Annotated in this window: 57 protein-coding genes, 6 tRNA genes and 1 pseudogene; 50 read left to right on the top strand and 14 right to left on the bottom strand. The window is 34.7% G+C overall.

The window, feature by feature from the left end:
• The first annotated feature begins 50 nt into the window (after positions 1-50).
• From APS80_RS07730 to APS80_RS07720, 4 genes are all read left to right on the top strand, one after another.
• Positions 51-125: transfer RNA gene (locus APS80_RS07730), tRNA-Cys, on the top strand.
• A 14-nt stretch (positions 126-139) separates the two neighbouring features.
• Positions 140-214 (top strand) — tRNA-Gly (locus APS80_RS10760).
• A 12-nt stretch (positions 215-226) separates the two neighbouring features.
• A tRNA-Gly gene (locus APS80_RS07725) sits at positions 227-301 on the top strand.
• 121 nt (positions 302-422) lie between these two features.
• A tRNA-Leu gene (locus tag APS80_RS07720) sits at positions 423-506 on the top strand.
• A 196-nt stretch (positions 507-702) separates the two neighbouring features.
• Here APS80_RS07720 and APS80_RS11045 read toward each other — a convergent pair.
• Positions 703-1,236, bottom strand: coding sequence for a tyrosine-type recombinase/integrase (locus tag APS80_RS11045; RefSeq protein ID WP_232234390.1), 534 nt, complete (start codon positions 1,234-1,236; stop codon positions 703-705).
• 43 nt (positions 1,237-1,279) lie between these two features.
• Positions 1,280-1,750 (bottom strand): tyrosine-type recombinase/integrase, encoded by a 471-nt coding sequence (locus tag APS80_RS11040; protein ID WP_232234385.1) that lies wholly within the window; start codon positions 1,748-1,750, stop codon positions 1,280-1,282.
• A gap of 331 nt (positions 1,751-2,081) precedes the next feature.
• Here APS80_RS11040 and APS80_RS07710 point away from each other — a divergent pair, with 331 nt between their 5' ends.
• The 13 genes from APS80_RS07710 to APS80_RS07655 all read left to right on the top strand — a co-directional run bounded on the left by APS80_RS07710 (position 2,082) and on the right by APS80_RS07655 (position 10,201).
• Entirely contained in the window at positions 2,082-2,858 is a 777-nt protein-coding gene (locus tag APS80_RS07710; RefSeq protein ID WP_059107704.1) for a head maturation protease, ClpP-related, read from the top strand.
• A gap of 12 nt (positions 2,859-2,870) precedes the next feature.
• Positions 2,871-4,160, top strand: coding sequence for a phage major capsid protein (locus APS80_RS07705; RefSeq protein ID WP_083498190.1), 1,290 nt, complete (start codon positions 2,871-2,873; stop codon positions 4,158-4,160).
• Between the two features lie 16 nt (positions 4,161-4,176).
• Positions 4,177-4,359 carry a hypothetical protein gene (locus APS80_RS07700; protein WP_059107703.1) on the top strand — a complete coding sequence of 61 codons (183 nt, stop codon included), beginning with the start codon at positions 4,177-4,179 and terminating at the stop codon, positions 4,357-4,359.
• A 2-nt stretch (positions 4,360-4,361) separates the two neighbouring features.
• Entirely contained in the window at positions 4,362-4,646 is a 285-nt protein-coding gene (locus tag APS80_RS07695) for a hypothetical protein (protein ID WP_225310012.1), read from the top strand.
• Positions 4,639-4,983: a hypothetical protein gene (locus APS80_RS07690; RefSeq protein WP_059107701.1), complete on the top strand. Its 345-nt coding sequence runs from the start codon at positions 4,639-4,641 to the stop codon at positions 4,981-4,983. Before APS80_RS07695 ends, APS80_RS07690 begins: the two co-directional genes overlap by 8 nt.
• Positions 4,980-5,375, top strand: a complete 396-nt coding sequence (locus APS80_RS07685) for a hypothetical protein (protein ID WP_059107700.1) — start codon at positions 4,980-4,982, stop codon at positions 5,373-5,375. Before APS80_RS07690 ends, APS80_RS07685 begins: the two co-directional genes overlap by 4 nt.
• On the top strand, positions 5,372-5,788 hold the full coding sequence (locus APS80_RS07680; RefSeq protein ID WP_059107699.1) for a hypothetical protein: 417 nt from the start codon (positions 5,372-5,374) through the stop codon (positions 5,786-5,788). Before APS80_RS07685 ends, APS80_RS07680 begins: the two co-directional genes overlap by 4 nt.
• A 41-nt stretch (positions 5,789-5,829) precedes the next feature.
• A complete protein-coding gene (locus APS80_RS07675) occupies positions 5,830-6,687 on the top strand; it encodes a major tail protein (protein ID WP_083498189.1) in 858 nt (285 codons plus the stop codon).
• A gap of 88 nt (positions 6,688-6,775) precedes the next feature.
• Complete coding sequence (gene gpG / locus APS80_RS07670; RefSeq protein ID WP_059107698.1) at positions 6,776-7,081, top strand: phage tail assembly chaperone G; 306 nt, start codon at positions 6,776-6,778, stop codon at positions 7,079-7,081.
• A gap of 83 nt (positions 7,082-7,164) precedes the next feature.
• A complete protein-coding gene (locus tag APS80_RS10865) occupies positions 7,165-7,320 on the top strand; it encodes a hypothetical protein (protein WP_169791260.1) in 156 nt (51 codons plus the stop codon).
• Between the two features lie 17 nt (positions 7,321-7,337).
• On the top strand, positions 7,338-7,775 hold the full coding sequence (locus APS80_RS07665; RefSeq protein ID WP_059107697.1) for a hypothetical protein: 438 nt from the start codon (positions 7,338-7,340) through the stop codon (positions 7,773-7,775).
• An 863-nt stretch (positions 7,776-8,638) separates the two neighbouring features.
• On the top strand, positions 8,639-9,280 hold the full coding sequence (locus APS80_RS11115; RefSeq protein WP_059107696.1) for a YSIRK-type signal peptide-containing protein: 642 nt from the start codon (positions 8,639-8,641) through the stop codon (positions 9,278-9,280).
• A 174-nt stretch (positions 9,281-9,454) separates the two neighbouring features.
• Positions 9,455-10,201, top strand: a complete 747-nt coding sequence (locus APS80_RS07655; protein WP_059107695.1) for an ISL3 family transposase — start codon at positions 9,455-9,457, stop codon at positions 10,199-10,201.
• A gap of 144 nt (positions 10,202-10,345) precedes the next feature.
• On the opposite strand, the gene APS80_RS11195 is transcribed toward APS80_RS07655, so the two are convergent.
• Both APS80_RS11195 and APS80_RS11190 read right to left on the bottom strand, forming a co-directional pair.
• Positions 10,346-10,750, bottom strand: coding sequence for a transposase (locus tag APS80_RS11195; protein ID WP_111724835.1), 405 nt, complete (start codon positions 10,748-10,750; stop codon positions 10,346-10,348).
• Between the two features lie 233 nt (positions 10,751-10,983).
• Positions 10,984-11,106: a transposase gene (locus APS80_RS11190; protein ID WP_083498191.1), complete on the bottom strand. Its 123-nt coding sequence runs from the start codon at positions 11,104-11,106 to the stop codon at positions 10,984-10,986.
• Between the two features lie 428 nt (positions 11,107-11,534).
• Between APS80_RS11190 and APS80_RS11025 the strand changes: the two are divergent.
• From APS80_RS11025 to APS80_RS07615, 9 genes and pseudogenes are all read left to right on the top strand, one after another.
• A pseudogene (locus APS80_RS11025) lies at positions 11,535-11,696 on the top strand (ISL3 family transposase); the annotation flags it as partial.
• A 568-nt stretch (positions 11,697-12,264) separates the two neighbouring features.
• Positions 12,265-13,662: a M14 family metallopeptidase gene (locus APS80_RS07650; RefSeq protein WP_232234386.1), complete on the top strand. Its 1,398-nt coding sequence runs from the start codon at positions 12,265-12,267 to the stop codon at positions 13,660-13,662.
• A gap of 11 nt (positions 13,663-13,673) precedes the next feature.
• Complete coding sequence (locus APS80_RS07645; protein ID WP_059107694.1) at positions 13,674-14,882, top strand: BppU family phage baseplate upper protein; 1,209 nt, start codon at positions 13,674-13,676, stop codon at positions 14,880-14,882.
• Between the two features lie 13 nt (positions 14,883-14,895).
• Positions 14,896-15,516 (top strand): poly-gamma-glutamate hydrolase family protein, encoded by a 621-nt coding sequence (locus tag APS80_RS07640; protein ID WP_059107693.1) that lies wholly within the window; start codon positions 14,896-14,898, stop codon positions 15,514-15,516.
• A complete protein-coding gene (locus tag APS80_RS07635) occupies positions 15,513-15,941 on the top strand; it encodes a hypothetical protein (RefSeq protein ID WP_059107692.1) in 429 nt (142 codons plus the stop codon). The genes APS80_RS07640 and APS80_RS07635 overlap by 4 nt, the downstream gene beginning before the upstream one ends.
• Positions 15,928-16,326: a hypothetical protein gene (locus APS80_RS07630; protein WP_059107691.1), complete on the top strand. Its 399-nt coding sequence runs from the start codon at positions 15,928-15,930 to the stop codon at positions 16,324-16,326. The genes APS80_RS07635 and APS80_RS07630 overlap by 14 nt, the downstream gene beginning before the upstream one ends.
• Before the next feature lie 48 nt (positions 16,327-16,374).
• The gene (locus tag APS80_RS07625) at positions 16,375-16,863 is read left to right on the top strand and encodes a phage holin (protein WP_059107690.1); all 489 of its coding nucleotides are present in this window, start codon (positions 16,375-16,377) and stop codon (positions 16,861-16,863) included.
• Positions 16,844-18,277, top strand: coding sequence for an SH3 domain-containing protein (locus tag APS80_RS07620; protein ID WP_059107689.1), 1,434 nt, complete (start codon positions 16,844-16,846; stop codon positions 18,275-18,277). The genes APS80_RS07625 and APS80_RS07620 overlap by 20 nt, the downstream gene beginning before the upstream one ends.
• A 177-nt stretch (positions 18,278-18,454) precedes the next feature.
• Positions 18,455-19,201: an SDR family NAD(P)-dependent oxidoreductase gene (locus tag APS80_RS07615; RefSeq protein ID WP_059107688.1), complete on the top strand. Its 747-nt coding sequence runs from the start codon at positions 18,455-18,457 to the stop codon at positions 19,199-19,201.
• A gap of 2,456 nt (positions 19,202-21,657) precedes the next feature.
• Here APS80_RS07615 and APS80_RS07610 read toward each other — a convergent pair.
• From APS80_RS07610 to APS80_RS07600, 3 genes are all read right to left on the bottom strand, one after another.
• Positions 21,658-22,356, bottom strand: coding sequence for a hypothetical protein (locus tag APS80_RS07610; RefSeq protein WP_059107687.1), 699 nt, complete (start codon positions 22,354-22,356; stop codon positions 21,658-21,660).
• A gap of 314 nt (positions 22,357-22,670) precedes the next feature.
• Complete coding sequence (locus APS80_RS07605) at positions 22,671-23,213, bottom strand: hypothetical protein (protein ID WP_059107686.1); 543 nt, start codon at positions 23,211-23,213, stop codon at positions 22,671-22,673.
• Entirely contained in the window at positions 23,146-23,490 is a 345-nt protein-coding gene (locus APS80_RS07600) for a YybS family protein (RefSeq protein WP_059107685.1), read from the bottom strand. Before APS80_RS07600 ends, APS80_RS07605 begins: the two co-directional genes overlap by 68 nt.
• Before the next feature lie 813 nt (positions 23,491-24,303).
• Between APS80_RS07600 and APS80_RS07595 the strand changes: the two genes are divergently transcribed.
• From APS80_RS07595 to fumC, 7 genes are all read left to right on the top strand, one after another.
• The gene (locus APS80_RS07595; protein ID WP_059107684.1) at positions 24,304-25,362 is read left to right on the top strand and encodes a PTS sugar transporter subunit IIC; all 1,059 of its coding nucleotides are present in this window, start codon (positions 24,304-24,306) and stop codon (positions 25,360-25,362) included.
• Between the two features lie 148 nt (positions 25,363-25,510).
• Complete coding sequence (queG, locus tag APS80_RS07590) at positions 25,511-26,641, top strand: tRNA epoxyqueuosine(34) reductase QueG (RefSeq protein WP_059107683.1); 1,131 nt, start codon at positions 25,511-25,513, stop codon at positions 26,639-26,641.
• The gene (gene trmL, locus APS80_RS07585; RefSeq protein WP_059107682.1) at positions 26,641-27,111 is read left to right on the top strand and encodes a tRNA (uridine(34)/cytosine(34)/5-carboxymethylaminomethyluridine(34)-2'-O)-methyltransferase TrmL; all 471 of its coding nucleotides are present in this window, start codon (positions 26,641-26,643) and stop codon (positions 27,109-27,111) included. Before queG ends, trmL begins: the two co-directional genes overlap by 1 nt.
• Before the next feature lie 177 nt (positions 27,112-27,288).
• Positions 27,289-27,888 (top strand): sugar phosphate isomerase family, encoded by a 600-nt coding sequence (locus tag APS80_RS07580; RefSeq protein WP_059107681.1) that lies wholly within the window; start codon positions 27,289-27,291, stop codon positions 27,886-27,888.
• 25 nt (positions 27,889-27,913) lie between these two features.
• On the top strand, positions 27,914-28,093 hold the full coding sequence (locus tag APS80_RS07575) for an SAS053 family DNA gyrase inhibitor (RefSeq protein ID WP_059107680.1): 180 nt from the start codon (positions 27,914-27,916) through the stop codon (positions 28,091-28,093).
• A gap of 165 nt (positions 28,094-28,258) precedes the next feature.
• Complete coding sequence (locus tag APS80_RS07570; protein WP_059107679.1) at positions 28,259-28,666, top strand: hypothetical protein; 408 nt, start codon at positions 28,259-28,261, stop codon at positions 28,664-28,666.
• A gap of 146 nt (positions 28,667-28,812) precedes the next feature.
• On the top strand, positions 28,813-30,198 hold the full coding sequence (gene fumC / locus APS80_RS07565) for a class II fumarate hydratase (RefSeq protein WP_059107678.1): 1,386 nt from the start codon (positions 28,813-28,815) through the stop codon (positions 30,196-30,198).
• Positions 30,199-30,285: 87 nt separating this feature from the next.
• On the opposite strand, the gene APS80_RS07560 is transcribed toward fumC, so the two are convergent.
• Positions 30,286-31,122 (bottom strand): RluA family pseudouridine synthase, encoded by an 837-nt coding sequence (locus tag APS80_RS07560; protein WP_059107677.1) that lies wholly within the window; start codon positions 31,120-31,122, stop codon positions 30,286-30,288.
• A 257-nt stretch (positions 31,123-31,379) separates the two neighbouring features.
• On the opposite strand from APS80_RS07560, the gene APS80_RS07555 reads away from it, so the two are divergent.
• From APS80_RS07555 to APS80_RS07545, 3 genes are all read left to right on the top strand, one after another.
• Positions 31,380-32,681 carry a dicarboxylate/amino acid:cation symporter gene (locus APS80_RS07555; RefSeq protein ID WP_059107676.1) on the top strand — a complete coding sequence of 434 codons (1,302 nt, stop codon included), beginning with the start codon at positions 31,380-31,382 and terminating at the stop codon, positions 32,679-32,681.
• 153 nt (positions 32,682-32,834) lie between these two features.
• Positions 32,835-33,812, top strand: coding sequence for a hypothetical protein (locus APS80_RS07550; RefSeq protein WP_059107675.1), 978 nt, complete (start codon positions 32,835-32,837; stop codon positions 33,810-33,812).
• A 40-nt stretch (positions 33,813-33,852) separates the two neighbouring features.
• Positions 33,853-34,116, top strand: a complete 264-nt coding sequence (locus APS80_RS07545; protein WP_142381998.1) for a hypothetical protein — start codon at positions 33,853-33,855, stop codon at positions 34,114-34,116.
• A 78-nt stretch (positions 34,117-34,194) separates the two neighbouring features.
• Here APS80_RS07545 and APS80_RS07540 read toward each other — a convergent pair whose 3' ends face one another.
• Positions 34,195-34,773, bottom strand: coding sequence for an ATP-dependent Clp protease proteolytic subunit (locus APS80_RS07540; RefSeq protein ID WP_059107673.1), 579 nt, complete (start codon positions 34,771-34,773; stop codon positions 34,195-34,197).
• 539 nt (positions 34,774-35,312) lie between these two features.
• Between APS80_RS07540 and xdrA the strand changes: the two genes are divergently transcribed.
• From xdrA to yhaM, 6 genes are all read left to right on the top strand, one after another.
• Entirely contained in the window at positions 35,313-35,777 is a 465-nt protein-coding gene (gene xdrA, locus APS80_RS07535; RefSeq protein WP_059107672.1) for an XRE family transcriptional regulator XdrA, read from the top strand.
• Between the two features lie 350 nt (positions 35,778-36,127).
• The gene (locus APS80_RS07530) at positions 36,128-37,258 is read left to right on the top strand and encodes a DUF445 domain-containing protein (RefSeq protein WP_059107671.1); all 1,131 of its coding nucleotides are present in this window, start codon (positions 36,128-36,130) and stop codon (positions 37,256-37,258) included.
• Positions 37,259-37,325: 67 nt separating this feature from the next.
• Positions 37,326-37,670 (top strand): YlbF/YmcA family competence regulator, encoded by a 345-nt coding sequence (locus tag APS80_RS07525; protein ID WP_059107670.1) that lies wholly within the window; start codon positions 37,326-37,328, stop codon positions 37,668-37,670.
• Positions 37,671-37,870: 200 nt separating this feature from the next.
• Positions 37,871-39,055: a metallophosphoesterase family protein gene (locus APS80_RS07520; protein WP_059107669.1), complete on the top strand. Its 1,185-nt coding sequence runs from the start codon at positions 37,871-37,873 to the stop codon at positions 39,053-39,055.
• Between the two features lies 1 nt (position 39,056).
• Positions 39,057-41,990: an ATP-binding protein gene (locus APS80_RS07515; RefSeq protein ID WP_059107668.1), complete on the top strand. Its 2,934-nt coding sequence runs from the start codon at positions 39,057-39,059 to the stop codon at positions 41,988-41,990.
• Positions 41,990-42,931 (top strand): 3'-5' exoribonuclease YhaM, encoded by a 942-nt coding sequence (yhaM, locus tag APS80_RS07510; RefSeq protein WP_059107667.1) that lies wholly within the window; start codon positions 41,990-41,992, stop codon positions 42,929-42,931. Before APS80_RS07515 ends, yhaM begins: the two co-directional genes overlap by 1 nt.
• 229 nt (positions 42,932-43,160) lie before the next feature.
• On the opposite strand, the gene prsA is transcribed toward yhaM, so the two are convergent.
• From prsA to APS80_RS07490, 4 genes are all read right to left on the bottom strand, one after another.
• On the bottom strand, positions 43,161-44,150 hold the full coding sequence (gene prsA, locus APS80_RS07505) for a peptidylprolyl isomerase PrsA (RefSeq protein ID WP_059107666.1): 990 nt from the start codon (positions 44,148-44,150) through the stop codon (positions 43,161-43,163).
• A 100-nt stretch (positions 44,151-44,250) separates the two neighbouring features.
• The gene (locus APS80_RS07500) at positions 44,251-44,817 is read right to left on the bottom strand and encodes a DUF3267 domain-containing protein (RefSeq protein ID WP_059107665.1); all 567 of its coding nucleotides are present in this window, start codon (positions 44,815-44,817) and stop codon (positions 44,251-44,253) included.
• A gap of 188 nt (positions 44,818-45,005) precedes the next feature.
• Positions 45,006-45,389, bottom strand: a complete 384-nt coding sequence (locus tag APS80_RS07495) for a YtxH domain-containing protein (RefSeq protein ID WP_059107664.1) — start codon at positions 45,387-45,389, stop codon at positions 45,006-45,008.
• A gap of 76 nt (positions 45,390-45,465) precedes the next feature.
• Positions 45,466-45,894 (bottom strand): HIT family protein, encoded by a 429-nt coding sequence (locus APS80_RS07490; protein ID WP_059107663.1) that lies wholly within the window; start codon positions 45,892-45,894, stop codon positions 45,466-45,468.
• A 135-nt stretch (positions 45,895-46,029) separates the two neighbouring features.
• On the opposite strand from APS80_RS07490, the gene ecsA reads away from it, so the two are divergent.
• Together ecsA and ecsB are read left to right on the top strand one after the other, a co-directional pair.
• Complete coding sequence (ecsA, locus tag APS80_RS07485; protein ID WP_059107662.1) at positions 46,030-46,767, top strand: ABC transporter ATP-binding protein EcsA; 738 nt, start codon at positions 46,030-46,032, stop codon at positions 46,765-46,767.
• Positions 46,764-47,987 carry an ABC transporter permease EcsB gene (gene ecsB / locus APS80_RS07480; RefSeq protein ID WP_059107661.1) on the top strand — a complete coding sequence of 408 codons (1,224 nt, stop codon included), beginning with the start codon at positions 46,764-46,766 and terminating at the stop codon, positions 47,985-47,987. Before ecsA ends, ecsB begins: the two co-directional genes overlap by 4 nt.
• 75 nt (positions 47,988-48,062) lie before the next feature.
• Here the strand turns inward: ecsB and APS80_RS07475 are convergent, their stop codons facing one another.
• The gene (locus APS80_RS07475; protein WP_059107660.1) at positions 48,063-48,569 is read right to left on the bottom strand and encodes a hypothetical protein; all 507 of its coding nucleotides are present in this window, start codon (positions 48,567-48,569) and stop codon (positions 48,063-48,065) included.
• Between the two features lie 257 nt (positions 48,570-48,826).
• Here APS80_RS07475 and hemE point away from each other — a divergent pair, with 257 nt between their 5' ends.
• The 6 genes from hemE to APS80_RS07445 all read left to right on the top strand — a co-directional run bounded on the left by hemE (position 48,827) and on the right by APS80_RS07445 (position 53,632).
• The gene (gene hemE, locus APS80_RS07470) at positions 48,827-49,858 is read left to right on the top strand and encodes a uroporphyrinogen decarboxylase (protein WP_059107659.1); all 1,032 of its coding nucleotides are present in this window, start codon (positions 48,827-48,829) and stop codon (positions 49,856-49,858) included.
• 83 nt (positions 49,859-49,941) lie between these two features.
• On the top strand, positions 49,942-50,865 hold the full coding sequence (gene hemH / locus APS80_RS07465) for a ferrochelatase (protein WP_059107658.1): 924 nt from the start codon (positions 49,942-49,944) through the stop codon (positions 50,863-50,865).
• Positions 50,866-50,883: 18 nt separating this feature from the next.
• Positions 50,884-52,278 carry a protoporphyrinogen oxidase gene (hemY, locus tag APS80_RS07460; protein ID WP_059107657.1) on the top strand — a complete coding sequence of 465 codons (1,395 nt, stop codon included), beginning with the start codon at positions 50,884-50,886 and terminating at the stop codon, positions 52,276-52,278.
• 289 nt (positions 52,279-52,567) lie between these two features.
• The gene (locus tag APS80_RS07455; RefSeq protein ID WP_059107656.1) at positions 52,568-53,125 is read left to right on the top strand and encodes an RBBP9/YdeN family alpha/beta hydrolase; all 558 of its coding nucleotides are present in this window, start codon (positions 52,568-52,570) and stop codon (positions 53,123-53,125) included.
• Positions 53,126-53,474: 349 nt separating this feature from the next.
• Positions 53,475-53,548 (top strand) — tRNA-Met (locus APS80_RS07450).
• A gap of 11 nt (positions 53,549-53,559) precedes the next feature.
• Positions 53,560-53,632 (top strand) — tRNA-Asp (locus tag APS80_RS07445).
• Positions 53,633-53,687: the final 55 nt, after the last annotated feature.

The following is a 53,687-nucleotide window of genomic DNA, read 5'->3' as shown; positions in this document are numbered from 1 at the left end:
GGACTTTGACTCCGTCACGCGCTGGTTCGAATCCAGCTAGCCCAGTTATTGGCGGCATAGCCAAGTGGTAAGGCAGAGGTCTGCAAAACCTTTATTCACCGGTTCAAATCCGGTTGCCGCCTCCATGTCTTTTTTATATGCGGGAGTAGTTCAATACTTAGAACATGTTCCTTCCCGGAACAAGATATAGGTGTAAGTCCTATCTTCCGCTCCATTTAAATTTTATGCGGGAGTAGTTCAATACTTAGAACATGTTCCTTCCCGGAACAAGATATAGGTGCAAGTCCTATCTTCCGCTCCATATAAAATTATGCGGGAGTAGTTCAATTCTCAGAACAGATTCTTTCCCGGAATAAGATATAGGTGTAAGTCCTATCTTCCGCTTCATCATTATTTTGGAGCATTTTTATTATATATATTTAGCCGGTGTGGCGGAATAGGCAGACGCGCGGGACTCAAAATCCCGTTCCTTCATTGGAGTGTCGGTTCGAGACCGACCACCGGTACTTTTATACCCAAATAGAACATTATAGAGTCTTAAAATCCCGTAATCACGGGATTTTTCTTTATAGCTTTTTATTGAATATAATTTTTTTGGTCAAATCGTGGTCAAATAAGACCAAAAATGAAAATTTTGACTGTAATTTGACCAAAATTTGACCACAAATTCTTGTATCCCTTGGGAGAGTAGGAGTTTGAGAATCATAAATTTTCCATTTTTTCTATGGTTCTATGATTTTCTTCTTCCAGTGATTCTTTTAGTAAATGCCCATATTTATTTAATGTAACAGATATATCCGAATGTCCTAATCTTTTGGATATGTAGTATATATTTATACCTTCATGTATAAGATATGAGGCATGTGTATGCCGAAAGGCATGACTTGTTATATTTCTATCGATATTTAGATGCTTGCACGCTTGCTTCACCGCCTTATTCACAGTTGTGTTGGTTATTTGTTCTCCGTTATGTGTAAACAAGTAGCCACTAATTGGGATAGGGCGGTTATTTGCGTAATTAAGTAAAATGTTAATCAATTTGTCTGTTACTGCAACATGTCGTGGGGCACTATCGTTTTTAGTACCATTCAAAAATAGTTCTCCTTTTTGTTTGTTTATATCTTTTTTAGTTAGATTTATACAGTCGCTAAAACGCCCACCTGTTTCGATCATCATTAAAATAATGTGAGTTGATGGGGCAAGATATTCGGTCTTGCTTTCAAAGTAATGCTTGATTTTTTTGAGTTCGTGTATATTTAGGTACTTGTCTTGTTCTTTTTTATAATGTGGCTTTTTGGATACAACTTGTGCATCGAAAGTAAAAACTTTTTCTTAAAAAACCATCATAAACTGCGTGTTCCACAACCTTGTTACACAATGAATGAACGCGCCCTAGCTGATCTTGGGATAAAGTATCTATATAACGGGTTAAAAATTTCTGGTATTCTTCTCTTGTTATTTTATTTATTTCTTTTTCTCCAAAGTACGCATTTACTTTTTCATATATTCGTATGTAATGTCTGTATGTTTGTTGTGATACATAATCCTTTTTATAGATTTCTATCCAATCATACATATATTTGGAAAATGCGATGGCACTTTTTTTCTCTTCGCTTTTGAGTATTTCAATGTATTTTTCATTAGCTGCTGCTTGTGCTTCTTTTTTAGTTTTAAAGCCTGTTTTACGAAATCTCTTGTCATCAATACGCATATCATATGCCCATGTGTTATTTCTTTTTACTATTTGCATTCTAAATCCCTCCTTAAAGGCAAAAAAATAGGGGATGCACTTGGCATCCCAGCTACTTTTGCTGAATAGCAGTAATTTATATCTTTCTTTGAAGGTGTATATATACTGTAACACTTTATACATTATTTATCAATAGGATAATCAAAAATCTGAAGCCATCGATAAACTTGTTGCAAGTGGAGCTTTCACTCGTAATGAAGTTAGAAAACTCACAGGTTTTGATACTGTGGACGATCCTGAAATGGATGAATTTATTTTGACTAAAAACTACGAGACTAAATCTGATAAAGAGGAAGAAGAGCCCCAAATTAAATTTTAAGGAGGTGATTTTGTGGAAGATAATGTCATTGATATTTATGGTTATATCGATTCAGTATCTATGGATGACAATATCGTTAGCCCACAGCATATCAGCAAGCAATTAAAGAAAATGCAAGATGCTGGAAATATTACGGTTAATATAAATAGTAATGGTGGCGATGTGTTTAGTGGTATTGCGATTTACAACATGCTAAAAAAACACCCTGCGCATATCACCGTTAATATCGATGGTATTGCTGCTTCTATAGCGAGTGTTATTGCAATGGCAGGAGATCAAATAAATATGCCGGGGAATGCAGTGATGATGATTCACAATGCATGGTCTGTGATGGAAGGCGACTCTAAAAAAATGAAAAAGCAAGCTGAAAATCTGGAACGTATAAATGATTTAATTTTCAATAGTTATCTGAGTCGAAAACTAGAAATGGATAAAAAAGAACTCCAGTCTATGATGGATGAAGAAACATGGATGACTGCAAGAGAAGCGAAAAAATATGGTTTCATAGACAAGGTAATTGCAGACAGCAAAGCTGCCGCGACCATTAACGGCATATTTTGGGGAGGTGAAATGATGAGAAAATATAGAAATTTTAGAAACGAAGAAGAAGAACCAGAAACAGACAGAGAACCTACAGCAGAAGATGTTGTAGAAATGTTACAAGAAATCCTTGATACAGTTAAAGACATCAAAGATAAAGTGGACGGTGAAGAAGATAACGAAGAGGAAGAAAAAGACGAAGAAGGGGCACAAAACAGTTTTGCCCGTTTATTTAATTCTATGAAGTAAAGGAGTATTTAAATGATTAATTTTAATGAAAATGAAAAATTTAAAAATTCACAAGAAATTTTTAAAGAATTTGCTAAAATGGATAAACACAACACAGACCAAGAGATTCAAGATAAATACGCTGAGTACATGAACGCTTATACAGATGATTTAACAAATGCTATTCGTTCAGATATTCAAACAGAAAACTCAGATCATGCCGTACTGAACGCACGTGGCATGCATACATTAACCAATGAAGAGAAAAAGTTCTACAATAAATTAGTTTCAGACGAAGATGTCAACACTGACGTCCATTGGAAAGATGAATACTTACTACCTGAAACGATCGTTGATCGTATTTTCGAAGATTTAGAAGAAGATCATCCGATTTTACAATATATCAACGTACAACGTACTGGATTAAAAACAAGAGTGATCCGTTCAAATCCTGAAGGTCAAGTTGTATGGGGCAAAATCTTCGGTGAAATCCGTGGTCAATTAGATGCAACATTCTATGAACAAGACATTTCACTTGGTAAAGCGACAGCATTCGTTGTTGTACCAAAAGACTTAGCTGATGCAGGTGTTCAATGGGTAGACCGATATGTACGTACGCAAATCAAAGAAGCTTTCGCTGTAGCCATTGAAAAAACAGCAATCTTAGGTAAAGGTAAAGCGAAAGATGAACCTGTTGGATTAATGAAAGAAATTGATCGAACAACAGGTGCAGTTAAAGATAAAGAAAGCGTAGGCACAATTACATTAAAAACACCAGAAACAGCAATAAAAGAATTAAATGTCGTTATCGCTAACCTATCTCTAAAAGAGATTTATGACAAAAATGGCGAAGTTAAAAAACGTAAAAATGTGAATGTGTTAAATAATGTTGTCATTGGTTTAAATCCAGCTGACTATGTTTATATTTTAGGCGCATTCATGCAAGTGAACAATGGCCAATTTGTAAGTCCTGTGCCATTTAACATTATCTTTGTCACAAGTGAATTCATTCCAAAAGGTAAAGCTGTGGCATTTGATAAACAACGTTATTTAATGGGCGTAGGTTCAGAAAGCATTGTACGTAAATTCGATCAAACACTTGCCTTAGAAGACTGTGACGTTTATACAGCAAAACAATTTATTTATGGTGAACCTGAGGACCATTATACTTCTATTGTTTTAGACGTAGATTTCACTTCTCATGGTGCACCTGTAAACGAAGACTCTCAAGAACAAAAAGACCCATCAGAAGTCGCTGACAATTTAGACTCACTTAACGAAACGTTAAACGGTGATCAAACTAACGATACACCAGAAGCCTAGTGAGGAGTGATCAACGATGGCAAAATTCAAAGTGTTAAATCGATTCAAAGATTTAGAACAAAACAAAATTCATGAAAAAGACGATACGATTGATATTACAGTAAAACGGGCGATTGATATTACAGTAAAACGGGCGAATGAGATTAAAGACAAATTAAAATCTTATGATCGCCCTTTTTTAGAACGCATTCCTAAATAGTGATGCATTTGGTAGATGATGAATTAGTCGAACAATTTAAAGATCGTAATCGTATTTTTTATGATATTGAAAATGAACGAATTAAAAATGATTTAGAACTGTCTTACCAAGACATTCAAGGTAAGTGTGGGGTCTTTGATTTGAACGATGAACCTGTTGGGCGTGAATTAGTTTTGGAACGTACAAGATATGTTTTAAATGATCAGTTAGAGCATTTCCACGATAATTTTTTATCAATGATTCTGCAATTTCAATTTGACAATATGGATGTGACTTTTGATGAATAAAAATAAATGGATCACGGGCGGCGATATGCGTACTCCTGTAATTTTTTATGTTGCAAAACCTTATGATGGCCCCGAGCCAGGTGAAAAAATCGAAGAGGTTTATTATAAATGCTTTGCTGATGTACATCCACCTTCTGTTAAAGATTTAGATATGACAGATCATGAAGCTTCAATCACTTTAGAAACCTATTTTCCACTTGGTTATGATATTACAGATGATATGTATTTTGAAATTGATTTGCCAAATTATAAAAATCAACATTTTAACATTCGTAATATTGAGTCTGATATAAACCATATGAAAACTGTTAAGTTGATTGGGGTTCATAAATCATGAGTATCAAAATTGAAGGAACGCATGAACTCATTAAGAAGTTAGAGAAAAAATACGGAACCTCTCAAGTAGATAAAGTGACAAACACTTCGCTTGAAAAGGGCGCTGAATATTATGAAGGGCAAATCAAAAAGAATTTTGAAACCTTTAAAGACACTGGCGCGTCTATAAAAGAAGTCACGCATACAGAACCTCATTTTATTACTGGGAATGTTAAACAAGTATTAATTCATTGGAAAGGCTCGATGAATCGTTATGCAATTATCCATCTGAATGAATGGGGGACGGTTAAGAATCCAAACCCACGAGGTAAAGGGATGCTATTAAAAACCGAAAGAGAGTCAAGAAAACCGTATTTGAATATCGTGAGAGAGGAGCTAAGAAAGCATTTATGATTGATATGATATCTATCATTCATAGTTATTTGATACGTAATGACGCGATTGATAAGCATTGTCGTGGGCGTATTAAGTTCTATGATTATCCTGAAACTGCTGAAGCTGATGCCCCTCACATATTGATATCGCCGATCGGTTCACCTATGCCAGGTGAATTTGGTAGTAACAAAGAACTGACAACGAATTACGTATTTCAAATTGATGTCAGGGGAAGAGATAGAAAACTGGTTGCATTTTTGCAAGATGAAATTAAAAAGGTTATGTGGTCAATTGGGTTTTATACCATCGGAGGGACAGACCAATATGATTCGGAGCTTGATAAGTTCTTAAACGGTCGTCGCTATGAAGGCGAGCCATACACAAATGAAGAAGTGAAACATATAGATACAGACATTGCTCACATAGAATAGTGTGGGCTATTTTTTATGGAAAAATAAAGGAGGAATAATAAATGGGAAAATATAATTCATCTACAGGTTTAGAAAGATTTTATTATGGTGTATTAGATTCTAATGAGAAAGTAAAAAATGTAAAAGTTGTTGACTACTTAAAAGAAATTTCATTAGAATTTGATGAAGATTTGGAAAAAGCATATGGTTCAAATAAAGTAGCAGAAATCGCTAAATCAAATGGCGAAACGTCATTATCTGCGACTTTCCATCGTTTACCAATTGAGGCGCAACAAGATTTATTAGGATTAGTTCAACATAAAAGTTCAGATGGCGTGTACGGATTCTCAAATGCGACAGGTATTAATTATACCGCTTGTGTATTTGCACGTACCATGGAAGACGGATCTAAAGAATGGTTCGGTCTGGGTAAAGGCGTATTCACTCGTCCAGCTAAAGAAGGGCAAACAAAAGAAGATGGTGTAGAATTCGGTGAAGATGAAATCGAAGGTCAATTCATGGAAACTGATTTGGGTGGCTTTGATGATCAGCTAGCGGTTATTATGGCTTACGACGAAAAAGGACAAACTCAAGGACGCGATACAGTCTTCCAATCTGTTTTCGGAAAATCTTACAGTGAAGTGACAGAGGATTTAACTAAAGTTGAAGATAATTCTGAAGCTTCACAAGGTGGTAACGAAGATTCAGAAGATAAACTTAAAGATATATTAGAAAATATGAATCGTGATGAGATTTCTGAAGCGGTTTTCGGCAAACCGTATGACGAAGTATTAAAACAATTATCACCAAATTCTGAAGCAAGCGCAGAAAATAGCGAAGCTACGCCAAGTGAAGCAGTGACAGAATCTCCAAGCGGAGAAGCAGCATCAGAAATATATCCAAATACTTCAGAACAATAAGTAAACAGTTAAATATGATTAAATACACATTAATTTAAAGAGGCGATATCAAATCGCCTCTATTATTTTGTAAAAAGGAGAATAATTAATGGCTAAAAAATATATTGAATTAAGAACAGAAGATGGAAAGAAAAAACGTTATAACGCACCTACTTTTATTAAAGGTAGTGTAGCACGTGAAGGTTTAGCACTTGGTAAAAAGCTTGAAAAACAAGAGAAAGATTTCGACCCAGATATTATGTTAGAGCTCTATCAATTTATCGCTGATAAATTATACGAAGGAAAATTTAGTGCTGAAGAATTTGAAGATGGTATTGATGCGAGAGAAATTTTAGGAGTTGCAATGGAACAACTAACTCAATCATTAGGCGACCCCCAGGAGAATTTGAAATAGACGATAGCGATTTAAAAGATGATGATTTTTCCTTTACGAAGCAAAAGGAGTATTTTGATGCTGTCGTATCTGAACTATATAAAATGGGTTATAAAGACCATGAGATTCAACAGGCAGATTTTTATGAAATGATACGAATCATAATGCAAACAGGTGATAAGCAAAGCAAAACAACACGCGTTAAGAAAAATGAGAGCCTTATTGGTGCGATTACTGGGAAAGACCCAAGAAAAAAATAAAGAAGGGAGGTTAGTATATGGCTGAACAATATGATGGTGTCACGATAAAACTCGGATTAAATACGGCAAATATTGATCGAGGAATGCAAGCATTGTCTCGTAAAATGAAAACGTTGAACTCCGAGATAAAATCACATTTAAGTGCCTTTGATATGGCCGAGAAGTCATCAGATAAATATAATGGTAAAATTAAAATTCTGAACAAGCAACTTGAGACGCAAGGTCAAAAAGTAGCGTCTGCTGAAAATAAATTGAAGTCGTTAAAAGGCGAACAAACGAAGGCGAACGAGAAAATAGCGGAGTCATCTCAAAAATTAGAGAAAACGAAAACTACTTGTGATAAAATCTATGATGAAGATAACGATAAACAGATCGATTTGATTATCTTCGGCGTATTAATTGCAAGCCTAGACTTATTGTTATTCAGAAGATATAATAAAAAAGAAGAAAAGTAATAAGTGGTGTTCTATAGAATAATTAAAATTTCCTGGTTTACTAGTTCATTTACTTCAATTAATTTTGACTGTTAAAAACATTAAATCACTACACGTATTTAGTCAAAATGGATTTTTAGTTTCGGCTGGTCGACTTAGGAGTCTCAGACGTATATGCAATCTTATTAAGCAACTTTACTTGATAATTTAGGTTGAGTTAGCTTTTCTTAATGCGTTTATAAAGTCTAGAAACCATAAAGAAACTATTTTTAAATAAGCTAAAATTACGATAAGTATGACACATGCTTAATCAATTTTATTTTCTAGTTAATATATTATAGTTTCACCTTTATTTAAATTATTTTTATTTTATTTATTATATATTTTTATAAAATATAATTTTAAATGTAATAAATATTTTTTATCAATAAAATATAGCGTGTCTAGAAACTTTAATAAGTTTTAAATCAAAACTCAAATCACTAATAACTTGATAGCGGTATATACTAAAGGGGCATAATTTACTGAATAATCTAAAAAGTATCTAGAGTTTTTATAAATTCTAAAAGATTTTGACATCCGAAACTCGTAAGTATTATTTATTTTTTGTCTTTAGTTAATAACTTCACATTTCTTTATAGTAATTTAGAGCTGTATATCGACAATAATTTGTAACTTTAATATGATATTTATTGAATTCTTGATTTAAGTGTTGAACGATATGAAGGAGATAAAAGTTAATTATTACTTACGTTAGGAAAGACTTTTTAATTAGATTAACTAAATTTGCATAATCATGTTGAACACATGTGATTATATTATGTATAATGTAAAAAAAGAGCACTAATGCGTGGTGTTCTTATTATAAAAAAGGAGTGGTATTTATGAGAAGAAAGCAAAGCAAAAGATTAGACTTTTTGCCAAATGCTCAGAATAAGTATTCAATAAGAAAATTTGCTGTGGGAACAGCATCCATATTGGTTGGAGCAACATTAGTTTTTGGATCAGGTCATGAAGCCCAAGCTGCAGAGGAAGAATCGGATTCTAGTACTCAAGAAACAAGTACGAATGAAGAAGTACAGATATCAGGCGGATTTCAAACTATAGGTGAAGCCTGGGATCCTTCATTAGCACCAGAAACAGGAGATGCTGCTGAAGGCGAAGGTGAAGCCTGGGATCCTTCATTAGCACCAGAAACAGGAGATGCTGCTGAAGGCGAAGGCGAAGCCTGGGATCCTTCATTAGCACCAGAAACAGGAGATGCTGCTGAAGGCGAAGGTGAAGCCTGGGATCCTTCATTAGCACCAGAAACAGGAGAAAATGGGGACTCTCAACAAGGTATTTCAAATAAGGAAATGACTACTAATGCTAAATCTAGTGCGCAAGATGGAACACAAGCAAAAGTATTACCTGACACTGGCCAAGATGAAGCGATATTTGGAACTACTGTTTCCGGTACTTTAGCTTTAGGTCTTGCCGCAGTTTTATTCGGATCACGTAGTAGAAATAAAAATAAACAAGGGTAACATAAACAAACTCACTTATGAGAATGGCTACTTGTTATTGCCGCAGTTCAATATAATTTTAAACTAAGTGGTGGGATGGCGAAAGCCATCCCATTTTTTTGATACACAAAAAGCGCAAATGTCTTTATAATTTTAAGTGACTAAACCAAAAATATAAGGAGACATATTGCGCCTATGAACAATCATATATTAAAACTACTGAAAATAAAAGACGAAAATATAAGAGGTACAGATGTAGAGGAGAATGTTGAAATCCGTAGAGTTAAATCAACTGTTATTCATGGCATCCTTACTTATGAACCGAGTGGTTGTCCCTTGTATTTAAAGGCGAAACACAACCAAATACATAAACATGGTAAAAGAGCTTCTCGCATTACTTATCTCAAGTTTCAAGAAGTTGGTATTTATTTAAAATTACTTAAACAGCGCTTTAAGTGTATGTGTTGCCTTAAAACATTTACTGCTAAAACTTCTGTTGTCGACGACAATTGTTATATTTCAAACCAAGTTCGGCATGCAATCATGGATAAATCAACTCAAATACGTTCTGATTTAGATATAGCGAATGACTGTAATGTCTCTACTGCTACGGTTAAACGACAAATTAATAAAATAAGTGCTGAGTTCCGAGTAAATCCTTCTACACAATTACCTACTCATTTAGCTATGGATGAGTTTAAAAGCGTTAAAAATGTGGCGAGTTCAATGAGCTTCATTTTTATCAATAATGAGACTCATGAAATTATAGATATTTTAGATGATAGAACTATTCATAACTTAAAACGTTATTTCTTTAAATTTGATCGTCAATCGAGACTCGCTGTGAAGACTGTAACGATTGATATGTATGAACCCTACATTAACTTGATTAAAGTAATTTTCCCTAACGCTAAAATTATTTTTGATCGATTCCATATTTAAATAATGGAGCTATAGAAGGTATTAATCACAAAATTAAATTAATTAAATGAGTTTCTTATGGCTATCGCAACTTTAATAATTTTAAAAATAGGATTTTAATTATTTTTAGACTTTATAAGCGAAGCAATAAAAAGACGACCTCACTCAAGCGTGTGAGTGAAGCCGCTTAGAAAGATTGCAATCCGTTCGAGACTCCTGAGGCATCGAGCCGAAGTCGAAAATCCATTTTTTTAAGGCACTTAGAAAAATTAGTTGAGACAAGGCGCCTGGGAAAGCGAGAACGGGAAAGCAATCTGTTGAAGGCCACTTAATAAATAATGACATTAAACCACCACAAAAGTTGGAGAGCCATAATTTAGAAATAATAAGAATACGATTACTGAAGCTAATAAAATTTCTATAACCATAAACAGTGCATTTAATTAATTTAATCTTATTTTTTATTACTTCTATAAATCTGTTAATGAAAAGAGGACTGTTTATTGTTTTTTTAATATAAAAGGAATACTTTTTCAAAGTAAGAATAATACATTTAAGTCTTTTAGAAATGTTTTCCCACCGTTCCTTTTCTAAAAGAAAGCCTTAAGGTCATTGTTTCTCAAATCAGTGAGTATACACTGACCAATATAATGATGCACGTCTAGACTTAATAAATAAGTGATAATATTATGTTGAGATTGCCACTGTTTGAATAGTTGATAAGGGTAATAATGTATGACGTCTAACTCATTAGGATTTTTCAAGAACAGACACCAATATTGTTTTAATTTTGTGTAATGTGGTCAATGTTGATGACGTACAGTATTCATATAAGAGACTCTACAACGATTAACCTCTCGATTGACGGCTTGAATAATGTGAAATCGATTTATAATAATTTGGGCGTTCGGAGACTTTTCTTCAATTGTTTTTCAGGTAAAAAAAGGTAAACTTTTGTCGGTTGACGAGTAAAATCATCATCCAACTTTTTAGTTTTTGATATAAAAAGGGTACAAATATTTTTATAATTATAAGCGACCAAACAAATAATAAGTAGAGATATTTGTCCCTAGTACTTATCCTGTATCATATTATCTTGGAATTGAATCAAAAATATATATTTTAAAGATGTAGTCCATAAAACATATTTCAGAAGCATTCAGATACTTTTCTACAAAGCTGTTTTAAATTATGAATCTAAGTCGTGTGAAGAAGGTGGCATAGTTAATGAAAACCACACTGAGGTTAAAAACGCTTGTTTATATAGGATAAGTTTTGAATCGTCCGGATTATATGAAGTTAGCTAAACAACGATTTTAGTGTAAATAATGTCACCAATCCTTAAGTAACTACCTTGCCTTCATATTTTGCTTTTGATGAGTTTAAATCTACTAAAGATGTTTCAGCTGTGATGAGTTTTATTTATTGTGACGCGGAAATCCATGAAATTATTGATATCCTATCAGATCGTAGGCGACTCCAGCTCACAGAGTATTTTTCGATAATTTTTCGGAAGATGTGGGGATCATGATTATAGATGAGTAAAGAAGTTATGCTTAAATATTTACTGGATAAAATGAGAGTTATTTCTTTCCGATAACCCATATAGAGGCACTCATAGATATTGATAATGTTTATAAGATGATAGCTAACAATAAAAAAATAATCCATTATAAAATAATTTAAAAAATTAAAATGTTTTATAATATTATGATAATTTAAAACATCAACATCAAAGACATACAACAACTGAATCGCATGCACATCAAGCGATACAAGTTGATTATCGACATACGAATGTATCATCCTTTTTAGATTATCTTAATAGCGCAATCAATAACCTTGTACTTGATAGTAATGGCAATGGTGTAGAAGAAACCAAGCAAGCACGTGTATCTATTGATGGCACTGTGCACCCTTTATTACAAGAAAGACTCGTCTATGATTTCTTAGGTGTTTAACAGCGTTTAGAGAAACAAGAAAATGTATTAGGAGATGCTAGTTATATTTGGTATCCACCTTATATCGGAAGTAATAAACTAGGTGAAGATGGGACACCTAATCATTGGGATCCAGAAGCACACTTGAACGCATTTGTTAATCCCCTCGTCGACAATGACTATGTCACTAAAAAGACGATCGGAAAGGATCAAAGTGGGAAATACAACGTTTATCGATATACGTTTGAACCGCAACATTACAGTAAAACGTTGCTCATTACTTCTTGTATCCACGGAAATGAAACAAGCGGATTCTTTTCAATGTGTCATATAACAAACATGTTAGTTAATGAGTGGGAAAAACACCCTCAACTGGCTTATATGCGAAAAAATGTGCGCTTGATTTGGGTTCCGATGGTTAATCCATGGGGTTTTGCGAATCAAGAAAGAGAAAATGTGAATAATTGCGATCTAAACCGTAACTTTGATTACAATTGGGATAAAAGTGGAGGGACAGATCCCGCAGAGAAAAACTACAAAGGTAAGGCACCTTTCTCAGAAGCAGAATCCCAAAACATGCGTCAATTGGTTCAAAGTATCAGCGGATTAACCGCACATATTGATTTACATGATATTATCTCAGTCAAAGCAGACTACTGTTTGTTTTATCCGAGATGGGCGAAACAAAGCACAAATCGAATGGCACAGTTAATTAATAAACTTAAAAACGAAGGCGACTTAGTTGTTTGGGGGTCAAGTACTTTAGGTTCATTAAGTAATTGGGTTGGAGTCAAAAATAATGTGACATCCTATCTTTCTGAATTGAATGAAGGAAGAGTTGGTGACAAGAAAAGCCCGGCAGAAATGAGACGTTCTGTTCGTTGGATTGGTAATCTTGTTTTCGAATTATGCCAATTAGATTCAGAACAAAATGGGCAAACATCTAACGATCCATTTATTAAAGCGATGATTTACGATGATAAATTTAACGATAAGACATCTGAAGTGATTACCTTAAGAGAAGATCGGAACGAGTGGCAACGTATTATGATGAGCCAACAAAGATTCAGGGTAACCGCAAATGGTTTTGTTGAGTTATATGGCTATATCACAATCAATGTTGACCGTGATGTTACCGTCGGTATCAATCCTAATATCATTCAAAACTATCATCCATTTTTCAGTAAAACGAAAACAAAAGAGAGAAACTTATATAGCATCGAACATGTTATGAATAAAGGAAATACCACCGTTCCTATTTATGCGATTGCGGGTGTACAAATGTCTAGCATTACGGAAGAAGGCTCTAATCGTGTTGATGAAGTGATGCCAATGCTTGACCTACTAAAAAAAGGTGAAGGAGTTGTCAAACTCAAACAAGTTAAACTATTTGTGAAATTCACACCATCCAATAACGCAGGTGCTGTTCAAATCTTAAAATCAGGTGAACACGGTAACTTGAAAGAAGATACATTCACACAAATTTATCCTAATGATTTGAACTACTCAGATATCAGAAACACTATTAATCCTAATCAATAAGGAGTGAGACGATGGAATTAAAGAAAATCGGAAAAATTGATATTAAAGACGAACCTTATTTGAAGCCTATATCTGATTTGGATATAGGTTTTTATAATTTGGACAATCATACGGCTGTTTTACGTTTTTACATTACTAAGGACAACCACCCTTTGCTTGTTAGCGATAAGAACGCTAATACCTATGTATATTTGGAGTCAAAAAACGGATCCAATCAAATCGTTGAAGATATTGCGTATATTAATCCGATGAAGGGGCTTGTGGAGATTACGATACCTATTGAATTTTTACAAGCTTCAACAGGCACATCAGTTACTGGCCAGATTTATATCAGTGTTAACAATGTAGATAATCCATCAGACGCTGATACGGTGGTATTAAATGAGTTCACTTTTGATGTTGCTGACTCAAAAATTAATAAAATCAATGGTGCTACGAAAATTAGCTATATTCGCATGTTTGATGAATTGAGAAAGCACATCGGAGAAAGAGAAAAAGATATTCAAGAAAAGTTAGACAACATGGAGGATTATATAACAAAAGTTGAAGCGAAAACAGCTGAAGGCGTGAAAGAGATAGACACTAAATATAAAAACGCTTATGCCTCATTGTCGAAACTTGGACAAAGAAATGAAAACGAGATAAACGAAGCTTTAAATGCAGCGCTTAGCACCTTAAATAATACGGCGAATGACAATTACAGGAAAGTTAGGGATATTGGGACGAAACATTTGCGTGATATACGGGCTGAGAAGACGAATATCGAGAATTTGCTTAATTCAAAGGGATTCGTAAGACACGAGACATTAGTGGCACTTTCGACTGATCTTAAACAATCAGTTAACGAACTGATCCCCGAAGTCAGCGACTGGATCACGTATGATTTAAACGATGATGCAAATAAAGATAAGCATTATAAAGCGAAAGGGCAAAACGGTTTTAATTGTGCGTATAAAACGATAAAAAGTAGAGATTATAAAATGGTTTCAGTGAGAGTTAATGCTGATACGTTTGAAAGTGGTGATGCTATAGCAAAATTGCCAGAAAATATTGTTACACATACACATACAGCATTCATTAGAGCGGTACCACAAAAGGCGTACGGTGCTCAAGTCGTATTAGAACCGACGGGTGAGCTCAAGGTATGGATTAGCAACCCTGGTGAATGGGAAGTTGACGCATCACATTATATTTATGGTGAAACATGCTTTATCGAATAGGAGGTTTTTAAGGATGGCAGACGTTTACCACTCTATGAGCGAACTCATAAGAAAAGAAAAAGACTATAAATTTGAATATTACGATCAAGGAAGTCACAACTTGATTACAGCAATTCACGGTGGAGGTATTGAGTCGGGGACGTCTGAACTTGCACAATGTATCGCTGAAAAATCAAGATCGAATTACTTTAGTTTTAAAGCAATGAAAAAAGAAAACAATTATGATTTCCATGTGACTTCTACACATTATGATTATCCTACTTTGATTCAATGGAGTCAGAAGATGAAGCAAGTCATCGCAATTCATGGTGTTAAAGGGAATGATGTTATTACCTACGTAGGCGGTCGAGACAAAGAGATGAGAAACGCCATTATTGAATTGTTAAATGGCAACGGCTTTAAAGCTGAAAAGGCGCCTAAACGACTTGCAGGTACAAATCCTAATAACATCACGAATAAAAATGCACGAGGTCAAGGCGTTCAACTCGAGCTCTCAACACAACAGCGAAAGATGCTTTTTAAAAATAATGATTTTAGTCGCTCAGTTAGAGAAAAAGAAATCAATTGGAGCGACGATATGTATTTGTATGCTGATAGCATTTGTAGAGCGATTAAAAGAGGTGAATCAAGTTGACTAAGCATAAAAACATTTTAGTGCCCCAGAAAATAGCTACATTATCCCTTTTAGCACTGGGGGCATTTATAACGATTCGAGGATTTTATTTCGCAGTAAATCAAGAGGATGTCATACATGAAAGTGAATTTTATACGACATTATATCGAGTGATGCCTATGTGGATATGGGGAGCCCTTTTGATTGTTTTTGGATTTTTGATTATACTTGCAAGTTGCTTTTTTGGCAAACGCTCAACCAATAATATATCTAACTACTGTATGCTTATTGGAGGTGCTGGGGGAGCTATCATATATTTCTTTATCGCATCAGCAAGTATATACAACACGATTAATTGGATTTCACCCGCACAATTTATCACAACAACAGCATGGTTATGTTTTATCAGTTTTTTAGGTGGCAGTGATATTTATGCCAGAAGATAAATATGTTTTAAAACATGAGTGGCAAGAAAGTAACGGAAAAATCAATGAAAAAATGAATCAAATTGATAATAAGCACACTAAAAACTATACTGATCTTTTGAATAGAATTGATAAGCAGACGATTTTGCAGGAAAAGTCTTTCGAATCACAATCTAAATCAGAACAACATTTGGAAAAAATAAGTACATCACTGAGTGATATGGGCTACCGCGTTAGGGATTTGGAACACGACTCAGATACAAATAAAAAAAACATTCAAATGATTCAAAATAAAATAGAAGATGAAGCCAAAGGTAATCGAGATGTTATTGTAGCCTGGATTAGTGTTGTAGGTGTGGTACTAGTACCGATTATCACACTCGTTGCAAACGTATTTTTTGAATAAGTAAGGGACCCTAAAAAGGGTCTCTTTTTTATATGGAGGTTTTAAATAATGAATTGGAAATTAAGATTTAAGAATAAGCCAACACTCGTAGCTATTGTAGGTGCTTGTTTATTACTCGTTAAACAAGTCACAGAATTATTTGGTTTAGATTTAAGCGCACAACTTGAACAAATCGCAGACATCTTGGGAACAATTATTCTCTTACTTGTAACTGTAGGTATTATAAACGACCCTACAACAGAAGGTGTCAATGATACGGAGCTCGTTAAACAATATAACAAACCACGTAAACAAGGGTTGATGCCCGTAGATTTTGTTAAGCCGCCTCAAAAAGAAGATGAAAATGTAGCTCCTGAAGCTAAAGCCAAAGAAATTGAGGATTTCGATACAAACCAGCCTTTCACAGATGACTCAGATGAAGTAGATTTTGATGTTGCAGATGACGAAGCAGACGAAACTTTAAAACGTGGCGCAAGCGCATATCACGATGATCAAATTTTAAAAGAGGATGATGAAAATGCCAGCGAAACTAACTAAAGAGGAAGCTAAAGAATTCATTAAAACGTTGAACGGTAAAATGTGGGATTACGATGGTGCCTACGGCGCACAATGCTTCGATCTAGCTAATGTTTACTGGGATAAATTATTCGGACATGGTTTAAAAGGACAAGGTGCTAAAGACATACCGAATGCAAATAACTTTAAAGGTGAAGCACATGTATATAATAATACAGCTTCATTTAAGGCTAAAAATGGCGATTTAGTCGTATTCAACTCGAATTATGGTGGTGGATATGGCCATGTTGCTATCGTAGTTAATGGTAATTCTGACGGAAATTTGATGCAATTTAAATCGCTTGACCAAAACTGGTATGGCGGTGGCGAATCTATGACAGAGCCAGCACAATACATCGTACACAACTACGATTTCCCAATGTGGTTTATTCGTCCTATTTTCAAAAAAGAGAGCGAAACGAAAAAATCAACGCAATCAGCTACAAAAACAACTGAAAAGAAAAAGGAAGCTCCAAAGAAAAAGCCAATCAAACTAAAATATATTGAAGACGAAGTCACAGGGTATAAACTTGATAAGAGAGGTAGCAAACCGAAAGGTGTAGTTTTACACAACGATGCGGGTAGTGCAGGTGCCACAGCTGATGCTTATCATAAAGGGCTTGTCAACGCTTCACAAGAGCGTCTTGAACAAGGTATAGCGCACAGTTACATTAGCGGTAATACTGTATGGCAAGCTTTACCAGAAGAACGTATCGCATGGCATACAGCAAACTCAAACGGGAACAAAAACTATTATGGCATTGAAATCTGCCAAAGCATCGGAGCAAGTGATAAAACATTCTTGAAAAACGAACAAGCAGCTTTTCAAGAGGCAGCACGATTACTTAAAAAATGGGGTTTAAAAGCGAATCGTAACACTGTAAGATTGCATGTTGAATTTACTAACACAAGTTGCCCACATAGAAGTGCATTGTTGCATACAGGACACGATCCAGAAAAACAAGGCATGTTGTCTAAGCAACAACAGAAAAAACTTAAAGACTACTTTATTAAACAAATTAGAGCTTTCATGGACGGCAAAGTGCCAACAGCCAAAGTTGTTAAAGGGAAATCATCTAGCAATACATCATCGACGATTGCTGGAGCATGGAAACGCAATAACTATGGGACTTACTACATGAAAGAAAAAGCGCGTTTTACAAATGGCGATCAGCCTATTATGGTTCGTACACAAGGACCATTCAGAAGTTGTCCATACGCTTATGATTTTACCCCAGGTGGTTATTGCGATTATGATGAAGTAATGTTGCAAGATGGCCACGTATGGGTTGGTTATAACCATAATAATAAACGTTACTATCTCCCTATTCGAACATGGGATGGAGTAGCACCACCAAATCAAGGTGTAGGATATTTATGGGGGCAAATTAATTAAAGTATGTTATAATAAGGGTTGCCTTAGTTAAAATACTAAGGGTGACTCACTTCGTTTGTGTTTTCTATGCGCTTATTTAACATTTAAGGGCAACCTTCGGGTTGCTCTTTTTTATTTATAATCGCTTGCAAAATATTACTCTTATACGTTAACATTCAATCAAAGGAGGAATGTACTATGGAACAACTAAATGACAAAGTAGCTATTGTTACAGGTGGTTCAAGTGGTATAGGTGAAGCAACTGTTCGCTTATTTGCTAAAGAAGGAGCCAAGGTGGTTATAGCGGATGTGTCAGAAAGCGGAAAAGAGCTTTCAGAAGAGCTTAGTAAAGAAGGACATAAAACATTTTTTGTAAAAACTGATGTTACTCAAGAAGAGGATGTAATAAATTTAATTGATCAAACTGTTGATAAATTTGGTAAACTAGATATCATGTATGCTAATGCAGGTATTGCTGCGGATAACCCAGCGGCTGATTTGTCATATGATGATTGGAAGAAAACGATAGATGTTAATTTATCAGGAGTCTTCTTATCAGATAAATACGCTGTCAAACAATTTAAAAAACAAGACTCTAAAGGGGTTATCGTAAACGCTGGATCTATTCACAGTTTTGTATCTTTACCTCAGACAACCGCTTATGCTTCTGCAAAAGGTGGCGTTAAACTATTAACCCAAAATTTATGTACTGCTTATGCAAAAGACGGAATTCGAGTAAATGCAGTATGCCCTGGTTATGTAGCTACTAATTTATTGAAAGATGTAGATGAGGATAAGAGAAAAACACTAGAAGGCTTACATCCACAAGGTAGATTAGGAAAACCAGAAGAAGTTGCTAAAGCAGTGTTATTCTTAGCAAGTGATGATTCAACTTTTGTAAACGGAACAACATTATTAGTAGATGGCGGATATACTGCTCAATAATTCTAATATATTTAATTTATCTTACTTAAAACGGTTTAGAAAATCGATATATATTAAATTAGAATTATCTTCTTACAGGAATAGTTTCATATTTAGATTGAAATAGGGAGCACTACGCTCCCTATTTTTGTTAATTATTTGGTGGAATTTTGTCATATTGTTAAGAAATGGTAATAAAAAAGTGCTAGAGGAATTTGTTAGTGTCCAAAAAAGTGTGGGCGATTTATGGGCACAATTTCCTAATGTGTGTTACAATATATTCACCTTCTATATAGAAGGTTTCTCATAGCCGAAGTATTCCGAAGGGAGCCATTGGCTCCCTTTTTATTTATAAAAAACTCCTAGAATCTCAGTATATGAATACCAAAATTCTAGGAGTCCAAGGTCATCTATAATGTCTGGATAGGTTGTCAAGCCTATAGCACAGATGCGAAAAGAAATATTGCTGGAAGGTTAATAAACCTTCTGCACACTTGATACAATTTTTCATTAACTTATTCAAGGAAAGATATTTACTTATTTTGTTTATGTGATATTATATAAACATCTTCTATCATTGAAGATTGATTATTTTTGGTGAATGTGAGTGCGGTAGCCTAAATGGCTACCATTTTTTTATGAAATCGCTGATATGGGTGAGGATATTAGAAAAGATTAAAAAATCTATAAAATAAGTTCATAAATCATATTATGTGTGTTATAATTAAGTTACCTACAATAGTAGGGGATTACATTGCCCAGGATGCATAAAGCATTACCTCTTATGTATCATGAAAATGAACCAAACCTTGATTAAGGGACAGCTTCTAAAATCAGCTGTCTCTTTTTTATACAAAAAACATCCCCCATATAAATGGGGGATACTTGTATCCACATAATCGTACTCGATTTTTAAAGTAAGGTTCAAAATAAGTGATACAAGTTTTGGAAGTTGATTATGCTGAATAACATAATCTGCGTATAAAGGTGTACCTTTGGGAATACCCATTGGTATTTTTTATGGATATTACTTTTACATTCAGTATATTTTACAGTATTTATTTCAGGTAATAGTTATGGAATCCACCCTCATTTATCGGTTGAATCAAAAAAATATACACCCTCTGAACTATGGGACAGTGAGGTGAGATAATGAATAGTAATACCCATAAACAAATTTTCACAGGAAAATTTTAAAATTTGTCCCATAGTGCATTCAATGATTACTGTATTTGTTGTTGGCACTAAACAACAGAGGCTAACAATATAAAATCTGGAGTTATTGAATGCATTTTTAATCTAACACTTGAAAATAATTGTGTCAATAATGAAAACTATAAATCGAACACCCTAAATAAAAAAAGCCTGCCAATTTGGCATGCAATGTAAATTAATAACATGCTCATATTAGGGAGTGATCATGTTATCGATCTACACATATGGTATTGTTTAGAGTGTTAACAATGAATGTTAACACTCTAAACACAGAATAACTTTGGAGATAAACATCTAAAAAACATTTATCTTAAGATATTAATAGAATAGTTGGGGTTTCAACTAAATTTAAGATAACACAAAATTTGAAACAAAGCAATAAAAAAATACCCCCATATTAATTATGGGGGAGCACCTTAAACAAAATAGATAGCGATATTAGACAATAAATTTATGCAAGTATTGATGTTTACAGTCAAACGCGTAGCAAGTATTGATGTTTACAGTCAAACGCGTAGCAAGTATTGATGTTTACAGTCAAACGCGTAGCAAGTATTGATGTTTACAGTCAAACGCGTAGCAAGTATTGAAATAACGTTTTTGTTGGTGTTCTTATGATCTAAGTAAGGTGCTAGGTGTAGTTTGTATTCAAGAAGGAGAGTTCGAACTAGGGTTTATTTATGAATAATAGTCGGAATTAAACGTATTATTGTTAAGAGGAAATCCCCTTCCTAAATACAACTTAAAATTACCATTATATATTAATAATGTCAATGCTTTTCTACATAATAAAAAGCCTGCATAAGCAGGCTAAATGTACTTGGCATAAGTAAATAACGTAAAGGTGATTAAAAATTGTTTATGAAGTCTAATGAGACATCAAAAAGAAAAGTTGAATTCCTACAAAGAATCCATAATTAATACTACTACCTCACATAACTTAAGTCAATGTTTGATTTTGCATTTATGAAATTTTGGTCAAAAAATGGTCAAAAACAAATAATAAATGGCTTTAAATCAGTATTTATATTGTTTAAAAATACCGACCACCGGTAGGTATTTCTAACAGTAAATAACAGTTAATTACATGCTGAAATCCCATAACAATGGGGTTTCTTTTTTATTACTTACTATATAATGTAATCAAACCGGACATGATTTGGACACTGACACAATTTTATGGCGGGCACGTGTCCAAAGGTTTTTATATAAAAGTAAAAAAATAATAGGGGTAGGTGATTAATACCCCTAAAATCATACTCTTAGTGAATTGGTTCCACTTCATCTAAAATTTCATCTTGTCTTTTTTCTAGTTCCTCTTCTTCTTCTTCGCTCAAATTGTCATCTTCAAACAATTTATCGGATATCTCGAAGTATTCATCTTGAAGTTCATCTTCTCTTTCTTCTCTTTCTTTTTCTATTTCATCTTCGTCCTCTTCTCCTAATCCGTCATAAATAGATTCTTCTTCGCCATTAGCTATTCGCATAGAACTTTCAAAAGCTTCACTGGCTGGTCCTTCCATAACATTACCTTGAGGAATGACGCCATTAGAAACAGCAGTATTATACGCTTCTAATTTTTGTTCTTCAGTATAATCGCCGTATATAATAGATTTTAATCTTCCAACATCTTGAATACTGTTGAAGTCTAAATCTTGATAACCGTTTTGGTTTGCTACGTCTTGTTGATTATTTTGTACATTATCATTTTCTGTAGATTCTTGGTTGCTTTCTTCTTCGCTATTTTCATCTTTGTTGTTTTCTTTTTCTTCGCTCTCGTCTTTATCTTTTTTGTCCTCTTTTTTATTTTCTTTGTCTTTATCTTCTGTTGTTTTTTCTTTTTCATCATGTTGTTTATTTTCCGCTTTACTTTCATTATCCTCGCTTGTTGTATCTTCGTTATTACCACATGCACTGAGAACCAAAATTCCACTTAATGTTAAAAATAATAGTTTTTTCATTATTTACATCTCCTTATGTATGTTTGTTTAAGTGATTTAATAAAATGTTGTACTAATATCAGATTGATGACTAAATATATCTTGTAATAGTTCAGCTTCCATTTCTTGCTTAATAAAATACATAATCAAAGCTTGCTCGATTTGTACAATGCCATTATTTAGAGTGACATATGTTCAAGAATTTTATAACTTATGTTTCATCGAGAAAGATTAAATGATAATTCACTTTAGGAAATAAAAACGCAAATATCATTATAAAAATTAAGTAATGATACTCAAATTTATAGCTGAAATTTGCGTCAATTAATTATATATTAATTTTCATCATGCTTGGCTATACCTGGGTGCATGTAAAAATCTTCTGCATGATTTTCAAGTGTGTCAGCAAGGGTGAAAATTGCATCTTCATTCATTGATTCAATTGTTTCTTTATCCCAAGAAGTGGATAACACTTTTTCATCATCTTTATTTATACCATCAGTCATAGTGTAAAAGATATTGATATCTAGATTATTTATATCCACACCAGATTTTTTAGCTCCATAAACTGCCTGTGATGTAGCTTCTCTAAATCCTTTAACAGTTTCTTTGTCTGTTATTCCTTCTGCACCATCGATAACTATTACAACATTACCTTCATCATTTTCGTTTCTAACGCTTTTTAAATCGCCACGCATTATTTCATGTTTTACTTCTTTAGTTATCTTTTCTCTTTCAGCTTCAAGCTGATCAAATTTATCATGCTGTTTTTGTTCTTCAGAATCCGCTTTTGATTTTTCATCATCTTTATCACTTTTTTTCCTGTTGTTTTTCTTTATCTTTATTATCCTTAGCTTCTTCTTTATCTTTGTTATCATTTTCTTGTTGTTTATCATTATCACTTTGTTCATTTTTTTGTGCTTGTTCTGTACTATCTTCAGCTTGAGTTTCATCTAAGTCACTTTGGCCCATAAATGCTCCGCCTATAAAACTAATACTAAAGAAGACAGTTACTAAAACTTTAACCCAAGTTTTCCAATTCTTTTTGTACATCCACATTAAAACTAAACCAAGTGGGAAAAATAAAATTAAACAGAGGATTGTGAACCATGTTGTTTGATACCACTTTTGGTCATCTTTTTTGTTTTCTGCCATTTTTTACACTCCTTTTTAAAATAATAATCGGTAAAAACTATGTAAATTGTATTTAAACTATTTGGTTATCTAACACCTCCAGCAAACTAGTAGGATATTTTTAATAGTAGGGGAAGGATTTTTCTGCTACTCAATTCACTCTACCTCTAGTTAAATTACAACTACTGTTTAATGATAACTAAATAATTGTACAAAACTTTCAAAAAGGATAAAAAAATATGAGTGATTGGATAAGTTAATCTATTAATCCCTAATATCTATAGTTTCAGGGAACATATTTAAATTTAGTAGTAGTTTCAATAAATTGGGAAAATGATTTGTTAAAGTAAGAAATATGAAAACACGGTGATGCTAATAAAAAGAGGTTATATTTAATTGTGAAGCGAGATCAAATTTGAAGTCATCGTAAGTGCATTTAAAACGATATGTATAATAACCTACTTTTATATATAAAAAATCAATTACACTTCATTTATTGTTTGTTAAACTAGCTATGTAATAAATTAAATTGTTCACTAACTATATCTATTTAAGTATATCACCGTTATTAAAAGAATCCAATGTGTATTTACAACAACTTACATCTAATTCTTCCATTAATATAACCCCGGCATTTTCATGAATAAAGACTAAAACAATCATTACCTATAAAACATATACTATTATTATGTCATATAAATTTAAATTGTTAAAATATCTACATATTAATCCTAGAATTGAATTGCTTCAGTGTGATTATCTAATTATGATGTTGAATTTATAAGTAAGTTGTAATACTATATATCTAATATCGTTTTTGGAGGTGTGATTATCATGGTTAAAGAACAGATAACCACAAAGCAGTTCTTGATGAATGTCCTCAATGCTGTAGGGGCAGGGGTCGTCATTGCTTTGTTACCAAACGCCTTATTAGGTGAGTTTTTAAAGTTTTTTAAAGATGGCAATCAGTTTTTAGAAATCATTTATCAATTAGTTGTGATTATCCAATCATTTATGGCATTTATCATCGGTGTGTTAGCTGCCCATCAATTTAAGTTTAGTGGTGCAGGGGCGACGATGATTGGTGTATCGGCCATGTTGGGTTCAGGTGCACTACAATTTAAAGATGGTGCCGTTCAGTTAAAGGGAATTGGAGACATTATAAACGTTATACTTGTCGTAATTATCGCTTGCTTACTATTTTACATATTACAAAATAAACTCGGTTCATTAGAAATGATCATTTTACCTGTTTTAATTCCTATCGTAAGCGGTGGTATTGGTCTCATTACGTTACCTTACATAGCAAAAGTGACTCAAGGATTAGGTGGTATCATCAATTCATTTACAGAGCTTAATCCGTTACTCATGTCGATCTTAATCTGTGTTGCTTATTCATTATTAATGGTGACACCAATCTCAGTTGTAGCAATCGCAACCGCAATCGGTTTATCTGGTCTCGGTAGTGGTGCTGCTAACCTTGGTATCGTTGCCGCATGTGTGACTTTCCTATTCGGTTCATTACGTGTGAATGCAGCGGGTGTAAATATCGTGCTGTTAATTGGTGCAGCGAAAATGATGATCCCTGTGTATTTCAAAAACTTAATCATTGCAGTACCATTAACGATTAATGGTATTATCGGTGGTATTGTCGCTTATCTTGCGAACATTCAAGGGACACCGATGTCAGCAGGATTTGGTTATACAGGCTTAGTTGGTCCTATCAATGCGTATAACCGCATGGGTGGGGATCCAACAACAAACATTATTATCTTAGCCTTTGCATTCTTTGTTATTCCATTTACATGTGCATTTATTGTGCACCTATTATGTAAAAAATTCATCAAAGGTTATTCAGATGAAATCTACAGATTCGAATTACCAAAACAATAACGTCAAATGCGGTCCGGTGAACATCTAAGTTCATCGGATTTTTTACGTTGAATCACATATTTTCAACATAACACTCTAAAACAAATTCCAAACGATGATATGTTCGAATATGTTACACTGTAATATGTATGTTTTTGGGGGTAAGGTCATGGATTTAAAACAATTAAAGCAAGATGTAATTGAATATGCTCACTCTATTGGCATCGATAGTATTGGTTTTACTACTGCAGACCCTTTTGATGAATTAAAGCAAAAATTAGTAGACTATCATGCGAAAGGCTATGCGTCTGGATTTGAAGAAGACGATATCAATTTACGTACAGAACCGAAACTCTCACTACCGACTGCGCGTTCAATCATTGCAATTGCTGTCGGATACCCCAACAAGATGAAAGGTGCACCTAAGAGTGTTCGTGGTGATCGACGTGGGATGTTTGCTCGTGCTTCATGGGGGCAAGACTATCACACGATTATGCGTACACGGCTCGATAAACTGGCAGATTATTTACGTAGTCGAGTCGAAGATGTAGAGATTAAATCAATGGTAGATACCGGTGCGTTATCTGATCGCTCTGTAGCTGAGCGTGCTGGTTTAGGCTACGTCGGGCGCAATGGTTTTGTGATCAACCCAGATTTAGGCACATGGACTTACCTCGGTGAAATGTTGGTCAGTATTCCTTTTGAACCGGATGACCCTTTACTAGATAGTTGTGGAGACTGTACGATTTGTGTCGATCGTTGTCCAACAGGGGCACTCGTTGGTAATGGTCAGCTCAACAGTCAAAAATGTATCAGCTTTTTAACTCAGACGAAAGGCTATTTAGAAGATCGTTATCGCTATAAAATAGGGAATCGACTATATGGTTGTGATACGTGTCAGCAAGTGTGTCCACGTAATCGCGGCATCAACACACAACATGACGATATTGTATTAGAACCTGAAGTATTAAAACCAAGACTCGTACCTTTATTGAAAATGTCTAATAAAGAGTTTAAAAATACATATGGACATTTAGCAGGTGCATGGAGAGGTAAAAAACCAATCCAACGTAACGCAATCATCGCTCTGGCGCATTTTAAAGAGGAGACGGCAATACCTGATTTAGAAGATGTTGCGTTAAATGATCCGAGACCGATGATTAGAGGCACTGCTTATTGGGCTATTGGTCAAATACAGGGTGAAGATGCGCGCCCGTTTATCGAAGCGCATTATGACGATGAAATTGAAGAAGTACAAGCGGAAATGATAAAAGGACTTGAAATGGGGAGAGAAAGTTAATGACGAATCACATTGTATTATATCAACCACAAATACCTGGGAATACAGGTTCTATTGCACGTACCTGTGCAGGAACTGATACGCATCTACATCTGATTAAACCCCTTGGCTTTAGCACAGATGATAAGATGTTAAAACGCGCAGGACTAGATTACTGGCACAGCGTGAACATTACATATTATGAAGACGTAGAATCTTTCTTTGAACAAACCTCTGGAAAATATTATTTATTAACCAAATTTGGATCACATACCTATTCAGATTATGATTTTTCAAACACAGATGAAGAACATTACTTTATTTTCGGCCGTGAAACAACTGGTCTTCCAGATTGGATTAAAGAAAAATACAGCGAAACAGCGATGCGTATTCCAATGAATGATAATATCAGATCCTTAAACCTTGCGAATACAGCTTCTTTACTAATCTATGAAGCTTTAAGACAACAAGACTTTCCTAATTTAAAATAAACGGCGATAAAGCATATGAAAGATGAAGCGGAACCATGTATAATGGAAGATGTATAGATATCTCGTTAATACAACGGCTTATCGGCGTATACGTTTATGATGAATAGATGACGGGTAATTACGTAGTCAAGGTCATAGACTGGTAACATGAGCAAATAGAATAGGAGTGTAATAATAATGGCAATGAATTTTAAAGTATTACCTGATCGTGAGGCTGTGGCAGTTTACGCGGCAGATATTTTACGTAAACAGTTTAATAATAATCCAACGACAATTGCCGGCGTGCATTTGGCCAAAGAAGAAGCACCTGTCTTAGATCAATTAAAAATCGATGTAGATAAACATGCGGTTGATTTCAGTCAAATCAATATCTTAGACTATGATGCTAATAAAACATATTACGAAGCATTAGGTGTACCAGAAGGTCAAATTTATACACCCGCATTTGAACAAGAAGCTGAACCTTACATTAAAGAACATATGAAAACGAAAGACAACAAAGGTAAACTGATTACTCAAGTTGTGACAATGGACCGTAAAGGTGATTTAGAAGTAAGTATCGAACATGCGTTACTTCCTGCTAGAGAAATCTTCCTTATTATCACTGGTAGTGAAAAAGCAGATGCTGTCAAAAAATTATACGAAGAAAATAGTAGTACAAACTTTGAACCTGCAGATTTAAAAACACACCGCATGGTCAATGTTGTCCTAGACGAAGCGGCTGCTGCTGGCTTACCTGAAGATGTTAGAAATTATTTCACTGCTCGCTTTGCATAATTCTTGAGAAAAAGAGGTGACCGTCGTGACTGAAACAAACCATCACGATTTCAACGACGAAAAAGAACCTGAAAATGACATGGTTGAAGGTTATGATGATGTCGTAGAACTCGGTAAAGAAATGGAACAAATCTCTGAAGAAAATGACGAAGATAAATTAAATAAATCTCATGATGCAGACGTGCGTTCAGATTTAGAAGAATAAACAGTCAAAAGCTCTCTCGCTATTCGCCTATAGCGTAGAGAGTTTTTTAGTACATTGTATATCGCAAATGTTGTGTCATATATGTCGGAACATCACTCAAAACGCATATCTATTTCAACTTATGTTAAGATAGAATAAATGAGATAAAAAATGAGGTATTTTGCAATGTTAACGAAACACTGGAAATTAATTATCACAGCTTCTGTCATTGTTAATTTACTGTCTATCAAAGGATTTTTTATGGCACTCGGGTCATTATATTTTCTATTGATATTTAAAGTGATTGATATGCAGATGAATTTATCTAAAGGATTAGTAGACGATGTCGATCCGATGGTTTATGTCAGAAGTAATACACGTGGCGTGATTATCGCAGTTATTTGCTTTATTTTAGCAACCGTCGTATTTATGTTTGGATTAGATGATTTTTACAATAGCTTACCAGGTGTATTAGGGGCATTGGTGGACTTGAATCCACTATTATTAATTATCGGCACAGTATTATTCATCTTTTCTGCGATTGCGGTCATTCAAGTGTTACATCAAAAATATGATCATCGCACAGAAGTTTAACCAATAACGAATTTAATGTGGTAGATAGTTTGGATGCTATCTGCCACTTTTTATATGTGAAATGAAAACGCTCTCTTTCACATTGCTCGTTTAAAATAATACATGCTATACTATGAATAACTCAACGAAAAGGGGAGAACAGAGCCATGTCAGTAAGAATTGAACATGATACATTTGGAGAGATTGAAGTACCCGCTGATAAATACTGGGGCGCACAAACTGAGCGTAGTAAACGTAATTTTCCAGTAGGTAAAGAACGTATGCCGATTGAAGTTGTATACGGCTTTGCAGAATTAAAACGTGCAGCTGCTTTATCTAACTTTGAATTAGATAAACTTTCTGAAGCGAAGAAAGATGCGATTGTATACGCATGTGATAAAATTTTAAACCAAGAATTAGATGAGCATTTTCCACTCGTGGTATGGCAAACAGGAAGCGGTACTCAAAGTAACATGAACGTTAACGAAGTAGTGAGCTATGTTGCCAACGAATACTTAAAAGAACATGGTAGTGATGAACAGATTCATCCGAATGATGATGTTAATAAATCACAAAGTTCGAATGATGCTTTCCCAACTGCGATGCACGTGGCATTGTATCATGAAGTAGCGCACAAACTTGAACCTGCACTTAAAAAATTAAGAGATACATTTAAAGATAAAGAACAACAGTATCATGACATTATTAAAATTGGCCGTACGCATTTACAAGATGCTACACCGATCCGTTTAGGTCAAGAAATCAGTGGCTGGCGTTACATGTTAGATAAATGTGAGACGCTACTATCTGAATCTAAAGCACATATTTTAAACTTAGCAATTGGTGGTACAGCTGTAGGTACCGGTATCAATGCACATCCAGAATTTGGTGATAAAGTAGCTAGACATATAGCAGACCATACAGGCTATCCATTTGTTTCATCTGAGAATAAATTCCATGCATTAACAGCGCATGACGAAGTCGTTCAGCTTCATGGTACGTTAAAAGCATTAGCAGGCGACTTGATGAAGATTGCGAACGATGTGCGTTGGTTAGCTTCAGGTCCTCGTGCTGGTTTAGCCGAACTTGCGATTCCTGAAAATGAGCCCGGATCTTCTATTATGCCTGGTAAAGTTAATCCTACACAGTGTGAAATGTTAACTATGGTAGCCGTTCAAGTTATGGGTAACGATGCTGCTGTCGGTATTGCGAGCTCACAAGGTAACTTCGAATTGAACGTCTATAAACCGGTGATATTGAACAATACACTTCAATCAATTTATTTACTCGCGGATGGCATGGAAACCTTTAACAATAACTGTGCGGTCGGAATTGAACCGATTGAAGAAAATATCGATAATTATTTAAATCAATCTCTTATGCTTGTGACGGCTTTAAATCCACATATTGGATATGAAAAAGCGGCACAAATTGCGAAAAAAGCACACCGTGAAGGATTAACATTAAAAGATGCGGCGATTGAAAGTGGCTATGTAACAGAAGAACAATTTGAACAATGGATTAAACCAGAAGATATGGTAGATCCTAAATAAAATATAAAATAAAAAGAAGCGGTTGGAACGCACTGTGTTTGTTATGACGAAGCACAGCGGTTTCAACCGTTTTTTACGTACGTTGGCTTATTTGGTATTGGGTTCATCATCAATGCTGACAGAGATTTGAGATAACGTTAAGGGATGTGTGAGTTCTACTTTATAGCTGTTTAATTTTAATTGTCTCAATGTAGAATCTCCGTACAGTGGATCGCCTATAACAGGATGGCCCATCTCAGCTAAATGCACACGGATTTGATGTGTGCGGCCTGTATCGAGCTTAAGTTCAAGTTCACACACATTTTCTTCTAACATTTTAGAGCTTAAAATATGTGTGATTGCACGTTGGCCGGTAGATGAAATGCGTCGTTTATTAGGATGGAATTTGTCCTTCCCAATTGGCATATCTATGGTTTGCGGTTTGATTGGCAATAGGCTGTTAACTTGTGCACGATAAATACGATTGATCTCATTATTTTCTAACATTCTGTCTAATAATTTCTTCATAATCGGATTTTTAGCAACAATTACAAGGCCAACGGTTTCTTGGTCTAGACGGTGAATCGGTTCTACATAATCGCTATCTAAGGTGTAGATTAAATGATTCATTAACGTGTTGCTTTCCATTAAATCGTTCGGATGTGTTTTCACACCTTTAGGTTTCATAGCAATCGCTAAATCGTCATCTTCATAATATATTTCTGCATAACGATAGCTCGGTTTATAATTGCTAGTCTCATCGCCTGTAGGTATGAAAACATCGTCTCCTTGAGCAACAGTAGCTGTTAAAGGGGCTTGTTCGCCATTAACCGTAATGTCTTTTGACATATTTAATTGGTGTAAATCTTTTTTCGGTAACTTCACGTGTTGAAAAATCTCACGTAACGTCATGTCATTGTATTGTTCTGGTACTTGAAATTTCATGCATCTCGCTCCTCATTTTGTCTTCATTATCATAACATAAAGCACCTTTAAACGATACGAGGAGGAGATAAGCTCATATTTTCAGTCAATGGAAGTTACTCTTCACGGCTTTTATATGAAAATGAGTATAGAAACCCAGTATTCATGCTAAAGTATAAAATATTTATGAGTTGACATTGTTACAACTTAAAATTTTTATTCCCTAAAGCCCCCGCTTAAAGTATAATATAGCTAATACACTGAAAAGGGGGATGCTTATGAAAACGAAAAATTTATCACTCAAAATCGTTATAGCATTAGTGTTAGGTATTACTGTGGGTTCAATTTGTAATATTTATGCGCAATCAAACATTGTGGGTTGGACAGATCAATATATTTTTAATGTGATTGGTCAAATATTTTTAAACTTAATTTTCATGCTTGTGGTACCAGTGGTCTTCGTCTCAATCGTACTCGGCGTAGTGGGTGTAGGTGATCCTAAATTACTCGGTGGTATTGGACTCAAAGCGCTAACGTTCTTCTTATCAACAACGGCGCTAGCGATTACAATCGGTATCGCACTCGCTTTACTCTTTAAACCAGGTGCTGGACATTCTGATTTGTTAAAGAGTGAAGATGTGAATAAATACGAACAAACATTAAAGGAACAAAATAGTGCAGAAGATTCTGCAGCAAACCAAACATTCGATCAAACGTTAATTAATCTATTTCCTAAAAATCCAATTCAAGCAATGACAGAAGGCAACATGTTACAGATTATCACATTTGCGATCTTTATCGGTGTGGGCTTAATTATGGTAGGGTCCAAAGCCGAAGTCGTGAACAGGTTTTTCTTACAGACTAATGAAGTCCTGATGTATATCATCACGATGATAATGAATGTGTTCGCACCAATAGGGACATTTGTGCTTGTTGCACACGCATTTACAGGCGCAGGTTTCGGAGCAATTAAGCAGCTAGGAATGTATTTCTTTATCGTCTTACTTGCGCTAGCAGTGCATTTCTTTGTAGTTTATGGTTCAGCAGTAAAATTACTCGGCAAATACAGTCCGATGAATTTCTTTAAAGCGTTTATGCCAGCTATCACGGTTGGTTTCAGTACGTCGAGTTCTACAGCGACGTTACCAGTATCTATGAACTGTACCAAAAAGATGGGTGTAAGACCTGAAATTGCCAGCTTTATTCAACCACTTGGAGCAACGATCAATATGGATGGAACGGCGATCATGCAAGGAGTTGCGACGATCTTCATCGCTCAAATCTCTGGTGTAGATCTTTCATTAGGTCAGTTGATCACGGTCGTTGTAATTGCAGTCGTAGCATCGATTGGTACGGCAGGTGTACCAGGCGTTGGTTTAATAATGCTCGCAATGGTTCTGAATGCAGTTGGTTTAAATGCTGCCGCTATTGGTATTATCTTAGGTATTGACCGCTTACTTGATATGACGAGAACGTCAGTCAATATTACCGGTGACGCCGCATGTGCCTTAATTGTTTCAGAATCAGAACAAAGAAAATTAAATAAACGTGCTTTGCCTAAGCAAAATGCGAACGCTTAATCATTTGAGTTAGAAACTACTTATTTCACATCTTAGTGAGATAGGTGGTTTTTATTTTGAAATTAAAGCGTTTAGTAAAATTTAATATAGAGCGACACAATTCATTTAAATTGTGATAATATTGTGTAAACTAACAAATAAGGGCGGATGATTATGAAAAAGACAACATTAGGAATACTTGCAGCTTCTACAGCACTTCTTTTATCAGCATGTGGCACAGACGCATCTGAGAAGGATGTCGTTAAAATTGGGGAGATTTTAAAAACTGAAAAAGGTGAGCGTGTGAGTTTTGTTGCGAGTACCGAAGAAGATACACCGTTTAATAAAGATGCTACTGTTGACCGAATCATCTTTACTGAAGATGGCAAAGTGAAAGTATATTACACATACAAAGATCTAAAGATTCTTGATGTCGTAGATAAAGATATCGATGAAATCGAAGAACTCGCGAGTAAACAAGATAAGCTTTATTTTGATAAAACAAAAGAGAGTGAATTAGAAAAGGTTGATAATCTTTTAGACGGACTCGATGGCACAGCAGAGCAAAAAGAAATAGATGAACAAAAAGACGATATTAAACAGTTGAAGAAAGATTTGGAAGAGGCTAAGGAAAAAGAAGAAAAGGATGAATTAGGTGTTTTTGACAGTACACCAGACGAGCTAGAGCGTTATATTAGTCAAGAAGAATCAGACTTAAAAGACCTTGAAAGTAGTATTAAAGAAGACCTTAAAGAAAATGAAAAAGAAAGTAAAGCACTAGAAGATCAAAAACGTGAATTGAAAAAGACAAAATATAAAGAACCTGAGTATCGAGATTTAAAAATCGCTGTAAAAACAGATGGATCAGGAAACCATACAGATAATGAAAAACTCTATGTCACGGGATATCGTTTTAGCGACACAACTGAGAATGCCATAGCACATTATGAAGACGATATAAAAGAAATTGAAGATCATTTTTTAGATTTTGAAGAGCTACTGTTCCCTGTGGAGATTAAAGATAGCCGTTTCGCTGGGTTAGCTGATGACAATCAATTCTTTGTGACTACGGTTGGTGATAAAACAAAAGAAGTTGATTTTGACCAACCTGATGATGACTATGTGAATGAAGTAGATGGAGAGGAAAAATAAGCATATGAAAAGAACATTATTTTTTGGGGTAATAATTAGTATGACTGTGCTATTAACAGCGTGTGGTAATGCTCAAGATAAGGCGCAAGGTAAATGGACTAATGATAAAGAAGGAGTAGTCGTAAAAATAGACGGTGATGATCTCACTGCTAATGTAGGTGGTCTAGTTGTAGAAGGAGAAATTGTAGATGTCGACGATGATGAATTAACTGTCAAAGTCAATACGGATGACGACAAGTATAAAATTCAAGTCAAAGACGATAATCTATATATTGACGGTGTAAAATTAAAAAAAGATGAATAAATCGTTTGAAAACGCAAATCTGACGATAAATATAAAAAAGACGGCAATGTGCATGACATTGCCGTCTTTCTCAATATATTATTTAATTTCGTCTCTAGAACTAATGATTTGATTAACAATACCGTATTCTTTTGCTTCTTCAGCGTTTAACCAGTAGTCACGGTTCGTATCTTTTTCAACTTTTTCCAAGTCTTGGCCTGTTTCTTCCGCAATAATTTCATTGATGCGTTTTCTTGTTCTAACAATTTCTTTAGCAGTGATTTCGATTTCTGTAGATTGACCTTGAACACCGCCACTTGGTTGGTGCATCATGAAACGTGTATTTGGTAAGCTGTATCTTCTATCTTTATCACCAGATAAGAAAATGAAAATACCTGCGCTTACAACCCAACCTGAACCAATGATATTGACTTTTGGTTTGATGAAGTTGATCATATCTCTGATGTAGAAGCCTGAATCGACATGACCACCTTGAGTTGAAAGGAAGATATTGATTGGTTCATCGCTTGTTGCTTCTAATAATAATAATTTATTGACTACATCTCTAGCTAATTCGTCATTGATTTCACCACTGATTAATACAGTGCGTGTTTCTAACATTTTCTGAGTTAAATATTCTGAGCTATTTTCTGATGCTTTTTGTTCTTTTTCAGTCATTCATAATCCTCCTGATAAACGTTTTAATCCAATTGTATAATATGCGAAAACATTTATCCAAGAATTAATACATACCGACAAATAACTGAGCTTGGCAGAGAAGTGTATCAATATATAAATGATAGGCGATACCTTTAACTGTGTGCGCTCAAAGCGTTTTGACAATAGAAAAAACAGAATTGTAAAAGAACTGTTAGATTTGTAGAAAAATCTTCTTTTTTAGTGAGCTTGAGTATGGAAAAATGAGCGAAATACGGTATAATAAATACTAGTGATTTTAACTTAAAAGAGTAAAAGTAATACTAATAAAAAGAAATGCACCTTATGTTTTGAATTTACATCTTACATAAAAATTGACGCGTAATCATTTTAATTATTTTGACAATTGTGCCTTTAATAAATTAACTTCAAAATTGCGTTTCACCCTTTTAATTTTTATTAATTTGTATTAAGATGTAATTTGTGTTTCAAGAAATGTGTATTATTGCAATTTCTTGTGTCGTATGAACATATTTATAATGGAAAGGTAGATTGAGTAAATGGATAGACAGAGTTTTACAGATTTAATTCAGACAAAATTTAAAATGGTCCGTATAGAAGCCGGTTATACACAAGACACAATGGCGCAAACTATCGGCCTTTCAAAGAAAACACTAGTACAAATTGAGAAAGAACGTGTATTACCTAACTGGACTACATGTGTTTCTATTTGTGCATTATTCAGAGATTCAGATGTATTAAACAGCACGTTTGGTTGTGATCCCCTAGAAATGGTACAAACGATTTCTCGCAGTCACTGTGCTTATCCAAATCATCCAACTACAAGTGATATTTATTGGAATACTGTAGAAAGCCGTAATGGTTATATTTTACAAAGTAATAAAGTAAGCGAAATTTATCGTGTACTTGATGAAGATAAACAACCCATCTTTGGTACATCAAAATTAAGAGAAGCTGAAACTTACTTTAATAGAATTTCAAAAGAAGAATTATTACACGTATAATCATGCCTCAGTGATAGAAGGGTCATTATTTATAGATCACAAGTAAAGCTTTTAAAATAATGATTTAATCACTTTTTGAGCTGTTTATAGCTACATAAAAAGTTGAGTTTGTATTAACGTGTAGGAACATAAATAGTCGCAGGAAATGCTGGCTAGATAGATTAACCCAGATATAAACATACGGAGGAGTAAGATTTTAAAGTCTAAGATTTCATTTAGATTTTAATCTTGCTCCTTTTTTATCATCTAAGAAAATCAACGATTCGAACACTTTTTACTGCGACTTGTGCACAGCTATCATTTATAATATGGTAATGTATTGAAGTTAATTAAAGAAAGGATATACCGTCATGCATGCGCTTATCATTATTATTGTAATGGTTGTAATCGGTGCGATCATAGGTGGCGTAACCAACATGATTGCCGTTAGGATGTTGTTTCATCCATTTAAACCTTACTATATTTTCAATAAAAGAATACCATTTACGCCGGGATTGATTCCTAAGCGACGAGAAGAAATAGCGACGAAAATAGGGCAAGTCATAGAGGATCATTTATTAACTGAATCGCTCATTCATTCTAAGTTGAATGCGCCGGAAACGAGAGCTAAAATACATCAACTGATCGTGTCACAAATCGAAAAATTAAAACATGATGATGTCACATTACAATCGATCGCTGATGCTTTGGATATCGATCTAGCAGACGTTGCCAATCAACAAATAACGACATGGATTGAGCGTAAATTAAATGATTTTTACGACAATCATCAACAGGAATCGCTTGAAACTATTTTACCTGAAGCGTTAGAACAGTACATCAGTCATTATGTTGATCAAGCGACACCGTTATTATTCGAACGTGCACGCGTTTACCTTGAATCTGAAAAAGGGGAACGCGACATTTACCATATGTTGGAATCATTTTTCCAAGAAAAAGGGAAAATTATCGGCATGCTTCAAATGTTTATGACGAAAGAAAGTATTGCGGATCGTATTAGACAAGAATTGATCAGATTGACACATCATCCAAGAGCCCAAGAGATTGCAGAACAAATCATCCAAAATGAATATGCGACATTAAAATCAAAATCACTCGGTGAAATCATTTCAACTGAACAATTTTCAACTATTCGTTCATCTGTAACGCCGTTAATCATGAATTATTTAAACCTAGATCGCTATACGCATCAACCGTTGAATGAGCTAATGCCGCAATTTATCACATTCTTAGAAGACAAAGTGTCTGTTCACGTGACTGACCTACTAATCAACAATATTTCTAAACAACTGTCATCTATTATGAAAGAAATTGATTTAAGAGGTATGATAGAAGCACAGATTAATACATTTGATTTAGACTATATTGAACGATTAATAATTGAGATCGCAAATAAAGAGTTAAAACTGATCATGTTATTAGGCTTTATTTTAGGAGGTATCATTGGAATGCTCCAAGGTATCATTGCTATTTTTGTCTAAAACATTATTTTGTGTTATGGTATTATCGTTATGGTAAAACATACATTTATACAAGGAGTGAGCAAACATGGCAGTAAATTTACATGATTATGCAAATCAATTAGAACAAGCTTTAAGAGAAAGTGAAGAATATAAAGCAATCAAAGAAGCTTATGCTAAAGTTAAAGAAAACGACGAATCAAAAAAATTATTTGATGATTTCCGTGAAACTCAAATGAACTTCCAACAAAAACAAATGCAAGGTGAAGAAATCAGCGAAGATGAATTACAAAAAGCGCAAGAACAAGCACAACAAATCGAAAAAGATTCAAACATTGCTGATTTAATGACTGCAGAACAAAAAATGAGTCAAACTTTCCAAGAAATCAACCAAATCATCGTTAAACCTTTAGATGAAATTTACGCTGACTAATTTTAAGTAAGCGTAATGTTTTGAAGCTACAATGTGTCTTTTTAGACATGTTGTAGCTTTTTTGTTTTATCGACGGGTGCTCGTTCATTATGGTAAAATGTACAAGACGAATAAGATAAAAAATCCTATTTTATGACTGAATCAGGGGAATTGAAATCTTAAGCGACGTTCGATGACCATCGCATAAAGGAGATTTACATATGGTGAAATTTATACATTGTGCGGATTTACATCTAGATAGTCCTTTTAAATCTAGAAGCCATCTCAGCCGCTCAATATTTGAGGATATACAACAAAGTGCTTACGAAAGCTTTAAAAACATCATAGATATCGCGCTAAATGAAGAGGTAGACTTTGTCATTATTTCAGGAGATTTATTTGATAAAGAAAATCGCACGTTGAGAGCTGAAGTCTTTTTAAAGGAACAGTTTGAACGCTTAGAAAAAGAACAAATTTTCGTATATATCTGTCACGGTAACCATGATCCACTCACTCGGAGCGTTGCAACAGAATGGCCAAACAACGTCTCAGTGTTTTCTCAAAATGTGGAAACATACCAAACGATTACTCGACGTGGTGAAACGATTTATTTACACGGTTTTAGCTACCAACAAGATGCGAGTTACGAAAATAAAATCGATGCCTATCCTTCGAGTCAAGGTCAAGAAGGTATACATATCGGTATATTGCATGGAACTTATAGCAAATCAGCTGCTAAAAATCGTTATACTGAATTTCGCCTTGAGGATTTAAATAGTAAACTCTATCACTACTGGGCGTTAGGACATATTCATGAGCGACAACAATTAAGCACGATGCCACAGATCCATTATGCAGGTAATATTCAAGGGCGTCATTTCAATGAAACAGGAGAAAAAGGTTGCTTGCTAGTTGAAGGTGATGCGTTAAACCTCAACGTTCAATTTAAACCTACGCAATATATCCGCTTTGATAAAGCAACGATAGAAACAGATAAGACTTCTAAACATGGCTTATATGAAGCGATACAAGCCTTCAAAGATCGAGTTCGCCCACAAGGTAAAGCCTTTTATCAACTTACTGTTGTGATTAATTCAGACGAACCTATGCCTGAACAAGATCTCACTCAAGTTAGAGAGATGATTCGCGATTATGAAGAAAATGAACATGATTTCATCTTTATTGAAGATTTATTTATTCAATACAAATATGCGGATCAGCCTTCACTGGTAAATGAATTCTCTGAAGATCTCATTCAAGATAGTAGTGTTTTTGATCAAGCAGTCAGTGACTTGTACCTAAACCCGAAAGCTTCTAAGTACTTAGATGATTATCAATCGTTTGACCGGAAAGCGCTCATTGAACACGCAGAAAACTTATTACAAACGGATGCGAAGGAGGATTAAAATGAAAATAAAATCTTTAGAGATCTATGGTTATGGTCAATTTATACAACGTACGATCCATTTTGATTCTTCCTTCACTGAAATTTACGGGGAAAATGAAGCCGGTAAATCAACGATTCAAGCTTTCATCCATTCGATATTATTTGGTTTCCCAACGAGAAAGGAATCTGAGCCGAGATTAGAACCGAAATTAGGCAATCAATATGGTGGTAAGTTAACACTTATTCAAGACGATGGTTCAGAAATAGAAATCGAACGTATCAAAGGAAGCGCAACGGGTGATGTGAAGGTCTATCTTCCTAATGGATTAATTAAAGATGAGGCGTGGCTGAAAAAAGAATTAAATTACATATCTAAAAGAACGTATCAAGGCATTTTTTCATTTAGTGTCCTAGGCCTACAAGATATTCATAAAAATATGGATGAAACACAACTTCAAAATTATTTACTGCAAGCAGGTGCGCTTGGTTCTACAGAATTCACTTCACTCAGAGAAACACTAAATGAGAGAAAGGCAGAACTGTATAAGAAAAATGGTCGAAAACCGATTATTAACCAACAGTTGGAACAACTCAATGAACTTGAGTTACAAATTAGAGATGAAGAGGCGAAATTAACCGCTTATCATCGCTATGTGGATGACCGGGATAAAGCTCAACGCCGGTTAGATCATCTCAAGCAAAATCTTGCGCAATTATCTAACATGCATGAAAAGAAACAAAAAGAAATCGCACTCCATGATCAAGCACAAGAATGGAAATCATTAGAAAAAGCGCTCAACGTTGAGCCGATACAATTTCCTGAAAAAGGCATAGATCGTTACGAAAGCGCGAAATTACAAACCCAATCGTTAAAAAGAGAGATTGGTTCTAAAGAAGATAGTCTAGAACGTTATCAACAAGATAATGCACGTTACACGATTCCAGAATCTGACGTAACAGAGGCGATGACACAACTTGCGCAACAAGAACATGAGATCACTCAACGTGAAAATGACCATCAAGCTGTAACTAAAGAAATTCAGGATAAAACACGCGAATTTGAATTACTTAAAAATGAAATTGCATGGCAAGATGTGCATCAGGATGTTGATAGTTCAGACGCTATGAAAAGTCATGTGACACAACAATTAAAAGAAAAACAATCTGAACAAGCGCACATACAACAATTAGAACAAAGCATCGCAGATAACAATATTGAAAAATCATCCAATAACGAAGAAATTTCGGCGTTAGAACAAGATATTGTTCCTGAAGAAACATTTGAGAAAAAACGTCAATATGAACAACAAGTGTTTGAACTACAAGAGAAAAATAATCTATATCAAAAAATGAAAGATGCGTTTGATGTCGAACAAGCAGAAAAAGAGAAAAAACAACAACTGTTACGTATTAGCTTTATCATTTTGGCTGTCGTCAGCTTAGGCTTAACGATCTTTGCGTTTGTTTCATCTAACATCATATTCGCGGTCATCTTTGCGATACTCACATTGATTTTTGTCATCGGTACTTTCTTAGTCAGAACGAAAACGATAGGTCACAGTGAAACATTCAGCCACGAAATCGAAGAATTAGAACAACAAGTTTCACAATTAGAAGCGGATTATGATTTAGACTTTGATTTAGATCAACAATATCGTTTACGTGAACAATGGCAAAACGCAGTTAAGTCTAAAGATACACTCGATATGAAAGCAGAGCACTTACAAAGTTCATTAGATAAAGCAAGAACAGCATTCAATCAAGCTGATCAAAAACTCATTCAAGTCAGAGAAGACTTATACTTATCAGATAAACTCGCTGATGAGCTCATTGTTGATAGTATAAGTACCATTAATAAAGTGAAAGATTATGATAAACAGTTAGATGCTTTACAAGTGCAACAACACGAATTACAACAACAGTTGGACGCATTTTATGATAGTGCGAAAAACACACTCCATCGTACGTCTACGCAATTTAATCAATCATCGCTATTCCACGACGTAAAACAATGGTTACAACAAACGAAAGAAGATACTACAAAAGTGGAAAATAATGATGCACAAATTTCATCATTATCTAGCGAATTGACACAATTGAAATCATCATTAAGTGATAATGAAAACCTTATACTTCAACTGTTTGATTATGTAGATGTGCAAGATGAAGAAGATTATTATCAAAGACATGAGCAATATGTTACTTATCAACAAAACATGGCTCGATTTAACGATTTAACTTCATATCTTGAAAATCAAAACTATGCTTATTCAGACAGTTCAACTTTAGCTGAAAAAACAGAAGCACAACTAGATAAAGAAGATCAAAAACTTGCACAACAAGTGGATGATTACAACGAACAATATCTAGCGATGCAAAGTGAAGTCAGTGATTTAACTTCTAAAATAGAATTCATGGAAACGGATGAAACACTTGCTAATTTAAGACATCGTTATCACATGTTGAAAAACCAAATGAATGACGAAGCAAAAGATTGGGCAAGTTTAAGTTATCTTCAATCACTTGTTGATGCGCATATCACACAAATTAAAGATAAGCGATTACCTCAAGTGATCGATGAAGCCACTGATATCTTTAAACATCTAACTGAAGGCAGATATGTACAGATAACGTATGCAAATGACGAATTAATGGTTAAACAATATACGGGTCAAATGTATAGACCGGTTGAACTGAGTCAATCTACGAAAGAAATCTTATATGTGGCATTGCGACTCAGCTTAATTAAAACACTCAAACAATATTATCCATTCCCAGTCATCATTGATGATGCATTTGTACATTTTGATAAAAACCGTAAGACAAAAATTATGGACTATCTACGAGAAATGCCAGACGATTACCAAATTCTGTACTTTACTTGTGTGAAAGATACGACAGTGCCTGCCAAACAAATCGTAACGTTGAATAAATTAGAGGAAGGCGGTAAATAATGCGCAATGTAGAAAAATTGAATCCTGGTGATTCTGTTGATAATTTCTTCTTAATCCACAGAGCTACACAAGGTGTCACAGCTCAAGGAAAAGATTATATGACATTGTATCTCCAAGATAAAAGTGGGGATATCGAGTCGAAATTATGGACTGTCACTAAGGAAGAAATGCAAATATTAGTGCCAGAATCTATCGTGCACGTGAAAGGTGACGTCATTAATTATCGTGGGCGCAAACAAATGAAAATCAATAAAATTCGTTTAGCGACGGATGAAGATCAATTGCGTATCGAAGATTTTGTGGATGGCGCACCTATGACACCTGATGAAATACAAGAAGCAATGTCTCACTATTTATTAGATATTGAAAATGCGAATTTACAACGCATAACTAGACATTTATTGAGAAAATATCAAGATCGTTTTTATTCATATCCTGCAGCAAGTTCACACCATCACAACTTTGCCAGTGGTTTAAGTTACCACGTCTTAACGATGTTACGTATTGCAAAAGCACTTTGTGATATTTATCCATTGCTAAACCGCAGCTTATTATATAGCGGTATCATTTTACATGATATCGGGAAAGTCAAAGAATTGAGTGGTCCTGTCGCGACTTCTTATACTGTAGAAGGGAATTTATTAGGTCACATTTCCATTGCGAGTGATGAAGTTGCTGAAGCGGCCAAAGAGTTAAACATCGAAGGTGAAGAAGTGATGTTACTCAGACATATGATATTAGCGCATCACGGTAAAATGGAATTCGGTTCACCGAAAATGCCTCATTTAAAAGAAGCTGAAATATTATATTTCATCGATAACATCGATGCGAAAATGAATATGTTTGAAAAAGCATTCAAGAAAACAGAACAAGGTCAGTTTACAGAACGTATTTTTGGTTTGGATAATAGACAATTTTACAAACCAACTACATTGGATTAGTTTTAACTTGAAATTAAATATTAAAGATGAGCACCCGCTTAAGCATGTGGTATGGTTTACATGTCTAAGCGGGCGCTTTTCATTTTCGATAAGTGGGGGAGGAGAATGATTTCCAATCACAAAAAACAACCCATCTCTCTAGAATGAGAAATGGGTCGCTCTAATTTGTTATTTAACTGATAAGCTGAAACAACAATGACGCATGAACATGAAACATGTGAGGCATTGATTATTGGCCACCAGGCATAGCTTGGCCGCCGCCCATGTTACCACCTTGTTGTTGCTGCTGTTGTTGTTGTTTGATTTTATCTGGATCTAAGATAGAATCGTTAATTGCTTTTTTAATATCTCTATCTTTGTAGTCTACATTGTATTCTTTAAGTAAATCTTTATATGCATCAGTGAGTAATTCAGGATCTTTTTGGACTTTTTGTTGAATTAATTGTGTTCTGAGTTTAGATTTTTCTTTATCAAAATCATCTGCTTTATCTGCTTTGATGATGTGATAACCATAGTCAGTTTTAACTACGTCTGAAATGTCTCCTTCTTTCAATTTGAAGAGTGCTTTTTCGAAGTCCTCAACCATTTGACCTTTCATTACGTAACCGAGGCTACCACCGTTTTTCTTCGTACTAGAGTCCATGGATTCATCTTTTGCAATATCGCTGAATTTATCTGGATTTTTTTCAACTTCTTTTTGAATCTCTTTTGCTTTATCCTTAGCTTTATCTTTAGATAAGCCTTCTTTATCATCTTTATCTTCTTTAACTTTAATTAAGATGTGAGATGCTTTTTTCGTATTGTCTTTGATCTCTTTATCTGAAACATCAACTTTATCTTCTAATAATTGTTTTTGGTAAGCTTGTAGTTTTTTCTGTTCTTTGTAGTCACCTAATGTCATGTTTTGTTGTTTTAACATACTTTCAAATTGGTCTTTACCACCATATTGTTCTTGTTCTTTCTCAACTTGTTTATCGATGTCTTTAGAATCTACGTCATCTTCGTATTTATCTGCGAGTAATTTGTTGAGTAAAACTGAGAATGAACTGTTGGCAATTTGTTCATCTCCAATTTTTTCCATGACGTCAGCAACTTTGACATCGCCAGCTTTTGATGAAATTAGTACATTTTCTTTAGAATCTGTCGCATCATTACCACATGCACTAAGTACAACTGCACCAGCAACAATAGGTAAGAATACCTTTTTAACATGTTTCATAGATATGTATCTCCTTTGCTAAGAATAACAAGGTAAATATAACACATTATGACCAAATGACCAATGAAAATGAGTGTATCTCAGACTATAGTACGACCATCTATTCGTATCTTGTATCATAGACAGTAGATACCTTTTTCAAGATATTCATGCCTGTCTGATGCTCTTCGATATAATTACCTTCATTTGAAAACAGCAATAATTTTAAATAAAGGCAATCGATCACTGAAATTCCTGTATTTAAAGCAATATAAAATATAAAGTAATGACCGAATTGTGGAAACAATCCACACATCAATGCAGAGATACCAGTCACAACGATGAAAGGTACCACTATAGCGAAACAAAAATAGTAACGGTTAACAGGTGTATTCACATATATATTATATAAAGGGATATACTTTGATTTAACTAACTTAAATACGCGAAATGATTTGTAATAGGGCAATAACATGATGAGATGCAATGCTTTATGCAGTGGATATAGCAATAAAGCCCCTAATGCAAATAAGATAAAATAATGGTCGGTTAATGCTGTGTTTGAGAAGTAATGCATGATTTCATAACCTATTAAAAATGTAACAACTGTTGTTGCAAAACTTAAAAAAGCGATGCGAGGCAAACCAAACCGAGCATTGATATCAATTTGCCGCATACATAAAAACATCTACATGATCACTCCTTATCATTCAGCCTCGTGCTTTTGTCTAAAGCTTATTTCCTTACGTATTATCTAGCTAATAAGCATCATAGTCAAGTATATATCCGTGCAATAAAAAATAGGGCTGAGACGCTCATGTGTCTCAGCCATAATATAAGATGATTTAATTGTAGATAGAACCTCTTAGAACAATGTTATTTCTCTTTATCGAACGCTTTAGAGATTTCTTCGCCTCTGTTTTGTAAGTTTTCAATATGAGATTGTATTTGTTCAATATTAGGTTTAATATCTGATTGGAAATTACCGATCATTGATTTCACATCATCACCGATTGTACTCGCAAACTGTTTACCTTCAGATTTAATTTGGGAGATATAATTTGTGATATCAGTAATGCTTTGTTTAATTGTTTCTACATCACGATTGAATTCAGCATCGGCACCCACCGGCTGAGTTGTTTGATTTTGAGTCGCTGTATGGTTAGCTTGGTCTTGCTGGTTCTGTTTATTCATAAGGAATACACCGACACCTGTGGCCACGCCAGCACCGACACCAAGTAAGAATTGAACTGGCTTCATAATAACTCTCCTTATTTTTATGGATTAAACGCAAATGAATATTAAAGTTCTACCCTAAATCGATTTAAATCATGCATTAGCCTTCAATTTGAGCACTGATTTGTTTTGCAAGTTCTGCTTTTTGGTCATCATCAATTGTATCTTCATGTGTTTCCCATTTGTAACCAAAGCCATCTACATCGTTTTCATAACGAGGTAAGAAGTGGAAATGAAGGTGGAATACAGATTGATCAGCGAATTCACCATTATTTTGAATAATGTTTAAACCATCTGGATTAAATGCGTCTTTAATGGCATTCGCAATTTTTGGAATGGCTACACCGATATGTTTCATCGTTTCAGCGTCAGTTTCAAAGATGTTCGCTGATGCTTTTTTAGGGACGAGTAAGGTATGACCCTTTGTTACTTGTGAAATATCAAGGAAAGCATAAACGTAGTCATCTTCATACACTTTATGACTAGGGATTTCGCCTTCAATGATTTTACTGAAAATAGTTTCTGGCATCTGAATCGTCACTCCTTATTACACTGTTTTCATTTATTATAGCATTGATGTAAGGGAACGTCATTTGCGGCAAGTATTTTTATGCTTGCGCGCTAAATTTTGATACAATATAAGCTATGGAGGTGGGCTAGACCCATGACAGTAAAAGTTGAAAATCTTACGGGCGGTTACGGTAAACGTCCGATTATAAAAAATATTAATTTCGAACTTAAACCCGGTGAAATCGTTGGTTTAATCGGGTTAAATGGTGCAGGTAAGAGTACGACTATTAAACATATTTTAGGCTTATTAGAACCCATGGAAGGGGAACTTACCATTTCAGGCACTCGTATAGATGAGGATATCGAAACCTATCGACAAAAACTTTCTTACATACCTGAAGCACCGGTAATTTATGAAGAATTAACATTAGAAGAACATATTTATATGACTGCAATGGCGTACAATATCGATCGTGAAGAAGCGATGAATCGTGCGATGCCATTATTAAAAACATTCCGTTTAGAAAACGAACTTTCTATTTTCCCAAGTCACTTTTCAAAAGGGATGAAACAAAAAGTGATGATTATCTGTGCGTTCATCGTAGATCCAGAACTTTACATCATTGATGAACCCTTTTTAGGCCTTGATCCAATTGGGATTCAATCCATGCTAGACCTCATGGTAGAAAAGAAAAACGAAGACCGTACCGTGTTGATGAGTACTCATATCTTGGCGACAGCTGAGCGATATTGTGATCGTTTTATCATCTTAGATAAAGGTGAAATCGCCGCATTTGGTAATTTAGACGAATTGCGTCAACAAGTTGGATTAGAAGGACATACATTAGATGAAATCTATATTTATGTCACACAAGGTGGCCAGAACGCATGAGTCAAGAGGCAAAACAATTATTCAACACGAGAAGAGAAGAAATCAGAAAAGAGAAACAGTACTATCATAAATTCATATTTAATGGTCACTTTTCTGTCTTCTTAGTCATATTACTCGGCGCATTCATATTAGGTTATGGCAATTGGCTTCAATCCATCCCTGAAGGTATCAATTATAGCTTAATTGCATCAATCATTGTCGCATTGGTATCTATATTTCCAATACGCACGCTTTTAAAGGAAGCAGATCAATTATTTTTACTTCCATTTGAAAAAAAGATGTCGACATACATGAAGCAAAGTTTAAACTACAGCTATTTGAACCGTTTGGTATTACAAATCGGCATGTTAGTTGTGTTATTTCCGCTCTTCTATGTTTTAAATGATCGTCATTTTGTATTTTATATATGCTTTGCGATTCACGCATTGATCCTTCCATATATTGGCTTATTACTTAGATGGGAGTGGTACCGTTACGGGCTTGAAAATTGGTCCATCAATGTCGTGTTGTTCGTCTGTTTTACATCAAGCTATTTTACTATTTTACAGATGAAAAATATCGTTGCTGTCGCACCAGTGATTTTACTCGCATTGCTTGTAATGATTATCAGACATATGAATGAAAATAAACTATTTCCTTGGGAGCGAATGATTAAAATAGAATATCAACATCATATGAATTACTACAAGTTCGTCAATATGTTTACAGATGTTAAAGCACTACAAGAAACAGCGGTACGCCGTCGTTATTTAGATGTCATTCTCACAGTACCAAGACCGAAACATTTTAATTCTAATTATATGTACTTATTTTTATTCGTGCGTTCATTTGTAAGAGGAAAAGATGCATTTAATATCATCTTGAGATTAGTGATTATTGCAGTCGTGTTAATGATATGGTTATCTCAACCGATAGTATCACTCATCATCGGTAGTTTATTTATGTATATAACGCTATTACAAATGGCACAATTCTATACGCAACAAGCTTATGGCTTGTGGCCGCAAGTATGGCCGGTACCGGATACGAAAGTGATTAAAGGTTATGAACAATTTCTTTATCGCCTCATGATTGTGATTGGCATTATTTTTGCTATCGTTTTCGCAATCATGTCACCGCAATATTTCTTTGGCGGTATTTTATTCTTTATCGTCGGTTGGTTAACGATTCATAATGTAATTAATAAATTGAAACATCAAGAAATGTTGTTGAGAGATTAAACAAGAGGGTAGAAAAAGAGGCTGGAACGATGAAAGATGTGTTCCAGCCTTTAATGTGTGCTCATATACATTGGGTTAGTCTTCGTCAGTAATTGGATAAAGATAACGTTCGAAGTAACTTGCGTATTGCGTGCTTGAACCAAAGAACTGACTTAACGCTTCTCTTGAAAAGTTTTCTTTAAAGACAGATGAATTTTTAAATGTTTCATAGTCGTTTCTAGAATTAAAACCAAAATAAATTTTGTAAGTGAGTTGTTTAGTTGGTTTTAAGAAGCGATAACAACGATAACCAGCAAATTGGGAATAATTTGCGGTTAAACTTTCTAATTTTTTCTCTAATTGATAAGCATGGTCTTCTGTTGTTGGAATAAAGATCACCGCATGAAAATGACGTTCGTCTATGGCGCCATCGGATTTAATTTCTTCATAGGCAATCGGTTCTTTCAATACCGTTCTATCCTCAGTTTCTTCGATGATGACTGAGTTATCTGCAGTGGAAAACAGATACAATGAATGATCTGGATTTTTATCTTTTTTCTGTTTTAAAAAAGCATATGTACCATAAGAAGCATATAGTTTCATAGGTGATACCCCCTTGTATATTGTATTAAAATATAATAGATGCAAATACATACGTGCGTATGTTTTTTTAAAATTAACTAATAGAATTTTAGTTTGATTTATATTATAATGTTTTACCCCAAAAATACAACAAAGATACATTGAAGCAGTACATTGTCGTATGTCATTTTTATGACATTTAAGCAGTTTAAAATACGACACATTATCGGATATGATAAGATTGATACTAATGATTATAATCTAGGAGGATCAGAGGTGTGCAACAAAACACAACGATTTTAGATACGATTCAAGGAAAAACAGTTTCACATACTCCTGTATGGTTCATGAGACAAGCAGGGCGTTCACAACCCGAATACCGGGCTTTAAAAGAAAAATATTCACTATTCGAGATCACGCATCAGCCTGAGTTATGTGCTTATGTGACGCATTTACCTGTCGATCGTTACCAAACAGATGCAGCGGTGTTATATAAAGATATCATGACCCCTCTCTTACCTATTGGTGTAGATGTAGAAATACAATCTGGCGTAGGCCCAGTTATTAACAACCCAATTAAAAATATTCAAGACGTTGAACAACTTGGGAAAATCGATCCTAAACGCGATGTTCCGTTTGTATTAGATACGATCAAGTTATTAACTGAAGAAAAATTAAACGTGCCTTTGATTGGTTTTACAGGTGCGCCCTTTACATTAGCGAGTTATATGATAGAAGGTGGTCCTTCTAAAAATTATCACTTTACAAAAGCAATGATGTATAGCGATGAAGCAACGTGGTTCGCGTTAATGGATCATTTAGTTGAAATGTCTATTGAATATGTCTCTGCGCAGGTTGAAGCGGGTGCCCAGTTGATACAAATATTTGATTCTTGGGTTGGTGCATTAAATGTAGAAGATTATCGTTATTATATAAAACCTGCAATGCAACAATTGGTCAGTGGCATTAAAGCACGTCATAACGTCCCTGTGATTTTATTTGGTGTAGGGGCAAGCCATTTAGTGCGTGAGTGGAATGATTTACCGATCGATGTGCTAGGTTTAGACTGGAGAATGTCGATTAATGAAGCCCATGCGCTAGATATTGATAAAACACTCCAAGGCAACTTAGATCCGTCATTACTCATCGCGCCTTGGGATGTGATTGAGTCACGCTTGAAACCAATCCTCGATCAAGGTTTAGCACATGGCAAGCACATATTTAATTTAGGTCACGGTGTCTTTCCACAAGTGAAACCAGAAACGTTAAAACGTATCACTGAATTCGTACATGATTACACACGACGATAGTGTAACTAGATTATGAAAGCTGGACAGCTTCACTTTAAGATGTCCTGCTTTTTTAGATAATGCTATAAAAAGGATGGTTTACAATGAGCAAAACAATCGGTCTACTCGTAATGGCATACGGTACCCCTTATAAAGAAAGCGATATCGAACCGTATTATACTGATATCAGACATGGTAAAAAACCAACTGAAGCAGAATTAGAAGATCTCAAAGAAAGATACAAAGCAATCGGAGGTCTTTCTCCATTAGCTGGTATGACTAACCGTCAAGCAGAAGCGATTTGTGATGGATTGAATCAAGCTTACGACGACAAAGAATTTAAATTATATATTGGATTGAAACATATTCATCCATTTATTGAAGATGCTGTTGAAAGTATGCATGAAGATGGTATAGAAGAAGCGGTTACTGTAGTCTTGGCACCACATTATTCAAGCTTTTCTGTAGGTTCTTATAATGAACGTGCACAAAAAGCAGCTGCACCATATGATATCAAACTCACACATGTGGAACATTATTATCAACAACCAAAATTCATCCAATATTGGACTGAAAAAGTGAATGAAACACTAAACAAGATTCCTCAAGAAGAACACGATGACACTATACTCGTCGTCTCAGCACATAGTTTACCAAAAGCATTAATTGAAGATAACAATGATCCTTATCCAGATGAACTTCACGCAACTGCAGAGTTATTACAACAACACTCTGATATCAAACATGTTGCAGAAGGTTGGCAATCAGAAGGGAATACAGGTACTCCATGGTTAGGACCTGATGTTCAAGATTTAACACGTACATTGTATGATGAACATCAATATAAAAACTTCATTTATACACCTGTAGGCTTTGTTTGCGAACACTTGGAAGTTTTATATGATAATGATCACGAATGTAAAGCAGTGTGTGATGATTTAGGTGTGAATTATCATAGACCAACAATGCCAGATACAGATCCATTATTTATCGGCGCTATTGTAGATGAAATCAAAAATGTTTTTTAAAAGGATGAGTGATTAAAAGTGTCTAAGGAGATTGCAATTATCGGTGCAGGTATAACCGGTTTATCGAGTGCTTATTTTCTAAAAAAACAACATCCAGATTATGATATAACGATTTATGAAAAAAATGGAAGAGCAGGGGGCAAAGTTCAAACTTACCAAACGGAAGGTTATACGATAGAGCTTGGTCCTGAATCTTATCTAGGTAGAAAAACGATTATGACCGATGTAGCAAAAGATATCGGGTTAGGAGATCAATTGATTACCAACCAAACTGGACAATCTTATATCTTTGCGAAAAATCGTTTGTATCCTATACCGGGTGGTTCAATTATGGGCATTCCGACTTCTATTCGTCCATTTTTGAAAACGCAGCTTATTTCATTTAAAGGTAAACTCATTGCAGGATTAGATTTAGTCAAAAAAACAACGCCATTGAATGAAGATATCTCTGTTGGTGATTTCTTCAGACATCGATTAGGTGATGAAGTATTAGAAAATCTCATCGAACCGTTAATGGGTGGTATTTATGGTACGGATATAGATCATTTAAGTTTACAAAGTACGTTCCCTGAATTTAAACAACGAGAAGAACAATTTGGTAGTTTGATTAAAGGAATGAAGTTCGAAAAAGAACAACGTCAGAAACGTAAACAATTGTATCCAGGTGCACCTAAAGGCCAATTCAAACAGTTCACGAATGGTTTAAGTTCGTTTATTGAAACGTTAGCGCAATATGTTCAGCAACAAGGTGTTGAAATCAAATATAATACCGCTGTTAAAGATATTATAGTGGCACAACGTAACTATGAAATCCTTACCGAGGGCGAACATGTCGATTATGATGGCGTAATTATTACAACGCAACATCAAGCGATAGTTCAATGGTTTGGCGACGATCCTGCATTTGATTACTTTAAAGAAATGGGTGCGACAACGGTAGCGACGGTTGTCCTTGCATTTGATGAAAAAAATATCGTTAATAATTATGATGGTACCGGCTTTGTTATTGCACGTACAAGTAATACCAATATCACTGCATGTACTTGGACAAGCAAAAAATGGCCATTTACAGCACCAGAAGGTAAAGTATTATTACGTGCTTATGTTGGTAAGCCAGGTGATACAGTGGTACAAGATCATACGGATGAGGAAATTGTTTCACTCGTACGTAAAGATTTAAGCCAAATGATGACGATTAAAGGTAATCCAGATTTTAGCATCGTCAATCGATTGCCAAACAGTATGCCACAATACCACGTTGGACATATGGATCGTATTAGAGAGATACAACACCATGTTAAAGAAAATTATCCAAGACTAAAAATGACAGGTGCCTCATTTGAAGCGGTCGGCTTACCTGATTGTATCCAACAAGCTAAAGATACAGTTGAGGCATTAATAGAAGAATTATAAGCGACTTAGCACTTTAATTACATCTTTCAATTAAATTGAGCGAAATCATAAAATGAAAGGACGTTTTATGGTTTCGCTTTTTATGTATAGTGGTGTAGGTTTCTTATTAGATGTGATTGTTTTTATAGTGAGTGAGGGAAAATTGTGGATCCATAGCTGCTGAATATATTGTTTTTAGAATTATGTTAAACTATATGCAAGAAGCATATAAATAGTAGATTGATCATAGCGCTTTAGCAAGTGTTCATTCTATTATATGCATGTTGAATGGCAAGAGGGGGACGAAAAAATGACAGACGTAATCATCGTACATTCAAAATTTAGTGATTCCACTAACCATTGGTATGATTGGCTTGCAAATAATCTTACCTTAGAAGGTTATGATGTGACATTAGTGGACATACCTATTGATGAAGATAATGATATTAATCAATGGGTTGAAAAAATGGATCAACAAATACATATTGATAAACATGAAACTTATCTTTTAACTCATGGCTTTGGTACGCTAGCTGCACTTAAATATATCGAGCAGAAACTCACATTCCAAATAGAAGGGCTATTTAGTATTTCTGGATTTAGAGAAGATGCCCAAGATATCGATGAATCCATCGTCAATGAAGATATTGAAATCGATTATGATAAAGTGAAACAACGTGTAGAGCGTTTTTATGGTTTGAGTGCGAAAAACGATAAGCATGTTTCATATAAAGAGACGAAACGACTTATGGATACATTAGGTGGTTATTGTAAAGTGGCGGAATACGGTGGCCATTTCCTTGCAGAAGATGGGTTTACAAGCTTCACAGCATTACAAGGCAGTATGATGGGTATAATGAGTGACTAACTTTATTAAAAACGTAAAGTACTAAAAAATGAAGGTGATCCCATTAAACAAATGTTGTTGATGGTGATCATCTTATTTTTTGATTAAAATTCGTATCAAAAGAGAGAAAAATAGCGTTTAACGATAGAATTACACAAAAATGTTTATCGCTCTTATTGACGAAATTGCAAAATACTTATATAATAAAAAAGTCGTCAATAAACGAGGGCTAAATTTTCTGAGTAACAAATCAGTATATCACAGCGAGTTTAATTGAATATTAATTGAAGTTAAACTTTAGTTAAATAAGTATTGACTTTTTATTAACTACGTGATATATTTAAAAGGTAGCCGAAATTAATAATATTATCGCGGGATGGAGCAGTTCGGTAGCTCGTCGGGCTCATAACCCGAAGGTCGGTGGTTCAAATCCGCCTCCCGCAATTACATAATAAGGTCCCGTAGTGTAGCGGTTAACACGCCTGCCTGTCACGCAGGAGAGCGTGGGTTCGAATCCCATCGGGACCGTCATCATGGTTCAGTAGCTCAGTTGGTAGAGCAATGGATTGAAGCTCCATGTGTC

It is taken from the genome of Staphylococcus auricularis, from assembly GCF_001500315.1.
Classification (GTDB): Bacteria; Bacillota; Bacilli; order Staphylococcales; family Staphylococcaceae; genus Staphylococcus; species Staphylococcus auricularis.
The sequence above is the reverse complement of the archived record's forward strand: the minus strand, read 5'-3'. Positions and strand labels throughout refer to the sequence as shown.

Coding starts and splice junctions, on each gene's coding strand:
- ecsB (WP_059107661.1), top strand. CDS start 46,764: ATGAGTCAAGAGGCAAAACAATTATTCAACACGAGAAGAGAAGAAATC.
- APS80_RS07560 (WP_059107677.1), bottom strand. CDS start 31,122: ATGAAATTTCAAGTACCAGAACAATACAATGACATGACGTTACGTGAG.
- prsA (WP_059107666.1), bottom strand. CDS start 44,150: ATGAAACATGTTAAAAAGGTATTCTTACCTATTGTTGCTGGTGCAGTT.
- APS80_RS07550 (WP_059107675.1), top strand. CDS start 32,835: ATGAAAAAGACAACATTAGGAATACTTGCAGCTTCTACAGCACTTCTT.
- APS80_RS07595 (WP_059107684.1), top strand. CDS start 24,304: ATGGTTAAAGAACAGATAACCACAAAGCAGTTCTTGATGAATGTCCTC.
- APS80_RS07625 (WP_059107690.1), top strand. CDS start 16,375: ATGAATTGGAAATTAAGATTTAAGAATAAGCCAACACTCGTAGCTATT.
- APS80_RS07580 (WP_059107681.1), top strand. CDS start 27,289: ATGGCAATGAATTTTAAAGTATTACCTGATCGTGAGGCTGTGGCAGTT.
- APS80_RS07665 (WP_059107697.1), top strand. CDS start 7,338: ATGGCTGAACAATATGATGGTGTCACGATAAAACTCGGATTAAATACG.
- APS80_RS07640 (WP_059107693.1), top strand. CDS start 14,896: ATGGCAGACGTTTACCACTCTATGAGCGAACTCATAAGAAAAGAAAAA.
- APS80_RS10865 (WP_169791260.1), top strand. CDS start 7,165: ATGGGTTATAAAGACCATGAGATTCAACAGGCAGATTTTTATGAAATG.
- APS80_RS07705 (WP_083498190.1), top strand. CDS start 2,871: ATGATTAATTTTAATGAAAATGAAAAATTTAAAAATTCACAAGAAATT.
- fumC (WP_059107678.1), top strand. CDS start 28,813: ATGTCAGTAAGAATTGAACATGATACATTTGGAGAGATTGAAGTACCC.
- APS80_RS11115 (WP_059107696.1), top strand. CDS start 8,639: ATGAGAAGAAAGCAAAGCAAAAGATTAGACTTTTTGCCAAATGCTCAG.
- APS80_RS07700 (WP_059107703.1), top strand. CDS start 4,177: ATGGCAAAATTCAAAGTGTTAAATCGATTCAAAGATTTAGAACAAAAC.
- APS80_RS07555 (WP_059107676.1), top strand. CDS start 31,380: ATGAAAACGAAAAATTTATCACTCAAAATCGTTATAGCATTAGTGTTA.
- APS80_RS07620 (WP_059107689.1), top strand. CDS start 16,844: ATGCCAGCGAAACTAACTAAAGAGGAAGCTAAAGAATTCATTAAAACG.
- APS80_RS07540 (WP_059107673.1), bottom strand. CDS start 34,773: ATGACTGAAAAAGAACAAAAAGCATCAGAAAATAGCTCAGAATATTTA.
- APS80_RS07530 (WP_059107671.1), top strand. CDS start 36,128: ATGCATGCGCTTATCATTATTATTGTAATGGTTGTAATCGGTGCGATC.
- APS80_RS07520 (WP_059107669.1), top strand. CDS start 37,871: ATGGTGAAATTTATACATTGTGCGGATTTACATCTAGATAGTCCTTTT.
- trmL (WP_059107682.1), top strand. CDS start 26,641: ATGACGAATCACATTGTATTATATCAACCACAAATACCTGGGAATACA.
- APS80_RS07655 (WP_059107695.1), top strand. CDS start 9,455: ATGAACAATCATATATTAAAACTACTGAAAATAAAAGACGAAAATATA.
- xdrA (WP_059107672.1), top strand. CDS start 35,313: ATGGATAGACAGAGTTTTACAGATTTAATTCAGACAAAATTTAAAATG.
- APS80_RS07675 (WP_083498189.1), top strand. CDS start 5,830: ATGGGAAAATATAATTCATCTACAGGTTTAGAAAGATTTTATTATGGT.
- APS80_RS07455 (WP_059107656.1), top strand. CDS start 52,568: ATGACAGACGTAATCATCGTACATTCAAAATTTAGTGATTCCACTAAC.
- APS80_RS07490 (WP_059107663.1), bottom strand. CDS start 45,894: ATGCCAGAAACTATTTTCAGTAAAATCATTGAAGGCGAAATCCCTAGT.
- APS80_RS07615 (WP_059107688.1), top strand. CDS start 18,455: ATGGAACAACTAAATGACAAAGTAGCTATTGTTACAGGTGGTTCAAGT.
- APS80_RS07645 (WP_059107694.1), top strand. CDS start 13,674: ATGGAATTAAAGAAAATCGGAAAAATTGATATTAAAGACGAACCTTAT.
- APS80_RS07495 (WP_059107664.1), bottom strand. CDS start 45,389: ATGAAGCCAGTTCAATTCTTACTTGGTGTCGGTGCTGGCGTGGCCACA.
- APS80_RS07690 (WP_059107701.1), top strand. CDS start 4,639: ATGAATAAAAATAAATGGATCACGGGCGGCGATATGCGTACTCCTGTA.
- gpG (WP_059107698.1), top strand. CDS start 6,776: ATGGCTAAAAAATATATTGAATTAAGAACAGAAGATGGAAAGAAAAAA.
- APS80_RS11040 (WP_232234385.1), bottom strand. CDS start 1,750: ATGCAAATAGTAAAAAGAAATAACACATGGGCATATGATATGCGTATT.
- APS80_RS07600 (WP_059107685.1), bottom strand. CDS start 23,490: ATGGCAGAAAACAAAAAAGATGACCAAAAGTGGTATCAAACAACATGG.
- APS80_RS07630 (WP_059107691.1), top strand. CDS start 15,928: ATGCCAGAAGATAAATATGTTTTAAAACATGAGTGGCAAGAAAGTAAC.
- APS80_RS07525 (WP_059107670.1), top strand. CDS start 37,326: ATGGCAGTAAATTTACATGATTATGCAAATCAATTAGAACAAGCTTTA.
- APS80_RS07680 (WP_059107699.1), top strand. CDS start 5,372: ATGATTGATATGATATCTATCATTCATAGTTATTTGATACGTAATGAC.
- APS80_RS07500 (WP_059107665.1), bottom strand. CDS start 44,817: ATGTTTTTATGTATGCGGCAAATTGATATCAATGCTCGGTTTGGTTTG.
- yhaM (WP_059107667.1), top strand. CDS start 41,990: ATGCGCAATGTAGAAAAATTGAATCCTGGTGATTCTGTTGATAATTTC.
- APS80_RS07545 (WP_142381998.1), top strand. CDS start 33,853: ATGACTGTGCTATTAACAGCGTGTGGTAATGCTCAAGATAAGGCGCAA.
- APS80_RS07695 (WP_225310012.1), top strand. CDS start 4,362: ATGCATTTGGTAGATGATGAATTAGTCGAACAATTTAAAGATCGTAAT.
- queG (WP_059107683.1), top strand. CDS start 25,511: ATGGATTTAAAACAATTAAAGCAAGATGTAATTGAATATGCTCACTCT.
- APS80_RS07605 (WP_059107686.1), bottom strand. CDS start 23,213: ATGATAACAAAGATAAAGAAGAAGCTAAGGATAATAAAGATAAAGAAA.
- APS80_RS07610 (WP_059107687.1), bottom strand. CDS start 22,356: ATGAAAAAACTATTATTTTTAACATTAAGTGGAATTTTGGTTCTCAGT.
- APS80_RS07570 (WP_059107679.1), top strand. CDS start 28,259: ATGTTAACGAAACACTGGAAATTAATTATCACAGCTTCTGTCATTGTT.
- hemH (WP_059107658.1), top strand. CDS start 49,942: ATGAGCAAAACAATCGGTCTACTCGTAATGGCATACGGTACCCCTTAT.
- APS80_RS07515 (WP_059107668.1), top strand. CDS start 39,057: ATGAAAATAAAATCTTTAGAGATCTATGGTTATGGTCAATTTATACAA.
- APS80_RS07475 (WP_059107660.1), bottom strand. CDS start 48,569: ATGAAACTATATGCTTCTTATGGTACATATGCTTTTTTAAAACAGAAA.
- ecsA (WP_059107662.1), top strand. CDS start 46,030: ATGACAGTAAAAGTTGAAAATCTTACGGGCGGTTACGGTAAACGTCCG.
- APS80_RS07685 (WP_059107700.1), top strand. CDS start 4,980: ATGAGTATCAAAATTGAAGGAACGCATGAACTCATTAAGAAGTTAGAG.